The 55,466-nt window shown below is 33.3% G+C and carries 56 protein-coding genes; 36 read left to right on the top strand and 20 right to left on the bottom strand.

Features of this window, described 5'->3' with window-relative positions; translation table 11 throughout:
• From ABJF52_RS12530 to ABJF52_RS12495, 8 genes are all read right to left on the bottom strand, one after another.
• The coding region (locus ABJF52_RS12530; protein WP_348150677.1) for a carboxypeptidase-like regulatory domain-containing protein at nucleotides 1–526 on the bottom strand (526 nt) is incomplete at its 3' end.
• Nucleotides 527–592: 66 nt separating this feature from the next.
• Nucleotides 593–892 (bottom strand): hypothetical protein, encoded by a 300-nt coding sequence (locus ABJF52_RS12525; protein WP_348150674.1) that lies wholly within the window; start codon nucleotides 890–892, stop codon nucleotides 593–595.
• Nucleotides 893–937: 45 nt separating this feature from the next.
• Nucleotides 938–1,438 carry a DUF6787 family protein gene (locus ABJF52_RS12520; RefSeq protein WP_348150671.1) on the bottom strand — a complete coding sequence of 167 codons (501 nt, stop codon included), beginning with the start codon at nucleotides 1,436–1,438 and terminating at the stop codon, nucleotides 938–940.
• 36 nt (nucleotides 1,439–1,474) lie between these two features.
• The gene (locus ABJF52_RS12515) at nucleotides 1,475–1,936 is read right to left on the bottom strand and encodes a DUF6146 family protein (protein WP_348150668.1); all 462 of its coding nucleotides are present in this window, start codon (nucleotides 1,934–1,936) and stop codon (nucleotides 1,475–1,477) included.
• A gap of 68 nt (nucleotides 1,937–2,004) precedes the next feature.
• Nucleotides 2,005–2,640 carry a DUF937 domain-containing protein gene (locus ABJF52_RS12510; RefSeq protein ID WP_348150665.1) on the bottom strand — a complete coding sequence of 212 codons (636 nt, stop codon included), beginning with the start codon at nucleotides 2,638–2,640 and terminating at the stop codon, nucleotides 2,005–2,007.
• 74 nt (nucleotides 2,641–2,714) lie between these two features.
• Nucleotides 2,715–3,665 carry a D-2-hydroxyacid dehydrogenase gene (locus ABJF52_RS12505; protein ID WP_348150663.1) on the bottom strand — a complete coding sequence of 317 codons (951 nt, stop codon included), beginning with the start codon at nucleotides 3,663–3,665 and terminating at the stop codon, nucleotides 2,715–2,717.
• Nucleotides 3,666–3,756: 91 nt separating this feature from the next.
• On the bottom strand, nucleotides 3,757–4,821 hold the full coding sequence (gene serC, locus ABJF52_RS12500; RefSeq protein ID WP_348150660.1) for a 3-phosphoserine/phosphohydroxythreonine transaminase: 1,065 nt from the start codon (nucleotides 4,819–4,821) through the stop codon (nucleotides 3,757–3,759).
• Between the two features lie 98 nt (nucleotides 4,822–4,919).
• The gene (locus ABJF52_RS12495; protein ID WP_348150657.1) at nucleotides 4,920–5,972 is read right to left on the bottom strand and encodes an acyl-CoA reductase; all 1,053 of its coding nucleotides are present in this window, start codon (nucleotides 5,970–5,972) and stop codon (nucleotides 4,920–4,922) included.
• Nucleotides 5,973–6,103: 131 nt separating this feature from the next.
• On the opposite strand from ABJF52_RS12495, the gene ABJF52_RS12490 reads away from it, so the two are divergent.
• Nucleotides 6,104–6,457 carry a 4Fe-4S dicluster domain-containing protein gene (locus ABJF52_RS12490; protein ID WP_348150655.1) on the top strand — a complete coding sequence of 118 codons (354 nt, stop codon included), beginning with the start codon at nucleotides 6,104–6,106 and terminating at the stop codon, nucleotides 6,455–6,457.
• Nucleotides 6,458–6,663: 206 nt separating this feature from the next.
• Here the strand turns inward: ABJF52_RS12490 and ABJF52_RS12485 are convergent, their stop codons facing one another.
• The 3 genes from ABJF52_RS12485 to ABJF52_RS12475 all read right to left on the bottom strand — a co-directional run bounded on the left by ABJF52_RS12485 (nucleotide 6,664) and on the right by ABJF52_RS12475 (nucleotide 11,534).
• Nucleotides 6,664–9,861: a TonB-dependent receptor gene (locus ABJF52_RS12485; protein ID WP_348150653.1), complete on the bottom strand. Its 3,198-nt coding sequence runs from the start codon at nucleotides 9,859–9,861 to the stop codon at nucleotides 6,664–6,666.
• 11 nt (nucleotides 9,862–9,872) lie between these two features.
• A complete protein-coding gene (locus tag ABJF52_RS12480; RefSeq protein ID WP_348150650.1) occupies nucleotides 9,873–10,889 on the bottom strand; it encodes a FecR family protein in 1,017 nt (338 codons plus the stop codon).
• Nucleotides 10,890–10,955: 66 nt separating this feature from the next.
• Nucleotides 10,956–11,534: a sigma-70 family RNA polymerase sigma factor gene (locus tag ABJF52_RS12475; protein WP_348150648.1), complete on the bottom strand. Its 579-nt coding sequence runs from the start codon at nucleotides 11,532–11,534 to the stop codon at nucleotides 10,956–10,958.
• A 196-nt stretch (nucleotides 11,535–11,730) separates the two neighbouring features.
• On the opposite strand from ABJF52_RS12475, the gene ychF reads away from it, so the two are divergent.
• The 8 genes from ychF to ABJF52_RS12435 all read left to right on the top strand — a co-directional run bounded on the left by ychF (nucleotide 11,731) and on the right by ABJF52_RS12435 (nucleotide 23,299).
• A complete protein-coding gene (ychF, locus tag ABJF52_RS12470; RefSeq protein WP_348150645.1) occupies nucleotides 11,731–12,825 on the top strand; it encodes a redox-regulated ATPase YchF in 1,095 nt (364 codons plus the stop codon).
• 83 nt (nucleotides 12,826–12,908) lie between these two features.
• Nucleotides 12,909–13,799: a DMT family transporter gene (locus ABJF52_RS12465; protein WP_348150642.1), complete on the top strand. Its 891-nt coding sequence runs from the start codon at nucleotides 12,909–12,911 to the stop codon at nucleotides 13,797–13,799.
• Between the two features lie 129 nt (nucleotides 13,800–13,928).
• Complete coding sequence (locus ABJF52_RS12460; RefSeq protein WP_348150640.1) at nucleotides 13,929–15,791, top strand: DNA topoisomerase IV subunit B; 1,863 nt, start codon at nucleotides 13,929–13,931, stop codon at nucleotides 15,789–15,791.
• Between the two features lie 25 nt (nucleotides 15,792–15,816).
• Nucleotides 15,817–18,576, top strand: coding sequence for a DNA gyrase/topoisomerase IV subunit A (locus ABJF52_RS12455; RefSeq protein WP_348150638.1), 2,760 nt, complete (start codon nucleotides 15,817–15,819; stop codon nucleotides 18,574–18,576).
• Between the two features lie 9 nt (nucleotides 18,577–18,585).
• Entirely contained in the window at nucleotides 18,586–19,020 is a 435-nt protein-coding gene (mscL, locus tag ABJF52_RS12450) for a large conductance mechanosensitive channel protein MscL (RefSeq protein ID WP_348150636.1), read from the top strand.
• 46 nt (nucleotides 19,021–19,066) lie between these two features.
• On the top strand, nucleotides 19,067–20,023 hold the full coding sequence (locus tag ABJF52_RS12445) for a sterol desaturase family protein (RefSeq protein WP_348150633.1): 957 nt from the start codon (nucleotides 19,067–19,069) through the stop codon (nucleotides 20,021–20,023).
• Nucleotides 20,024–20,276: 253 nt separating this feature from the next.
• Nucleotides 20,277–22,892, top strand: a complete 2,616-nt coding sequence (locus ABJF52_RS12440; protein ID WP_348150630.1) for a PAS domain S-box protein — start codon at nucleotides 20,277–20,279, stop codon at nucleotides 22,890–22,892.
• Nucleotides 22,889–23,299, top strand: a complete 411-nt coding sequence (locus ABJF52_RS12435; RefSeq protein ID WP_348150627.1) for a response regulator — start codon at nucleotides 22,889–22,891, stop codon at nucleotides 23,297–23,299. Before ABJF52_RS12440 ends, ABJF52_RS12435 begins: the two co-directional genes overlap by 4 nt.
• Before the next feature lie 90 nt (nucleotides 23,300–23,389).
• Here ABJF52_RS12435 and ABJF52_RS12430 read toward each other — a convergent pair whose 3' ends face one another.
• Together ABJF52_RS12430 and ABJF52_RS12425 are read right to left on the bottom strand one after the other, a co-directional pair.
• On the bottom strand, nucleotides 23,390–24,208 hold the full coding sequence (locus ABJF52_RS12430) for a TerC family protein (RefSeq protein WP_348150625.1): 819 nt from the start codon (nucleotides 24,206–24,208) through the stop codon (nucleotides 23,390–23,392).
• A gap of 3 nt (nucleotides 24,209–24,211) precedes the next feature.
• Nucleotides 24,212–24,589, bottom strand: a complete 378-nt coding sequence (locus ABJF52_RS12425; protein WP_348150622.1) for a DNA topoisomerase IV — start codon at nucleotides 24,587–24,589, stop codon at nucleotides 24,212–24,214.
• A gap of 128 nt (nucleotides 24,590–24,717) precedes the next feature.
• Here ABJF52_RS12425 and ABJF52_RS12420 point away from each other — a divergent pair, with 128 nt between their 5' ends.
• The 3 genes from ABJF52_RS12420 (at nucleotide 24,718) to ABJF52_RS12410 (ending at nucleotide 26,944) form a co-directional block, all read left to right on the top strand.
• Complete coding sequence (locus tag ABJF52_RS12420) at nucleotides 24,718–25,833, top strand: M14 family zinc carboxypeptidase (RefSeq protein WP_348150619.1); 1,116 nt, start codon at nucleotides 24,718–24,720, stop codon at nucleotides 25,831–25,833.
• Nucleotides 25,834–25,936: 103 nt separating this feature from the next.
• Nucleotides 25,937–26,416 carry a winged helix-turn-helix transcriptional regulator gene (locus tag ABJF52_RS12415; protein ID WP_348150616.1) on the top strand — a complete coding sequence of 160 codons (480 nt, stop codon included), beginning with the start codon at nucleotides 25,937–25,939 and terminating at the stop codon, nucleotides 26,414–26,416.
• A gap of 12 nt (nucleotides 26,417–26,428) precedes the next feature.
• Nucleotides 26,429–26,944 (top strand): DinB family protein, encoded by a 516-nt coding sequence (locus ABJF52_RS12410; RefSeq protein ID WP_348150613.1) that lies wholly within the window; start codon nucleotides 26,429–26,431, stop codon nucleotides 26,942–26,944.
• 4 nt (nucleotides 26,945–26,948) lie between these two features.
• Here ABJF52_RS12410 and ABJF52_RS12405 read toward each other — a convergent pair whose 3' ends face one another.
• A complete protein-coding gene (locus ABJF52_RS12405; RefSeq protein WP_348150610.1) occupies nucleotides 26,949–27,284 on the bottom strand; it encodes a hypothetical protein in 336 nt (111 codons plus the stop codon).
• A 168-nt stretch (nucleotides 27,285–27,452) separates the two neighbouring features.
• Nucleotides 27,453–28,511, bottom strand: a complete 1,059-nt coding sequence (gene aroB / locus ABJF52_RS12400; RefSeq protein WP_348150680.1) for a 3-dehydroquinate synthase — start codon at nucleotides 28,509–28,511, stop codon at nucleotides 27,453–27,455.
• A 125-nt stretch (nucleotides 28,512–28,636) separates the two neighbouring features.
• Here aroB and ABJF52_RS12395 point away from each other — a divergent pair, with 125 nt between their 5' ends.
• A complete protein-coding gene (locus ABJF52_RS12395; RefSeq protein WP_348150607.1) occupies nucleotides 28,637–29,803 on the top strand; it encodes a proline dehydrogenase family protein in 1,167 nt (388 codons plus the stop codon).
• A 23-nt stretch (nucleotides 29,804–29,826) separates the two neighbouring features.
• On the opposite strand, the gene ABJF52_RS12390 is transcribed toward ABJF52_RS12395, so the two are convergent.
• The 5 genes from ABJF52_RS12390 to ABJF52_RS12370 form a co-directional block, all read right to left on the bottom strand.
• Nucleotides 29,827–30,204, bottom strand: a complete 378-nt coding sequence (locus ABJF52_RS12390; RefSeq protein ID WP_348150604.1) for a DUF4258 domain-containing protein — start codon at nucleotides 30,202–30,204, stop codon at nucleotides 29,827–29,829.
• A gap of 1 nt (nucleotide 30,205) precedes the next feature.
• Nucleotides 30,206–31,405, bottom strand: a complete 1,200-nt coding sequence (locus ABJF52_RS12385) for an alanine dehydrogenase (RefSeq protein ID WP_348150601.1) — start codon at nucleotides 31,403–31,405, stop codon at nucleotides 30,206–30,208.
• A 137-nt stretch (nucleotides 31,406–31,542) separates the two neighbouring features.
• Entirely contained in the window at nucleotides 31,543–31,668 is a 126-nt protein-coding gene (locus ABJF52_RS12380) for a hypothetical protein (RefSeq protein WP_348150598.1), read from the bottom strand.
• A 221-nt stretch (nucleotides 31,669–31,889) separates the two neighbouring features.
• On the bottom strand, nucleotides 31,890–32,300 hold the full coding sequence (gene tsaE, locus ABJF52_RS12375; RefSeq protein WP_348150595.1) for a tRNA (adenosine(37)-N6)-threonylcarbamoyltransferase complex ATPase subunit type 1 TsaE: 411 nt from the start codon (nucleotides 32,298–32,300) through the stop codon (nucleotides 31,890–31,892).
• Between the two features lie 9 nt (nucleotides 32,301–32,309).
• Nucleotides 32,310–33,854 carry a response regulator gene (locus ABJF52_RS12370; RefSeq protein ID WP_348150592.1) on the bottom strand — a complete coding sequence of 515 codons (1,545 nt, stop codon included), beginning with the start codon at nucleotides 33,852–33,854 and terminating at the stop codon, nucleotides 32,310–32,312.
• 35 nt (nucleotides 33,855–33,889) lie between these two features.
• Here ABJF52_RS12370 and ABJF52_RS12365 point away from each other — a divergent pair, with 35 nt between their 5' ends.
• From ABJF52_RS12365 to ABJF52_RS12255, 23 genes are all read left to right on the top strand, one after another.
• A complete protein-coding gene (locus ABJF52_RS12365) occupies nucleotides 33,890–35,140 on the top strand; it encodes an HD domain-containing protein (RefSeq protein ID WP_348150590.1) in 1,251 nt (416 codons plus the stop codon).
• Between the two features lie 148 nt (nucleotides 35,141–35,288).
• A complete protein-coding gene (lpxD, locus tag ABJF52_RS12360; protein WP_348150587.1) occupies nucleotides 35,289–36,305 on the top strand; it encodes a UDP-3-O-(3-hydroxymyristoyl)glucosamine N-acyltransferase in 1,017 nt (338 codons plus the stop codon).
• A 2-nt stretch (nucleotides 36,306–36,307) separates the two neighbouring features.
• Nucleotides 36,308–37,708, top strand: coding sequence for a bifunctional UDP-3-O-[3-hydroxymyristoyl] N-acetylglucosamine deacetylase/3-hydroxyacyl-ACP dehydratase (locus ABJF52_RS12355; RefSeq protein ID WP_348150585.1), 1,401 nt, complete (start codon nucleotides 36,308–36,310; stop codon nucleotides 37,706–37,708).
• 7 nt (nucleotides 37,709–37,715) lie between these two features.
• Complete coding sequence (gene lpxA, locus ABJF52_RS12350; protein ID WP_153754459.1) at nucleotides 37,716–38,501, top strand: acyl-ACP--UDP-N-acetylglucosamine O-acyltransferase; 786 nt, start codon at nucleotides 37,716–37,718, stop codon at nucleotides 38,499–38,501.
• A gap of 6 nt (nucleotides 38,502–38,507) precedes the next feature.
• Complete coding sequence (efp, locus tag ABJF52_RS12345) at nucleotides 38,508–39,074, top strand: elongation factor P (RefSeq protein WP_348150582.1); 567 nt, start codon at nucleotides 38,508–38,510, stop codon at nucleotides 39,072–39,074.
• A gap of 41 nt (nucleotides 39,075–39,115) precedes the next feature.
• Nucleotides 39,116–40,051: a UDP-3-O-(3-hydroxymyristoyl)glucosamine N-acyltransferase gene (locus ABJF52_RS12340; protein WP_348150579.1), complete on the top strand. Its 936-nt coding sequence runs from the start codon at nucleotides 39,116–39,118 to the stop codon at nucleotides 40,049–40,051.
• 69 nt (nucleotides 40,052–40,120) lie between these two features.
• Complete coding sequence (gene sucD, locus ABJF52_RS12335) at nucleotides 40,121–40,993, top strand: succinate--CoA ligase subunit alpha (protein WP_348150576.1); 873 nt, start codon at nucleotides 40,121–40,123, stop codon at nucleotides 40,991–40,993.
• Between the two features lie 125 nt (nucleotides 40,994–41,118).
• Entirely contained in the window at nucleotides 41,119–41,865 is a 747-nt protein-coding gene (gene fabG / locus ABJF52_RS12330; protein ID WP_348150573.1) for a 3-oxoacyl-[acyl-carrier-protein] reductase, read from the top strand.
• Between the two features lie 64 nt (nucleotides 41,866–41,929).
• Entirely contained in the window at nucleotides 41,930–43,948 is a 2,019-nt protein-coding gene (locus tag ABJF52_RS12325) for a VWA domain-containing protein (protein ID WP_348150570.1), read from the top strand.
• 11 nt (nucleotides 43,949–43,959) lie between these two features.
• Nucleotides 43,960–44,775 (top strand): prohibitin family protein, encoded by an 816-nt coding sequence (locus tag ABJF52_RS12320; protein WP_348150568.1) that lies wholly within the window; start codon nucleotides 43,960–43,962, stop codon nucleotides 44,773–44,775.
• A gap of 250 nt (nucleotides 44,776–45,025) precedes the next feature.
• Entirely contained in the window at nucleotides 45,026–45,883 is an 858-nt protein-coding gene (gene hisG, locus ABJF52_RS12315; protein WP_348150566.1) for an ATP phosphoribosyltransferase, read from the top strand.
• Between the two features lie 8 nt (nucleotides 45,884–45,891).
• Entirely contained in the window at nucleotides 45,892–46,329 is a 438-nt protein-coding gene (locus ABJF52_RS12310; RefSeq protein WP_348150563.1) for a GNAT family N-acetyltransferase, read from the top strand.
• A 7-nt stretch (nucleotides 46,330–46,336) separates the two neighbouring features.
• On the top strand, nucleotides 46,337–47,623 hold the full coding sequence (hisD, locus tag ABJF52_RS12305) for a histidinol dehydrogenase (protein ID WP_348150560.1): 1,287 nt from the start codon (nucleotides 46,337–46,339) through the stop codon (nucleotides 47,621–47,623).
• Entirely contained in the window at nucleotides 47,620–48,669 is a 1,050-nt protein-coding gene (gene hisC / locus ABJF52_RS12300; RefSeq protein WP_348150557.1) for a histidinol-phosphate transaminase, read from the top strand. Before hisD ends, hisC begins: the two co-directional genes overlap by 4 nt.
• Complete coding sequence (hisB, locus tag ABJF52_RS12295; protein ID WP_348150554.1) at nucleotides 48,662–49,828, top strand: bifunctional histidinol-phosphatase/imidazoleglycerol-phosphate dehydratase HisB; 1,167 nt, start codon at nucleotides 48,662–48,664, stop codon at nucleotides 49,826–49,828. The genes hisC and hisB overlap by 8 nt, the downstream gene beginning before the upstream one ends.
• Nucleotides 49,829–49,907: 79 nt before the next feature.
• Nucleotides 49,908–50,492, top strand: a complete 585-nt coding sequence (gene hisH / locus ABJF52_RS12290) for an imidazole glycerol phosphate synthase subunit HisH (protein ID WP_348150552.1) — start codon at nucleotides 49,908–49,910, stop codon at nucleotides 50,490–50,492.
• A gap of 25 nt (nucleotides 50,493–50,517) precedes the next feature.
• Nucleotides 50,518–50,868, top strand: coding sequence for a four helix bundle protein (locus tag ABJF52_RS12285; protein WP_348150549.1), 351 nt, complete (start codon nucleotides 50,518–50,520; stop codon nucleotides 50,866–50,868).
• A gap of 39 nt (nucleotides 50,869–50,907) precedes the next feature.
• Nucleotides 50,908–51,636 carry a 1-(5-phosphoribosyl)-5-[(5-phosphoribosylamino)methylideneamino]imidazole-4-carboxamide isomerase gene (gene hisA, locus ABJF52_RS12280; RefSeq protein ID WP_348150546.1) on the top strand — a complete coding sequence of 243 codons (729 nt, stop codon included), beginning with the start codon at nucleotides 50,908–50,910 and terminating at the stop codon, nucleotides 51,634–51,636.
• Nucleotides 51,636–52,151 (top strand): DinB family protein, encoded by a 516-nt coding sequence (locus ABJF52_RS12275; protein ID WP_348150543.1) that lies wholly within the window; start codon nucleotides 51,636–51,638, stop codon nucleotides 52,149–52,151. The genes hisA and ABJF52_RS12275 overlap by 1 nt, the downstream gene beginning before the upstream one ends.
• Nucleotides 52,152–52,154: 3 nt before the next feature.
• On the top strand, nucleotides 52,155–52,910 hold the full coding sequence (gene hisF, locus ABJF52_RS12270) for an imidazole glycerol phosphate synthase subunit HisF (RefSeq protein ID WP_348150540.1): 756 nt from the start codon (nucleotides 52,155–52,157) through the stop codon (nucleotides 52,908–52,910).
• 16 nt (nucleotides 52,911–52,926) lie between these two features.
• Nucleotides 52,927–53,508, top strand: coding sequence for a GNAT family N-acetyltransferase (locus ABJF52_RS12265; RefSeq protein ID WP_348150537.1), 582 nt, complete (start codon nucleotides 52,927–52,929; stop codon nucleotides 53,506–53,508).
• 71 nt (nucleotides 53,509–53,579) lie between these two features.
• Complete coding sequence (hisIE, locus tag ABJF52_RS12260) at nucleotides 53,580–54,179, top strand: bifunctional phosphoribosyl-AMP cyclohydrolase/phosphoribosyl-ATP diphosphatase HisIE (protein ID WP_348150534.1); 600 nt, start codon at nucleotides 53,580–53,582, stop codon at nucleotides 54,177–54,179.
• 105 nt (nucleotides 54,180–54,284) lie between these two features.
• A partial coding sequence (locus ABJF52_RS12255) for a hypothetical protein (protein ID WP_348150532.1) occupies nucleotides 54,285–55,466 on the top strand: 1,182 nt, incomplete at its 3' end.

Here is a 55,466-nt window from a genome sequence, read left to right as displayed (position 1 = left end):
AAACAAGTACTCTACTACCATTTAGGCCGTGTATTGTGGGTTTTACAATATTAGCACCTGTGTTTAAAGATGATACACCAGTAATTTCTTTAAGCGCATCACCAAGACTTTGGCTACTATATTGCTCAATAGTTTCTAGTTTTAAAGTTTGTTCTAAAGCTGAATTGGTTTTGTTTTTTATTGAAGAACCTATAACCTTTACTTCATGTAGTTCTTCTAAATGATGTTCCAAACTAATTTTTTGAAAAGTATCACCATTAATTAAAACGGACATCAGTTTCGTTTTACATTCTTCGTGATAAATTTCGAGCTCTAATTCGCCATCGCACAGAGTTTCTATGCGAAACTTACCATTAAAGTCAGTTTTGGCTGATCTATTGGTTCCCGTTATTAAAACGGTAGCATTCTGCAACGGTGTATTATCATGAAAGTCGATAATTTCACCTATTAAAATAGAAGTGCAGTCTTGCGCATTAAGGTTGTATGCCGCAATAATCGTGAACAATGCTATTGCTAATGTTCTCATAGTCAGTAAAATATAAAAAAATGGAAACGATGTACCCAAATTTGGCGTACATAAATCAGGTGGAAATTACAAATTACTAGAAGGAGGAGGTCGGTTAATAAGTTTTATAGGAAAACTTGTGAATATTAGTTCTGAAGTATATTCAATTTCAGTAATTGAGAAAGTATTAATTACTGGTTTAAACTCAATACTATTTTGTGTCCCTAAAAAATCACCAATATCATTTTTAGTTGCCATGTGACAAAAATCACAATGTTCAACTTTATTATTTGGTGAATCATTATGTGAATAACCATGAAAAGAACCCACTTTGCTAAGAAATAAGCAAAATAAGAATAAAGCATAAAATATCTTTTTCTTCTTCACAGTTCAAAATTAGATAGTCTAATAGTTAATTATGTTAATATAAACTTAACTTTTATCAAATAAAAAACCTAGTCCCATGCGTCGTAACATTTTTTTCTCAAATGCCCAGAAGAATTTGAATTCTCCAAAAAGCCATCCGAAAAACACTAACATTATTTGATAGAAGAAAAGGCCTATAAGCATGAATAGGACCCAGTAAACGAAAACATTTAGGTTCTCTTGATTAATTCCCAAGAATTTAATAACAGGGCGTCCCACAAAAACACTTGAACTACCAGTTATAGCAAAAACTATAAAAATTCGAATCATTTCCCAGCGATAATCGACAATCCATTTATTTTCAAGTTTCTTAAAGAAAAAAAGGCACAATTTTATTAGTAAAAAGGAAATTATAATGGCTGCCCCAATAGTTAGGAACAAATTAAAATCTGCGGTTAAAATTTTGGCAAGTTTAAAAGAGCTATATAAAATTCCTAAAATACCTAGTGCGGGAAAAATAAGTTGCCAATTCTGTTGAATTTCCCAGCGTTCTTTAAATTTTTGCATGAATTAAATTTAACAGTGCAAATATAAGACGCTATATTAAATACGCGGTAAAAAAGGACCTAATCTCTGTTTGTATTTTCTTTGGAAATAAATAAAATAATTATAGAGCTTATAATTTACTTCGTAGCCATAATCAATACCTGTACTATAATCGATTTGCATTTCATACAAGTTTCGGTTGTATTGTTGTGGGTTTAATACCCGCTGGTTCCAGTTTATTACATATAGTTGATTTCTATTTTCTAGATAAGATTGTGAGTAGTAACCTTCAGGTTTGGCAATACTTAAAAGCCAGGTATTAAATCCTGGTTCAATAATTATTATCTCGTACTCTGTTTCTTCATTTGCAATTTGTATAGTATCACCAGCTGTTTCATTAAAAAGAGCTGATTCTTCTTCGGAAATATCCGGTACATTTTCTACGTTCTTTGTCGTTCCACAACTAATTAAATAAGTTAAAAGAATAATTGGCACAAAGTATTTTATCACCTTTTTCATATTTATAAGATACAAAAAAACCGTGTACTAAAATGATACACGGTTTTGTAATTTATATTAATAACGGATTATTTTCCGAAAAGACCACCTAAAAGGCCACCAATTCCTCCACTTTTTCCACCAAGTGCCATAGAGGCTACATCATCTAAAATACTACCATCACCATCAGAATCTAAGAAAGATTCTATTAGTGACTGTTGTTTATTGGCTGCCTGACCGCCTCCCATAACGCTTCCTAATAAATCACCGATACCATTAGCATCGCTAACATTACTTTCTTTTGTTTGTTTTCCTAAATATCCCATTAATAGTGGTGCGGCAACTTTAAGAATAGTGCCAATTGTTCCAGCATCCATACCAGATTTAGAACTTAATGCATTCTCAACCTGTGGTTGTTTACTTCCAAGAACATGGCCTAAAATTCCAGCGCCATCATCCATAACAGATTGATCTACGCCACCGCCGAATAATCCACTTAAATTATCTAAAATTCCACCGTCGTGCTGACCTGAAGAAAGTGCACTCATTAATCCTTGCGCTCCTTCAGGAGTCGCTGCGTTTTTTTTCATTGCTCCAAGCAATACAGGTAGAGCCATGCTCAACACGCTTCCTGTTTGATCGGTAGACTGACCTGTTTGGCCTGCCACTCCGCTAATTAATTGTTTACCCATTGGGCTACTTAATAAATCTAATAATCCTGACATTGTAATTAGTGTTTAAAATTGAATACGTAATGTACAAAAAAAGAGTTATATTTTTTTTGATGTACCTGCTAAAATTATTTCAACAACGTTGTAATTTGATTTGCAAGTTCCGTGCCAATTCTATCTTGCGCTTCACCGGTAGCTGCACCAATATGCGGACTTAACGAGATATTTGGGTTCATTAAAATTTTAATCTCTGGAGATGGTTCAGATTCATAAACGTCCAACCCAGCAAATGCTAATTTATTTTTTTCCAAGGCGTCTATTAATGCAACTTCATCGATTACACCACCACGAGCTGCATTTACAATTGCTGCACCAGATTTCATTATTTCGAATTCAGGTTTGCCAATAACATATTCCTTCTGTGCAGGAACATGTAACGTAACGAAATCCGCAGATTTTAAAAGTTCATCTTTTGAAATACTTTTAAATTTAAAATCAATGGTTTGGCCATCATAGAAAGAAAGTGAGATTGAAGCATCATCCATAAATGGATCATGGTAAATTACTTTCATACCAACACCAAGAGCTACTTTTGCAGTGGCTTGTCCAATACGACCAAAACCAATTACACCCAAAGTTTTACCTCTAAGTTCGCTACCCTTAGCATAATTCTTTTTTAATTGTTTGAACTTGCTATCACCATCTAAAGGCATATTTCTATTGGCGTCATAAAGAAAACGAACCCCACCAAATAAATGTGCAAAAACCAATTCTGCAACAGACTCTGACGATGCGGCTGGCGTATTTATAACATGTAACCCTTTTTCACGCGCGTAATCAACATCAATATTATCCATTCCAACTCCACCACGTCCAATTAATTTTAAGGAAGGGCAACTGTCAATTAAATCTTTTCTTACTTTGGTTGCACTCCTTACTAATAAACCTACAATTTCATTCTCATTGATAAAGTTTACGAGTTGCTCTTGAGCTACATTAGTTGTAAGAACTTCAAATCCTTCATTCTGCATGGCATCTACACCAGTTTGTGAGATACCGTCGTTGGCTAATATTTTCATATTTTAAGTTAGTTGCTGGTTATCTTTTGTTAGTTACTGGTTTTGTTGTGTTTAATCAAACAATGGACAACCAGCAACTGTTAACCAATTTTTATCCTTTTCTTTCCATTTCACTCATTACATCAACTAAAACTCCAACACTTTCAAGAGAAAGTGCATTATACATTGATGCGCGATAACCGCCTACAGAACGGTGACCATTAATACCATTAATACCCGCTTCTTTACACATGGCATCAAATTCTTCTTTCAATTGATCATCAGACAAGGTAAAAGTAGCATTCATATTAGAACGATCCTCTTTATTAGCATAGCCTTCAAAAACTGGATTTAAATCAATCTCAGAATATATTAACTGTGCTTTTTTATTATTGATTTCTTCAATAGCACTTATACCACCTAAATTTTTCAACCATTGCAAAGTAAGCATTGTTACATATACAGGAAAAACCGCAGGTGTGTTGAACATACTATCTTTTCCTATATGTATTTTATAATCTAGCATTGAAGGAATTTGCCTTGAAACTTTTCCTAAAATTTCTTCTTTCACAACTACTAATGTTGCTCCAGCAGGCCCCATATTTTTTTGAGCTCCGGCATAGATTAAATCGAATTTAGAAAAATCTAGCTCTCTCGAAAAGATATCCGAGCTCATATCACAAACTAATGGCATATCAACACTTGGAAACTTCTTTATCTGTGTACCGAAAATTGTATTGTTTGAAGTAAGATGAAGATAATCTAAATCATTTGGCACCACATAACCATTTGGTATGTATTTAAAATTTTCATCTTTAGATGAACCTACTTCTACAACTTCACCAAAATATTTAGCCTCTTTAATTGCTTTATCAGACCAGGTACCTGTATTGAGATAGCCTGCTTTTTTTTCAAGAAGGTTGTAGGCGACCATTAAAAATTCTGTACTAGCACCACCTTGCAGAAATAGAGCTTTATATCCTTTCCCTTCAAGACCTAATAATTCAATAGCCAATGAACGTGCAGTTTCCATAACTTCTACAAAGTCTTTACTTCGATGCGAAATTTCAACTAACGAAAGTCCTAAACCGTTAAAATCGATTACAGCTTCAGAAGCTTTTTTTAATACTTCTTTAGGAAGTACACATGGGCCGGCACTAAAATTATGTTTTTGCATTTTAAGCTTAATTAAGTTTAGTTACTTGTTTTTGTAATAAGGATGCTAAAGGTCTTAAATTTCTAAGGAACTAGCGGTACTATATACTAAGAATTATGTTATGTTCTTAACAGGAAATCAACCGTATCGATACCGTCTGCATAATCATTTAAACCAGGGCTTTGCGTTGTTCCAAAATCAATTTCCTCTGACACAAATCCCGAAGAAACAATGCACTGCAATTGTTCTATGTCTTTTTCCAATCGATTTTTTAACGCTTCTTTATCGGAATAATATTCATAATTTAAAGAAGCTATAGGAGAACCATAGCCCACATCTTCTTTAAGAATTAAAAATCCATTATCTAATATTGGAAAGTCACTCATTAGATAAACTGCCTTATTATAATCATAATTATTCGCATATTTATTCTCATTGATTATATCACCAAATGGAAAAACAGCTTGGAATAAGGTATCAAAATTATATCCTTCAGGCACAAATATTTTAGATACAGAACGGCATCCTAATCCATAATATTGAAATATATCTTTTCCTAAAGCCTCAAGTTGACTCTTAGTTTCATCACCATTAAGTACCGCTATAGAATTCCTGTTTTTTCGGATTATATTAGGTTTATTTCCGAAATAATATTCAAAATATCGTGCCGTGTTATTACTACCCGTTGCTATAACGGCATCAAAATTTTCAAGCTTACCTTCATTAAATTCAATGCTGTTCTTTAAAGTGATTTCTTTTTCTGTTAAAAAGCTAGCCAAAAATGGTAATAGAACTTTATCACTATCGGATAACTTTATGAGGGCTTTGTTACCCGAAATGACTACAGAAAGAAAATCATGAAAACCTACCAAAGGAATATTTCCAGCCATAATTACAGCTACTGTTTTAGGTTTTAAAGCAGGAATGTCATCAAAAGCATTGTATGTTGAAAGCCAACTTGTTAACTGTGGTTCTGTTAATAAATCTCCCCAGCTTTTCAACGCATATAGCACATTTTTTTCATTAAACCAACCATTTTTATGTCCTGCATAAATGATAGTTTCTTTCAGTTTTTGCGACCAAATATCTTCACTGGTAGATGACATATTAAATGATCGTAGAAAATCTCCTAGTGCTGAAAAAGCAATAATTGTTTTATTAAGGTCGTTCATATATTTGCGATAGATCTTTCTAGACTTTATCTTTGTAATAGAGAATTGCAAAAGTAAGAAGGTGAAATCGATTTTACCTACTTTTTAGAATTCTGCTGTAAAGCGAATTTAAACACTTAGAAATAGAAATTATGGCTATAATAATAACAGATGAATGTATTAATTGCGGGGCCTGCGAACCGGAGTGCCCAAATACTGCAATTTATGAGGGGGCTGATGAATGGCGTTATTCAGATGGTACTTCATTAGAAGGTGATGTTGTTCTTACCAATGGTAAGTCTGTAAATGCCGATGATGTTCAAGAACCTATTAGCGATGAAGTTTACTATATAGCACCAGATAAATGCACAGAATGTATGGGTTTTCATGAAGAACCGCAATGTGCTGCCGTTTGTCCTGTTGATTGTTGCATACCTGATGAGGATAATGTAGAGAGCGAAGAAGTACTTTTAGGCAAGCAGGCATTTATGCATCCTGATGGTTAAAATTATTTGGTTATTGTATTGATAAATTTTGCTTAGCATAGAATAAGTCAATCCTACAATATTAAAAAGGAGTATTTCTAAATTTTAGAAATACTCCTTTTTGTATAGAACCAGTTGTATGTTCTTATAGGAAACCCCGTTTCACATTTTGATTAACAACAATCAATGTAAGAAAGATTATTTCCATAAAAACGGGGAGTTAGTATCTATTTTAAAGTAAAGTTTACACGTGCGAATAAAAAGCGTCCTCCAATTCCAAATTGTTGTGCTCTTCTAGACCAATCAAATCTTCCACTACTGCGGTTTCCAAATTCTTCAGTAGCCATATCAGGGTAAACATCAAGTAAGTTATTTGCACCTACAGTAAAAGTTAGAGTAGGGCTGACTTTGTATCCTAGAGAAAGGTCTGTAACTATTTTTGTTCCAAATACTTGTTGATTAGCAATTGTTGTGGTTGCCTCAGTAACCTCTCCAAAATAAACATTTCGCAGAAATACTACGAGCTTATCTGAAGTTAGACTATTAGATAAATTTATTTTAGTTCTCGGCACAGCTTCTTCTAAGTATACACGACTATCTTCAGGAAAATAGGTGTCCACCAAGCCAGCATTTCTCAATACCTCAGAAGCGTTAATATCACCAACTTTACGTGTTTTAGAAAAAGTACTTGCAAGGTCAGATTTTAGCCTCCAATTTTCACCAATATTCGCTTTATGGGTAATTACAATATCGATTCCAGCTGATTCGGTGTCTATAGCGTTTGCAAAAAATGCCGCTGCAGTGGCATTTGCCTGACTTAATAAATTGTCTAGCTCTGTACCAGTACCTGGACCACTAAACTGACCTGTATAAACAACTCTGTCGTTTATACGAACAAAATATCCATCAATTGTTAGTGTTAAATTTGCATCAGGCATTTTAGCTGTTAAACCAGCACTAACACTATTAGAGGTTTCTTGTTTTAATTGCGGAATTCCCAATAAATTAGCCGCTCTACTATCATTTGCAAAAGTACCTACTTCTTGTGGGTTACCATCTTGATCAAAAATTGTTGCTGTAGCATTAAAGTTGATTTGATGTAAGGATGGAGCTCTAAATCCCGTATTAAAAGCAGCACGAACATTTACATTATCGCTAACTTTATATCTAGAGGCTAATTTGAAATTGATTGTAGAACCAAAATCACTATAATTTTCAAAACGCGTTGCGAAACTAGTTAAGAACTTTTCAGAAAAGTCAGCTTCAACATCAAAGTAACCCGCAACACTACTACGCCCTCGAGATAATTCATTTTTAGGTCCAAATCCTGGAAATACTTGTGAACCGCCAGGTCTTGCATTTCCAAAGAAATCTTCAGATGCTTGCTGTGCTGCTGATGTTATGGCTGTACCATCAGCAGTGTATTGTTGATAAGAAGCAGGTTCTCCAGCAACAATTTCGTAGTTTTCAACCCGATACTCACCACCAAATGCGATGTTTAGACCAGCCATAATATCATCATAAAACTGGTTGATATCTAAATTGGTTGTGTTTTGAGCGAAAGAAAACCCACCAGCATCAAAAGTAGTTGGGGAAGAGCTTTGTAAAGAAGCATTAAATGTATTTCCAATCGTAAAATCAAATGCATTCTTTCCATAAGTGTTACTAAAATCAACATTCCAATCGCCAATTTTACCTTTTATGCCTGCAGAAAAAGATTTATCCTGAATAGCAGAATTAATTTCAGGTAAAAAGCCATTAATATATGCAGGAGTAAAAGTTCTACTTTGATTTGGTAAACGATAAAATCCTGCAGAATTACCAGTTCTTGAGCTAATTCCAGCAAAAGAGTAAATTTCAGTACCGTTATCATCTAATGGAAGTGAAAAGTTTGCAAAAAATCGTCCACCGCGTACAGCCGATTGTCCTACTCTCATGTTGTAATCACTCCTTTGTTGTCCTCTTGCAGATAGTTCAGATTCCGTGGCATCTTCACCTAAGACAGTTCTTAATTCCTCTTTAGTAGTTGCACCATTTAGATTAATTCCTGCACTTTGCGAATATTGAATAACATCGGCAACATCATCATCTAGCAAATTAACAATATTATAACCATCTGCATTTGCAACACGTTCTACTACATTATAATTGTTGAAAATTGTACCCTCCCATTCTTTCATTCGGCTGTAATCTTGTCGCACATCAAAATCACCAGAGAAATTAATAAATCCACCTCTTTCACCAATGCCTAATCCGTAGCTTGCAGCAAAATTTGTTGTTGCGCCATCTACACCTCCAGTTTGTCCATTTGCATACTTTGCAAAGTTTGCACCAGTAGTTACCGTAGCGGTTAATTCATTAATGCTTTTATTTAGAACTATATTTATAACACCAGCAATAGCATCGGAACCATATTGAGCTGCGGCACCATCTCTTAATACTTCAATTCTTTGAATTGCAGATGCTGGTATCGCATTTAAATCTGTACCAACGCTACCACGTCCAAAGGTTCCATTTACATTTACTAAGGAAGAAGTATGTCTTCTTTTACCATTAATAAGTACTAAAACTTGATCTGGACCTAAACCTCTTAAGGAAGCAGGGTCTACGTGATCTGTACCATCTGATATAGTTTGCGTATTCGAAGTAAACGAAGGCGCCACATAATTTAATATCTGGTTTAAATTAACCTGAGGGGCCACGCTGTTTAATTCTTTTACATCAATAACATCAACAGGAACTGTGCTTTCAGTTGCAGTTCTGTTCGGGTTTCTAGAACCGATGACAACGGCTTCCGCTAATTGTACACCTTCGGAAAGTGAAGTATTAATTGTAGATCTACCAGCAACACTTTCTTCTTCAGTGCTAAAACCAATATAACTAAAAACAAGTGTGGCATCGGCACCTACTGTAATTTCATAATTACCATCAAAATCTGTAGAGGTACCATTTGCAGTTCCTTTTTCAACTATATTAACACCAGCCAAAGGTTCGCCATTTTGATCTGTTACTATACCTGTAACCGTGTTTTGTAATATAGATAAGTCCTCTATAATTGTAAATCCAAGTCCGCTAAGAGCATTTAATTTAGCAATTTTTGTTCTCTTTACTTTTTTAGGATGAACAACATAGTATTTATTACCTAGGTATTCGAAATCGAATTTAGTTTTCGTTTCAAGTTTATTAATGATTTTAACCAAAGAATTGAATTGAAATTCTTCAGGATTTAAATTAGAACCGGAAATAACAGCCGGATTATAAGTAAAAAAAACTTTGTGAACAACACTAATGTCACTTAGAAAATCAGCTAAGGCAACAGTTTTAATTGCCTTCTTGCTCGTGTTTTTTTCTTCTTTTGCATACGTTGAAATTCCTATAAATAAAACTGCTATAAATAGCATTTTTAAAAATCTTTTTTCATTCATAATGTTAAGTTTTAATTGTTTGAGTTCTTATAGAGCGTTAGTTTATTGTCTTTATGGACAATTCGAGTTCCTGTCGATTTTTCAATTGCTGACAAGCAAATTTTTAGATTTTGATTGGGTATTCCCCCAGTTAGTAATTGTTGTTTAAGTTCTTCATCCATAAATTCAATATCTACACCATAGGCTTGCTTAACATTTTTCATAACTGTTTCGAGCGTTATGTTATTAAAAACATAAGTTCCATCTCGCCAAAGTGAATAGGGGAGTTCTGTAGATATTTTTTTTTGAGAGACAGTATTTTTTTCTTTAGAAAAAGAGACTAGCTCACCAGGTATCATTTTAGTTGTAGTGCCATTATCCAATACAAGATGTATTGAACCTTCATCCAGTACTACTTCTGTTTTTTCTTCACGAGTATTGACATGAAATTGTGTGCCGTAAACTTCAACTTTTAAATCTTCTGTGTTTACCCAAAATTTTGCGTGAGTAGATGGGATTGATTTAACTTTAAAATATGCTTCTCCTTTTAAGTCAATGTTTCTAACATTACTTTTATCATAACTAATTTGCGAATTACCATTTAAGATTACGGTGGTGCCATCGGGTAATTTTAACTCTACTATTTCACCAAAACCGGTCTTTTGAATAACTTTGGATGAACTATTTAAAACATTATTACTCAGTATAATTAGTAATATACCTATTGCAGCAAGAGCGCTTAATTTTAAGAATTTGGATAAAAACTTACGCTTTTTAGAACCTATTTTATTTGTATTTTTTTTCGTGGAAATTTTATGAATAATAGCACTCAATTCGCTATTAACTTTTTCTTCAGGCAATTGAGATTTATTAAATTTTATACCATTTATAATAGCTTTTGCAGCATAAACAGTTTTTATATGTTTTGGATTATTATTAATCCATTCATCCCAAAAAACTATATCATTTTGGTTGCTTTGGTTTGCCCAGTTTACAAAGGACGAATCATTTAATAAAATCTCTAATAGGGACTGATTATTTCCGCTCATAATTATTGTCTTCTTTAGTAAAGAGAACTTTGCTTAGAAGAAATACCCTATTTTATGGAAGTTTTTTTAGTTTAAATTAAAAGCCTGTTTTATTTCGTGAGATTCTACAAGGTTTCTGAGCTTTGTAAAGGCTTTTTGTAGCGTATTCAAAACACTTTGGTAAGATATACTCATCACTTCGGCTATCTCATTTATTTTAAGATTACTGTAGTACTTTAAGTAAACAGCTTCACGCTCTCTTACAGTTAAACTATTTAATAATTTAGTTAAGGTTGTAGTTTTAATTTTAGTAAATTCTTGCTGTATCAATAGTTCTTCAATTGAAAATTCAAATGACTTTGAATTTTCAAATATTTGCTCATAACTTGTAAATTTCTTTTCTCTTTTCAGGATTTTTAATAATGCTCTTCTAAAAGAAACAAAAAGATAAGATTTTACATGATTTACATTACCTAATTTTAATCTATTTTCATATAAATAAACAAAGAAACTTTGTAGACAATCTTCCGTTAAGACAGTATTATTTGAAATTTTTAAGCCATAATTGTGTAATGGAGAGTAATACAATTTAAACAGTGTTGCAAAAGCATTTATATCTCCTGCAATAAATAAAAGCCAAATGGATTTATCAGTTGAACTTTCCATGTAAGAATTTTCTCAAACATTACAATATAGTAAATTATATAGCAAATTATAAATGCTTGATTATATATTACTTAAAAAGAATGAGTGTTCTCGATAACGCAAAAAAATAATCTTTATAAGCATAAAAAAATTATACCTTTTTATCATTATTCAGTTTGTAACAAACGGCTATCTTTGCGCTCAAATTAGAAATAAAATGAAAGCAGGAATCGTAGGATTACCGAATGTTGGAAAATCCACTCTTTTTAATTGTTTATCGAATGCCAAAGCGCAAAGCGCCAATTTCCCATTTTGTACTATAGAACCTAATATAGGTGTGGTTAATGTACCAGACCCTAGATTGCAAAAGTTAGAAGAATTAGTTGTTCCTGAACGTGTTTTACCAGCTACTGTTGAAATAGTTGATATTGCCGGTTTGGTAAAAGGTGCTAGTAAAGGAGAGGGACTAGGAAATCAATTTTTAGGTAACATTAGAGAAACCGATGCTATTTTACATGTTTTACGCTGTTTTGATAATGATAATATTGTTCATGTTGATGGTTCTGTAGATCCAATAAGAGATAAGGAAACCATTGATATGGAACTGCAGTTAAAAGATCTTGAAACTGTAGATAAAAAATTAGATAAAGTTAAACGTGCTGCACGAACTGGAAATAAGGAAGCTCAAAAAGAAGAAGCAATTTTGCAAAGCTTAAAAGATGGACTTGAATCAGGTACTTCAGTACGTGCTATTGAGTTATCAGATGATGACCACGCAGAATTTGTAAAGCCTTTACAGTTTATAACAGATAAACCGGTGATGTATGTTTGTAATGTAGATGAAGATGCAGCAGTATCGGGAAACGAATATGTTGAAAAGGTTAAAGCTGCAGTGGCCAATGAAAATGCTGAAGTTGTGGTATTGGCCGTAGGTACAGAAGCTGATATAACTGAATTAGAAACTTATGAGGAGCGTCAAATGTTTTTAGAAGATTTAGGGCTTTCTGAACCTGGTTCTGCTAAACTTATTAGAGGTGCTTATAAATTATTAGATCTTGAAACGTATTTTACGGCTGGTGTAAAAGAAGTTCGAGCGTGGACAATTCCTGTAGGAGCAACAGCACCACAGGCGGCTGGAGTAATTCATACGGATTTCGAGAAAGGATTTATTAGAGCTGAAGTAATAGCCTATGATGACTATGTCAATTTTGGTAGTGAAACGAAAGTTAAAGAAGCTGGTAAAATGCGTGTAGAAGGCAAAGATTATATTGTTAAAGATGGTGATGTAATGCATTTTAGGTTTAATGTATAACACAGTTTTGAGCGTCGTATTATTCGCTTAAAACAGTCTTGAAGATTTTTATAAGGTACTATTTTAGTATGATGTTTAGTAAAATGTCAGCAAGTAGTATTGGCGTTATTTTGGCGATAGCAGGAGTAATTTTATTTTCTGCGAAAGCTGTAATGGTGAAGTTGGCCTATGGTTATGGTGTTGACCACTTGAGTCTTCTTTTATTTCGAATGTTATTTGCTTTTCCGTTTTATTTAGCCATTGCGATTTATACAAAACCGACCAAGGATGATAAAATTGTTTACAAGGATTATTTGTGGTTGTTCTTATTTGGTTTTCTTGGCTATTATTTAGCAAGTCTTTTTGATTTCATGGGCATACAGTTTATAAAGGCCGGGTTGGAGCGTATAATTTTATTTATCTATCCCACTTTAGTGGTATTATTATCTTGGTTGTTTTTTAATAAGGGGTTAAGTCGAAAACAATTTTGGGCAATATTAATTACCTATTTCGGAGTTCTAATAACTTTTTGGGACGAAATAGGAATCTCTGGAGAGACAGTTTATTGGGGAGGTTTTTTAATTTTTCTTAGTGCTTTAACTTACGCTGGATATTTAGTAGGTAGTGGTTGGCTTATTCCAAAATTTGGCGTTTTACGGTTTACATCTTATGCGATGATTGTATCTACCATATGCATCATTATTCATTACTCAATAGTATCTGACTTTAATCTTTTTTCATATCCAAGAGAAGTATATTTTTTAGGATTGGCAATGGCTATATTTTCAACACTTTTACCTTCTTTTATGGTATCTGAGGCAATAAAACGTTTAGGAGCTTCCACCTTTTCTATTTTCGGTAGTTTAGGTCCAGTTTCCACAATTGTGCTGGCATTCTTTTTTTTAGATGAAAGAATAACGTTCGTACAAATCTTCGGAATGTTAGTTGTAATTTTTGGTGTTACGTTAGTTTCAAGAAAAAAACGGCGTAGCTAAACACAATTTTTCAACCTTTCTGATATCAACAAATAGCTTTTTTCTTTGTTAATTACTTTATAACATAGGGGTTTCATTATTTTTCAAGTAATCTTATCTTAGCCAAACTTTCATTTTTAACCCCTCAATATGGCTGAGAATACCCAATATACTGAAGACAACATTCGTTCGCTTGATTGGAAAGAGCATATTCGTATGCGTCCTGGTATGTATATTGGTAAACTTGGTGATGGTTCATCTGCAGATGATGGTGTCTATATTCTTTTAAAAGAAGTTATTGACAACTGTATTGACGAATTTGTAATGGGAGCAGGGAAGACCATAGAAATCCGAATTAAAGATGGTCTTGTTAAAGTACGGGACTACGGACGAGGAATTCCTTTAGGTAAAGTAGTTGATGTAGTTTCAAAAATGAATACTGGGGGTAAATATGATTCCCGAGCATTTAAAAAATCTGTGGGATTAAATGGTGTTGGTACAAAAGCAGTAAATGCCCTTTCGAGCTTTTTTGAAGTACAATCTTCTCGTGATAGCCAAATTAAAGTAGCTGAATTTAGTCAGGGTAATTTAATAAAAGAAGAAGGGCCATTGGATTCTTCGCAACGAAAAGGTACTAAGGTAACTTTTCGACCCGATGAAGCTATATTTAAAAAATACAAGTACCGGAACGAGTACGTAGAACGTATGTTGAAGAACTACGTGTATTTAAATCCTGGTCTTACAATTGATTTTAATGGCGAAAAATACCATTCCGAAAATGGATTAAAAGATTTATTAGAGGACAATAATAATACAGAAGACTTTTTATATCCTGTTATTCATTTAAAAGGGAATGATATTGAAGTAGCTATAACCCATAGCAAAACACAGTATAGCGAAGAGTATCATTCTTTCGTAAACGGGCAGCATACAACGCAAGGTGGTACGCACCAAACTGCTTTTCGCGAAGCTCTAGTAAGAACAATTCGTGAATTTTACGGAAAAAATTACGATCCTTCCGATATTCGAAAATCAATTATTTCGGCAATATCAATAAAGGTAATGGAACCGGTTTTCGAGAGTCAAACTAAGACTAAATTGGGTTCTACTGATATGGGTGGAGATTTACCAACAGTACGTACGTATATAAACGATTTTGTTGGAAAATATCTGGATAATTATTTACATAAAAATCCGGATACAAGAGAAGCACTACAACGTAAAATATTACAAGCAGAGCGCGAACGAAAAGAACTTTCTGGTATTCGAAAGTTGGCAAAGGATCGCGCAAAAAAAGCGAGTTTACATAACAAGAAATTACGCGATTGTCGTATTCATTTGGGCGATACAAAAAAAGATAGAAATTTAGAGAGCACACTTTTTATTACCGAGGGTGATTCAGCTTCTGGTTCTATTACAAAATCGCGAGACGTTAATACTCAAGCGGTATTTAGTTTAAAAGGAAAGCCTCTGAACTCGTATGGAATGTCGAAGAAAATCGTTTATGAAAACGAAGAATTTAACCTTTTACAGGCGGCATTAAATATCGAAGAATCTATGGAAGATTTACGATATAATAATATTGTTATTGCAACAGATGCTGATGTAGATGGAATGCATATCCGTTTACTTTTAATTACGTTCTTTTTACAGTTTTTTCCAGAATTAATAAAGGAGAACCATCTGTATATATTGCAGACGCCACTTTTTAGAGTCCGTAATAAAAAAGAAACAATTTATTGTTATAGCGAAGAGGAACGAAGAAATGCCATCGATAAATTAACTGGGAAACCAGAGATTACTAGATTTAAAGGTTTGGGTGAAATTTCGCCAGATGAATTTGTCCATTTTATTGGCGATGATATAAGACTAGAACCTGTAATGTTAGATAAGTCAATGTCGATTGAAGATTTATTAAGTTTTTACATGGGTAAAAATACTCCGGATCGCCAGAAGTTTATTATTGAAAACCTTAAAGTTGAGGTAGATTTAGTAGAAGAAAACCAATTATAAGAACCACAATATATAGTATTCCTTAATGGAAGAAAATGATGAAAATTTAAATTTACCTGCTGATGAGGAGGGTAAACCTGAAGATAACCAAGATCAAAGTATTGGGGATGAGGGTAGCTCTGATGGTGATGATGGCATAGCGGTACATGATACTGAAGAAGTAGATGAGGATGAAGCGCTTACTCGTGTTACCGGAATGTACAAAGACTGGTTTCTCGACTATGCTTCGTATGTAATTTTGGAAAGGGCAGTCCCTGCTATAGAAGATGGTTTTAAGCCTGTTCAAAGACGTATAATGCATGCCTTGAAAGAGCTCGATGACGGTCGGTATAATAAAGTAGCTAACGTTGTAGGGCATACCATGCAGTATCACCCACATGGTGATGCTAGTATTGCCGATGCTATGGTTCAAATGGGTCAAAAAGACCTATTAATAGATACCCAAGGTAACTGGGGAAACATTCTCACAGGAGATAGGGCAGCAGCCTCGCGATATATTGAAGCTCGACTATCAAAATTTGCCTTAGATGTAGTTTTTAGTCCCAAAATAACAGAATGGCAGCAATCATATGATGGCCGAAAAAAAGAACCGGTAAATCTTCCGGTGATGTTTCCGTTATTATTGGCTCAAGGTGCAGAAGGTATTGCAGTAGGTTTGTCTACAAAAGTGCTACCACATAATTTTAATGAACTTATTGATGCTTCAATAAAGCATTTAAAGGGGCAACGTTTCAAACTGTTTCCAGATTTTCCAACATCAGGGATTATAGATGTTGAGAATTATAATGATGGATTAAGGGGTGGAAAAATACGTGTACGTGCGCGTATTTCCACACAAAGTAAAAATACGCTCGTCATTACCGAGATACCTTATGGCACGAATACAACTTCTTTAAAAGATTCTATTTTAAAGGCGAATGATAAAGGTAAAATCAAAATCAAAAAGATTGAAGATAATACCGCTGCTAATGTTGAAATATTAATTCATTTACCTTCTGGAATTTCTCCAGACAAAACTATAGATGCTTTATATGCGTTTACTTCGTGCGAATCTTCAATATCACCCTTAGGATGTATTATTGAAGACAACAAACCACTTTTTATTGGGGTAACTGAAATGTTGAAACGTTCTACAGATGCAACTGTAGAATTGTTGCGCCAAGAATTGGAAATTCAACTTGGAGAATTAGAAAGTCAGTGGCATGCGGCTTCATTAGAGCGGATATTTATTGAAAATAGAATTTACCGAGATATTGAAGAAGAAGAAACATGGGAAGGTGTAATTTCAGCAATTGATAAAGGATTAAAACCACATACAGAGCATTTAAAAAGACCAGTTACTGAAGAAGATATTCTACGTTTAACTGAGATAAAAATTAAGAAGATATCGAAGTTCGATATAGACAAAGCTCAAGAACATCTTGATAATCTTGAAGAAAAAATAGCAGAGGTAAAACACCACTTAGCTCATTTGATTGAGTTTGCGATAGCTTATTTCAAAAGATTAAAAGATACGTATGGAAAGGGCAGAGAACGGCTTTCTGAAATTAGAACTTTTGATAATATTGAAGCTTCTAAGGTTGTAATTCGCAATACCAAATTATATGTTAACCGTGAAGAAGGGTTTGTGGGCACATCGTTACGGAAAGATGAGTACGTAACCGATTGTAGTGACATTGATGATATAATTGTGTTTACCAAAGATGGTAAAATGATGGTCTTTAAAGTGGATTCAAAGACATTTATTGGAAAGAATATCCTCCATGTTGCTGTTTTTAAGAAGAAAGATAAGCGCACCATATATAATTTAATTTATAGAGACGGAAAAGGAGGCCCAACTTATATTAAGCGTTTTAATGTAACTAGTATTACTAGGGATAAATTATACGATGTAACTACGGGCAAACCGAGTTCTATCGTGTTCCATTTTTCAGCAAATCCGAATGGGGAAGGCGAAGTGGTCACCATTAATTTAAGACAAGTAGGTAGTGTTAAAAAGCTCAAATGGGATTTAGATTTCGCAGATGTATTAATTAAGGGTAGAGGAACTAAGGGTAATTTGGTTACCAAATACACAGTAAAAAGGGTAGAGTTAAAAGAAAAAGGACTTTCCACATTAAAGCCTCGAAAACTTTGGTTTGATGATACGGTACAGCGTTTAAACATAGACGCTCGGGGAGAATTCTTAGGAGAGTTTACCAGTGAGAATCGACTGTTAATTGTAAAACAAAGTGGAGTTGTTAAAACTGTAATTCCGGAATTGACCTTACATTTTGATGATGATATGATTATTTTGGAAAAATGGAATCCAAAAAAGCCATTATCAGCAATCTATTGGGAAGGTGATAAAGAAATATTTTATGTAAAACGATTCTTAGTTGATAATCCTGACAAGGAGGAGAACATTCTAACTGATCATCCGAAATCGTATTTAGAGAAAATATTTACGGACTATCGTCCGCAAGCAGAAATAGTATTTGGTAAAAAACGTGGACAGGATCGACAAGAAAACCTAATAGTAAATCTTGAGGAATTTATTGCAATAAAAGGAATTACTGCAATGGGTAATCAATTGACAAAGGACAAGGTTTTGGAAATTAATGGTTTAGAACCATTGCCATATGAGGTTCCTGCTGAGAAAGTAGCAGAAGAAATTGAAGTTGTTGGTGAAGAGAATGTCGACAATGGCACTGTTAAAAGTGAAGATTCTAAGAAATCTGAGACTCCAAAAAAGGAGGGAGACGATACTAATGATGAAGATGAAGGACAAACTACATTATTTTAAAAATTTGTAATGTTTAAAAATTTTATAGAGGAGTTTAAGAGTTTTGCTGTAAAAGGTAATATGGTTGATATGGCCATTGGCATTATTATAGGAGCCTCTTTTAATGCCGTTGTTAATACTCTGGTTAAGAAGATATTAATGCCACCATTGTCTTTGATAACAGAGGATGTACAATTGTCAAACAAAAAATTTGTACTTAGAGAAGGAACAGAATTAGTTGAAGAAGTTGCTATAGGCTATGGCGAACTTATTGAAGTTTTTATAGATTTTACAATTGTTGCTCTTACTATTTTTCTTTTGTTAAAAGGCATAAATAAATTTAGAAGCAAAGCAGAAAATCCTGAAGATCCTGAGGTGGAGACACCAAAAAATATTGCGCTTTTGTCAAATATTGAAAAATTATTAATAGAGCAAAACAAGCTTCTGAGAAAGGAGAATAAATAAATTATCGAGTGAGTATTAATAATTACCTTTGCAGAAAGTTGTTTAAATGGATTTAACAAACCCCCTTATTTACGGAGTACCCTGTTTCATAGCACTAATTTTATTGGAAATTACATATAGTCACACCCATGGTGATGAAGATTTATATGTTTGGAAAGACTTAATGGCGAGTGGTGCTATGGGTATTGGATCTGCAATCCTAGGCCCATTAATAAAACTTACCGTATTAATTGTAGTTTTTAATTTTGCTTATGAATTGTTTAATCCCATGGTAGATGGGGTTCGAATGAATATTATGGGATATAAATCATTCGGATATGAATGGTATATATTTTTACTTTGTCAGCTTGCAGATGATTTTACTTACTATTGGTTTCATAGGGCCAATCATGAAATTCGAGTTTTATGGGCAGCGCACATCGTGCATCATTCATCCGATCATTTTAATTTAGGAACTGCTATTAGAAATGGTTGGTTTACATTATTATACAAACCGTTCTTTTATATGTGGATGCCAGCTGTAGGCTTTCCTGTTGAAGTAGTGATATTTGCTTTGGCCATAGAATCTTTTTGGCAATTTCAATTGCATTCGAAGTATGTACCGAAAATGGGATGGATAGAAAAAATATTCAATACGCATACGATGCATCAGGTGCATCACTCACAAAATGTTGAATATTTAGACAAAAATCATGGAGGGTTTTTAAACATTTTTGATAAGATTTTTGGTACTTGGAAAGAACTAGATGACGATATTGAAGTTAAATTCGGTGTAATTCATGCACCGGAATCATACAATCCAATAGTAATATTAACTCATGAGTATAAGGATATTTGGAATGATATGAAAAAGTCGCCAAAGATTTGGCATAAGTTAATGTACATTTTTGGTCCTCCAGGTTGGAGTCATGATGGAAGTACAATGACGGTTAGACAACAACAACGCTTGTTTAAAAAACAAAAAACACAGAATCCGGAAGTAGCTTTCGAAAGACCCAATTAAGAGAATTCACGGTTATCTACTGATTATTAAGAAGAAAGAACTTACAAATATATGGCCTACCAATTGGTAGGCTTTTTTTTTTGTTATAGTTTTAAAAAAAACTAAATACATTTTTACTAGTATATAGAACTATGTTTGGCGTTAGATAATTATTGAATTCATCTACTGTACAGAATTTTATATAAATTTAATTTCCTTGAATTTGTCCATATTTAGGAGCTTAGTTTAAAAATGCATAAATAATATACCGCGAATGCCAGGCAAATTAAAATCCGACATTACAGCCATTATGGCAATAAATAAGGAAGGAATCATATATCAGTTTAATGAAGGAGCTGAAATCTTATTAGGCTATTCTGCAACGGATTTAATTGGTAAGAAAAAGACTAATTTTTTTCTAGTTAAGGAAGAATATCAAAAATTTCAAGAAGATATCGCTGCTAGGTATAAAATTAAAGATGCCAGTTTTGATGCATATGAAGTACTAGCTGAAAATAATGATTATGATGCGCGCGAATGGACCGTTACTCGAAAAGATGGTTCAACTTTTATTGCACATTCAACATTAACTCCATTAAAAACAGATTCAGGGGAGTGTATTGGTTTTATGCGGATTCTGAAAAATGTTGATCATCAAAAAATAATTGAAAAAAACCTTTTATTAAAAAATGAAATATTAAATGAAGCTGAAAAGCTCACAAAAATGGGGCATTGGCAATGGAACACAGTAATTAATCATGTTACATGGTCTAGAAACTTGTTTGATGTAGTTGAAATCGAACCTAGGGAAAATTTAGATTTTGATTTTTATTTTAGCTTCGTACATCCCGATGATAAAGAGATTGTTAGTGCATCATTTGATAAATCAATAAACGATAAAAAGTTTTACGATCTTTTACATCGTATTGTAACTGCAAAAGGAAAGACGAAGACTATTCAATTACTTGGTGAGGTTATTTCAGATGAATCTGGGAACGTAGTGGAGCTAATAGGTACTTGCCAAGATGTTACGCAACAGCGAATGGCAGAGATTAAGTTTAAGGGTCTTTTAGAGTCTGCACCAGATGCCATGGTAATTGTAAATGATAAGGAAATAATTCAACTTGTAAATAAACAAGCTGTAAAGTTATTTGGCTATTCATCTGAAGAACTTATTGGTAAAAAAGTTGATTTGTTAATTCCAGACAAATATAAACCTGAGAAGGTAAAAGATCTTGACGAGTTTTTTAACAAAGCTATGCCAAGAAAAATGAATAATGATAAAGAAGTATATGGTCTTCATAAAAATGGAAAGGAAATACCATTACAAATAAATTTAAGTCCGCTAAAAACAGAAGATGGTATACTAGTTTATGCCGCAATCAGAGATATTACACTACAAAAAAAGATAGAAACCGACCTTTTACGTAAAAATCATATTTTAAATAAAGCCGAACAATTAACAAGTATAGGTAGTTGGATATGGAATACCGTTAACAGTGATGTTACCTTTTCAAATAATTTGTACCGTATTTTTGAAATTGATAGAAGTGAAGTGCTAAATTTTGATTCGTATTTAAACTGTGTTCATCCTGAAGACAAAGAAATGGTAGATGTTTCTATTGCTAAGTCTATTGAAGATAATCTTTTTCACGATTTACTCCATAGAATTGTAACTACTAATGGTGTAACTAAAATGGTTCAAATATTTGGAGAGGTGATTTCAGATAATGATGGTCAGGTTATTGAATTCATGGGTACTTGTCAGGACGTTACGCAACAACGTATGGCAGAAATAAAATTTAGAGGCTTGCTCGAATCTGCACCAGATGCAATGGTAATTGTTAATGATGATGGTAATATACAGTTAATAAATAAACAAGCGGAAAAGTTGTTTGGTTATTCCCCTGAAGAATTATTTAATAAAGCTGTAGATATATTAATACCTGACACTTATTCATTTAAGAATAATGAACATCGAAAGATGCTTTATAACACCCCCAAGACCAGAAAGATGGGAGATGGTCGAGAATTATATGGAATAAACAAAAAGGGTAAGAAAATACCAATACAAATAAGCCTTAGCCCATTAAAAACAGAAGAAGGTTTATTGCTTTCTGCCGCTATAAGAGATATTACGATTCAAAAAAAGGCTGAAAAGAAAATTTTAGAAGCAAAGGAAGGTTTAGAAATACTGGCCAATAAACTAACTTTTCAAAACACACAATTAGCTGATTTTGCACATATAACATCTCATAATTTAAGGGCGCCAGTAAGTAATTTAAATACCCTAATAGAATTTTATAAGACTTCTGCTACGGAAGAGGAAAGAGGCATCTTATTTGATAAAATTGAAATTGTAATAAATCATTTAACAGATACGCTAAATACATTAATTCAAGCATTAAAAACTAAAAGTGAAACCACTGTTGAAATAGAGACTCTTGAATTTTCTGAATTTTTAAACAAGACCAAAGAAATTCTTACTGGTCAAATTTTAGATACAGAAGCTAAAATAACAGGGGATTTTAAAAAATATCCAAATATTAATTACAATCGAGTTTATTTAGAAAGTATTTTCCTTAATTTACTGAGCAATTCCATAAAGTATAAATCTGATGTTAGAAAGCCAGAAATTAGCGTGCAATCGGTGGTAGAAGATGGCTTACTAAAACTTAAGTTTAAGGACAATGGACTTGGGATAAATTTAGACCGACATGGCAGTAAAATATTTGGATTAAATAAGGTTTTTCATAGACATCCAGATGCCAAAGGAGTTGGTTTATTTATGACTAAAGTGCAAATTGAATCAATGGGAGGGGAAATAACCGTTGAAAGTGAAGTAAATGTAGGAACCACTTTCAGTATTAATTTTAATGAAGGAATATGAGTAAAAAATTAAACTTTTGTATTGTAGATGATGACGATATTTATCAATTTACCATAAAAAAAACAATTAAATCTTTAAACCTTGCAGAGAACATACGTGCATTTTATGATGGCGAAGAGGCATTGAATTTTATGATAGAGAATCTCAATAATGATAATGAGCTTCCCGATATTATTTTACTTGATATTAATATGCCTATTATGGACGGTTTTCAGTTTATGGAAGAATATATTAAGATTATGCCTAGTCTAGGTAAAAAAATAACCATATACATGGTTTCGTCCTCTGTAGATCCAGCTGATGTGGAAAGAGCAAATAAGATTAGCGAAATTTCTGATTATATTATAAAACCTGTTGAACCAAGCCAATTAGAATCTATTACTGATAAGTTAATTAAAGGGATATAGATTGGACTAATTCTTATTAAAGTTCCAAAATTGCTATTTAAACGTAGCATGGTTATGATAGGGTAGTTGTAACAACAAGAATTAAATTTTTTACACTTCAGAAGATATTTCTTTAATCTCAGATTTCGTATTTTTTTTCATTCTTAAATCCAAGAATTCCACCAATAAAGAAAATGCAATTGCGAAATATAAATATCCTTTTGGTATAGTTCCAACTTCATTGCCAAAGACAATTACATGTCCGATATGAGCCGCTTCTGCTATAAGCATAAACCCTATTAAAATTAGGAAAGAAAGGCCTAATATTTGAATAGAAGGATGTTTGTTTACAAAGTTTCCAACAGGGTTAGCAAATAACATCATAATAACGACAGAGATAACTACTGCAATAATCATCAACACAAGGGCATCATTCGGATTTGGTGAAATACCATTTGTCATTCCTATCGCCGTTAAAATTGAATCAAAAGAGAATACAATGTTAATCATGGTGATTTGAACGATAGCCTTAGTTAAAGAAGTAGACCTAGATTTTTTCACTTCAACTTCATCGTGTCCTTTATGTTCTACCTTTTCATGAATTTCACGTGTACTTTTATAAAGTAGAAATAGTCCTCCTAAAAACAAAATAATCGCTTGCCCACTAATTCCACCTGAAATCCAAGATTCGTTAAATACCCAGAATGGTTTTTTCATTGCAGTAAGCCATGTAATCCCAAATAAAAGCAATATTCGCATTGCCATAGCCAATATAAGGCCAATATTAGTTGCTTTTTTTCTGTGGGTAGGCTCTAATTTGCCAGCAGCTATTGAGATAAATATAATATTATCAATACCAAGAACAATCTCCAAGAAAGTTAGTGTTATCAGTGCAATCCACCCATCTGGGTTGGCAAAAATTTCAAACATGATTTAATCGGTTTTGATGGCGGTTCCTTTCGATTTGGTTTTGGTATTACCAACAATGTTAAATTCAAATGTATAAGAATTATCTGTGGTTGTCAATATTTTAATATGAACCGGTTTTTCTTCAGCCATACTTTTAGGGTTTATTTTTTTTACGATGTATTCACAATCATTTACCCAGCGTACTGTGGAACTATCAATTTTACCTTCATAGTACTCAATGCTAAGATCATTTTCGCGTGTAAAGACCCCTGTCTTAGCAACACTATCTACCATATAGTCAAACGTGAATTTACCATTTTTAAAATCTTTACAATTTCTTTCAGGTTGATAACATGAGGTTAACAACAACAAGAATAATATGCTAAGTGTATATCGAATCATTGGGTAAAAATAACCAAAATAGACACTATAGTTTAACTTGGAATTGTAAAAAGTATATATTGCTCACAAATTAGAATTGTTATGTAACTAGATTTAAAAGTACATTTGTGCTATCTAGTACAATGCACATGATTAATAAGATTAACTACAAACAGATTAAAGTTTCCAGTGTATCTGGAAGATATATAACAAATGAGTCAATTGATGATTTTTTATCGAATTTAAATGAGTCTTTTATTGTAGAAACTATAGGCAAATCAGTACAACAAAGACCTATAAAAAGTGTAACGGTAGGTAATGGATCACGTCGAATTTTTATGTGGTCTCAAATGCACGGAAATGAATCTACAACTACCAAAGCTGTATTAGATGTATTGAATTTTCTTAGTACTAATCAGCAAGATAGTAGGGATTTATTAAATAATTGCACTTTAAAAATAATTCCAATACTCAGTCCGGATGGAGCTGCAGCATATACAAGAGTTAATGCCAACCAAGTTGATTTAAATAGAGATGCACAAGATTTAACGCAACCAGAAAGCATTGTCTTACATGAAACATTTAAATCGTTTAATCCTCATTTTGCTTTTAATTTACATGGTCAGCGCACTTTTTATAATGTAGGTGAAACTGATAAATCTGCAACAGTTTCGTTTCTATCACCATCGGTAGATGCAGAAAGAAACATTACAACTCCTCGAAAAATAGCTATGCAATTGATTGTTGCTATGAATAAGATATTACAAAAAGATATTCCTGATGGCGTAGGCCGATATGATGATGGTTTTAATCTTAACTGCGTGGGTGATACCTTTCAAAGTTTAAATTGTCCAACTATTTTATTTGAAGCAGGTCATTTTCAGAATGATTACGATAGAGAAGTGGTTCGACAATTTATTTTTAATTCATTAATTACTTCGATTGCAACCATCAGTACAGATACTATTTCTGCATATAATTATGAAGACTATTTTAATATTCCTGAAAACGGAAAGCAGTTTTATGATATAATTATTAAAAATGCACATTTATTTAAGGCCACTATAAAAGCGAAAGATGCTGTGGCCCTGCAATTTGTTGAGTGTTTGGAGGAAAACAAAGTACTATTTAATCCAAAGATTGAGAAAATTGGTGAGCTAACCGAATACTACGGGCATAAGGTATATGATTGCGCAATTGAAAGCCAACTATCTGAATTAAAGGGACAAAGGGAGCTTTGTAAAATACTTAACAATAATTTATAATTAAATTAAGAATTGTTCGATTTGTTACGTTATAAATAGAAATTTCATCAAATAATTAAATATTATTTCATTATTACTTACTTTTGCAAAAAATAATTCGATTATGGCCAAAGTAAAATTGGACGAAATAGACCACCAGATTCTGGATATGTTGATTGACAATACTAGAACCCCCTTTACAGATATTGCTAAAAAACTTTTGATTTCCGCAGGTACAGTTCATGTACGTGTTAAGAAAATGGAAGAAGCTGGTATCATAAGAGGATCCTCCTTAACCCTAGATTATATTAAGCTAGGATATGCATTTATTGCATACGTTGGAATTTTCTTAGAGAAAACACATCAGACTAAATTTGTATTAGAGCGATTAGATCAAATTCCATATGTAACTGTTGCGCACATTACAACTGGTAAGTTCAATATCTTTTGTAAGATTAGAGCAAAAGATACGAATCATGCTAAAAACATCATTTTCAAAATTGATGATATTGATGGTATAAGTCGTACCGAGACCATGATTTCATTAGAAGAAAGCATAAACGATAAAAAACGTTTGATGCATACTATTTTTAATGAGTTATAAGGTAAAAAGTGTATGAGGAAGTCTGAATTGAAGGTTGGGGATTACAATTCTTTTTTTCAGACTTACTTAAATACTTTGGGTGATGTATCGCTAATGGATATGCACCAGAAACAGTTGCAGAATTTCCCTCAATTTATGGAGAGTATTCCTGATGCAAAGCTCCATTATGCCTATGATGATGGTAAATGGACTTTAGCCGAAGTATTATTACATATAATTGATACGGAAAGAGTATTTCAATATAGGGCTTTACGTTTTTCTAGAGGCGATAAAACACCTTTGCCTGGTTTTGAGCAAGATGATTACGTGCCGAATTCATTTGCAAACCGCAGATCAAAAGAAAGCTTAATCGAAGAATATAAGATTGTACGAAAAGCTACAATTTCTCTTTTCACAAATTTTGATAGAAATATATTAGAAACCAAGGGGATAACAAATAACGCTGAATTGAGTGTTGCCGCTATTGGCTTCATAATTTCAGGGCATCAGAAACACCATAGAAATATAATAAGAGAAAGATATCTATAGAAACTTATTCTACATCTGTTTCCTCTTCAGTATCGTTTTCTTGGCTTTGTTCAAATTCCATATCCGCTGATTCTACTTCTTCTAAAATTCTTGAAGAACTAGCATCTAATTCTCTTTCAATAGTATCATCGAAAGTTGCAATAAAATTAGCAAGACTTTTACTGATTTTAACCAAATAGAAAGTGTCATCGGTTTGTAATTCTACGGCTTGTACGTATTCACCACTAGCATTTTGAAAAGTGATTATATCATCATCACCGTACCCATCAGGGTAAGTTTCAATTAATAAGGCTGCTAATTGATGGTCAAGCTTCTTGTAATCAATAAGTTTACGTAACATAATAGGTTTTTTAATTCTGATTGCTCAGGTTATTTAATATGTAAAATTTGGGCAATAAGTAACAAGACAATATTAAAAAGTCATGCGCTTCTTATTGAAAACTAAACTATGCATTTTTAGCATTCGTTTTAGTAAAGAGTTGTCAAAGTCTAATTTTAGTATATGAAATTAGAGATGTTTGTAGTAAGAAAATGCTTCAATAAATAATTCCGAATCAATTTTAACATCAATCTGAGTATCACCAATAGTTTTAAGTAGTACAAAATTGATGTTTCCGTGAGAATTCTTTTTATCATATTTCAGTAATGACAAAATAATTTCGATATCATTATCGGTAAAGCTAACCTTCTTATAACGAGATAAAAAGGTTTCTGAAATGTCTTTTAGTGAAGATTGTGTTAATCCGGTTACTACAGTAGATAAATAGGCTTCCAAAATCATACCAATAGCAATGGCTTCACCATGTAACAGCGTTTCTTTATCTTCATCTTCAAGAAAATGAGATTCTATAGCATGGCCTAATGTATGCCCATAGTTAAGGGTTTTTCTTCGATTTTGCTCCGTTGGGTCTTCTAAAACCACTTCATTTTTAATTAGCACAGAATCATGGATAAGCTTATCTAAATTCTCAAAATCTGATACTCGTTTTAATTCCTGCCAATACGCTTCACTCTCTATCAATCCGTGTTTTAGCATTTCAGCAAAACCACTATGCAATTGGCGTTCTTCTAAGGTTTTAAGAAAATTCGGTACTACTAAAACCATTTGTGGTTGGTTGATAACACCAATTTGATTTTTTAAGACACCTAAATCCACACCAGTTTTTCCACCAACAGAGGCATCCACCATGGCAAGTAAGGTAGTAGGAATATTGATGAAGTTTATACCTCTTTTAAACGTGGAAGCTACAAATCCTCCTAAATCGGTTAAAACGCCACCACCGAGGTTAATTAATAAGCTCTTGCGATCTGCATTTAAATTACTTAAGTCATTCCAAACTTTTACACACGTTTCAATATTCTTATGTATTTCACCAGAAGTAATTTGTAAAAGAATAAACTCAAAATTCACCATATTCTTAAAAATTGGCAAACAATGGATTTTAGTATTCTCATCAACAAGTACAAATATTTTTGAATACGAGTTTATAGAAATATGATTAAGTAGCTCAGTAAAAGCCTGTTCATTAAAATGTACTGCCGAAGAATCGGTAACAATAGACTCCATCATTATTAACTTTAAAGTAGTTGCAAGAATATTTATTCTAGATAAGACTGCAAAATAAAGGTAAATAATTAGCAAAAGAATATATTTTCTGTCTTTATCTTTATGGCTTGAAAAAAACAATATAAATGGACCAAATTTTTGAGGATACAGCAACCGCTTTTGCGCTTAAATCTGATTCTGAACTTGAACGTGCTTATTTCCTTTTTAAGATGATCGCCAATGAGCCCTTAGTAAAAATGGGAACGTTGATGACTAATTTTGCAATTAAAGCACATTTACCCGTGGAAGGCTTAATAAGAGCCACAGTTTTTGATCATTTCTGCGGTGGAGTAAGTGAAGATGATTGCTTGCCTGTAGTTGACAAATTGTGGTCTAAAGGCGTGCATTCTGTTTTAGATTATTCGATAGAAGGTAAAGATACCGAAGACCCACTCGATAATGCATTACATACAATTTTAAAAATAATCGATTTTGTAAAAGAGAAAGAAGCAATTCCTTTTGCGGTATTTAAACCAAGTGCTTATGGAAGGTTTTCTTTATTTAAGAAGGTTAATTTAAAAGAAAAACTTACTGCGGATGAAGAAATAGAATGGAAGCGTGTCGTTGCACGTTTAGACAAAACTTGTAAGAAAGCCTATGACTTGGACGTTCGGTTGTTGATTGATGCCGAAGAAAGCTGGATTCAAGATGCTGCCGATGATTTAATCGAAAGCATGATGATGAAATACAATAAGGAAAGGGCTATAGTTTTCAATACATTACAAATGTATCGTTGGGATAGATTAGAGTATCTTAGTGCGCTTCACGAAAGAGCTAAAGCAGTTAATTTTAAAATTGGAATTAAGGTTGTTCGCGGCGCCTATATGGAAAAGGAGCGTGAACGAGCTGAGAGAAAGGGATATAAGAGCCCTATTTGCAAAGACAAAATTACTACAGACGAAAATTTTGATGCAGCTATAGCCTACAGTATTGATAATTTAGATGACATTTCAATATTTGCTGGCACCCATAACGAGGAGAGTTGTTATAGATTAATGCAGTTAATGGAAGAAAATGGAATAGATAAACAAGATGATCACATTGTTTTTGGTCAATTGTTTGGAATGAGTGATCATATTTCTTTTAATCTTTCACATGCTGGATATAACGTAGCCAAATACCTTCCATTTGGTCCTGTTAGAGATGTTATGCCTTATTTAATTCGTCGTGCAGAAGAAAATACTTCCGTTGCTGGGCAAACAACTCGAGAGTTATCTTTGTTGAAAAAAGAACGAAAACGTAGAAAAATATAAGATTTGAATAGGAGGCAGGTGAACTATTCTATTGATTCAATTACAATTTTAGTATTACAATTTTTTACGGTCAATGTTTTCAGTACCCCATCCACATCCTTTTCAATCAGGTATATTTTACAAGGTTTTGCATGCGTATCACTCTTGCTAAAATTAATTTCACCTTCCTTAAAAAATTGCTTTACCTGTATGGTGTCCAATTGGTTATACGCAATCATTTGAGCTAATTCATCAGAATAATTAACCGATTTAGACCGCATATCTTTTAAAGCCCTACAATTTGGGAAATAACAGAAGGACACTCCTGTTTCATCTGCTTTTTTTCTTAAGAATATTGATAGGAATACCAATCCAATTGATAATCCGAAGAGGTAAAACCCCAAACGTTTTATAAATGCCATTTTAGAAAATCAAGAAATTGATATCATTATATTTAAGATCGTACCAGTCACCAACGGCTTTACTCGTTAAAATACCATGGTACATATAAAGTCCGTTTCTGAGACCTTTATCAAATCGAAGTGAATTTTCCAATCCGCCTTCTTCACCAAGTTTTAGCAAATATGGTGTAAATATATTACTAATTGATATTGAAGCTGTTTTAGGATACCGCGATGGAATATTGGGCACTGCATAATGCACTACACCAAATTTTTCAATTGTAGGTTTGCTGTGAGAGGTAACTTCGCTAGTTTCAAAGCAGCCACCCATATCAATACTAACATCAATAATTACCGCACCTTTTTTCATGTTTTCAACCATAGTGCTCGAAACAACTACAGGAGAGCGATCATGACCTCGAATGGCACCAATAGCTACATCACAACGTTTTAAAGCCTTCATTAGGTTTTTTGGTTGTAAAGTAGATGTGTAAACTGTTTGTTTTAAATTGGTTTGAATCTGTCTTAATTTGGTAATAGAATTGTCAAAAACCTTGACATTAGCTCCTAAACCTAATGCGGACCGTGAAGCAAATTCACCAACCGTACCAGCTCCAATAATAACCACTTCAACAGGAGGCACGCCACTTATATTACCAAACATAAGTCCGTTACCTTTATTGGTTGTTGCCATTAATTCAGCAGCAATTAATACGGATGAAATACCCGCTATTTCACTAAGAGATCGCACAGCAGGAAATTTTCCGTCTACATCGCGTATATATTCAAAAGCAATAGCAGTAATTCGTTTTTTAGCCAATTCCTCAAAATATTCTTTACACTGCGTTTTAATCTGTAATGCAGAAATTACAATAGCTTGCGGGTTCAACATTGCTATTTCAGCAATAGAAGGGGGTTCAACCTTTAAAATGAGTGGACAAGAAAATACCTTTTTAGTATCCGTTGATATTTCGGCACCAGCTTCTGTATAATCTTTATTTGAGAAATTAGCCCCTTCACCGGCACCTTTTTCAATTAACACGCGATGTCCATTGCTGGTAATTGCGTTTACTGCATCGGGAGTAAGACAAATACGACGTTCTTTATTCGGATTTTCTTTAGGAATGCCAATAAATAATTCTCCTTTTTGCTTTAAAACTTCAAGCATTTCTTCTTGTGGAAGCAGTTGATACTTGCTAAAAGGCGAGCTAGGTTGGTTCATAATTACATTTTACAGTGCAATAGAACGGCACTGTAACAAATTTACAATAATAAATGAAAAGTATAATAGGATGAAAATTAGAATCGCACACATAGCGATGAGAACCTACTATTCCTCCGTTTCAGTTTAGAAAGATATTATTCTAATTCATCATTTTCTATGTCGTCCTCATAAATATCATCTCCTTTAGACGATGTATTGGGTTCACAAGAAACAGCTAGCAGCGTAAAAGTTGCGATTAAGGTAAAAATGATATTTTTCATTTCGATAAAAAATTCTCTTAGCCAAAAAAAGGTAAAGAATTGAAGATTTAGATAGAGTTCACGTTCCCAACAAAAATACGTAAAAAGTGATTTATTTGACTATTTGACGACAAAATATGCCATTCAACGATAAAATGGCCATTAGCCATCAACAAATAGAACATAGCTAAAAGGCAATATTATAGGCCCATCGCTTTTGTTTTTTGATTCATGAATCTTGACTAATTTAGCTCCAATCTTCTCGTGACTGGATCAATAATATCGATGGATATATTACTTGCCTTTTTTGGTAAGAACGATTGAATTTTGTCTGGCCATTCTATAAAAACCCAAACATCTTGATTTAAATAATCTTCTAGGCCTAAGTCTAATGCTTCGGTCTCATCTTCCAATCGATAAAAATCGAAATGATACCCCAAGAGTTCACCATCTTCTTTGTGATATTCATTTACAATTCCAAAAGTAGGACTATTGGCAACTGAACCACCGCCGAGTTCTTCAACCAAGGCTTTTATTAGAGTGGTTTTGCCAGCACCCATATCTGCATGAAAACAAAGTGTTTTAAAAGCGGCATTTTGAATGATGCCTTGAGCGACACTATTTATTTGGTCTAACGAATATAAAAGTTGCATTGTAAGTGTTTATTTAGGCTCCAAAACTACAAAAGGTATAATCATTTCCTCTAAAGAAACCCCACCATGTTGATAGGTATTTCTATAATAACTTACATAATGATTGTAGTTATTAGGATACGCAAAAAACAAATCGTTTTTGGCAAAAATATAAGAGCTACTCATATTTATACTGGGTAAATGAATAGCTTTAGGATCACGTGCTGCCAGTACATCTTTGTCTTCATACGTTAAACTACGTCCTGTTTTGTATCGTAAATTAAGACTGGTGTCTTTATCACCAATAACTTTTGAAGGTTGCTTTACATTAATAGTACCGTGATCAGTAGTAATAATCAATTTCATTCCAAGCTGTTGCGCTTGCTGTATAATTTCAAGCAATGGTGAATTTTTAAACCAACTTAAGGTAAGTGAACGATAGGCTTTATCATTAGAGGCAAGTTCTTTAATAACTTCCATTTCGGTTTTTGAATGTGAAAGCATATCTACAAAATTGTAAACAATAGCTGTTAAATCATTATCTTTTTGCGATCTAAAATTTTGTGATAATTGCTTGCCTTGTTTTAGGCTAGTAATTTTGTGGTATTCCCATTTTAGATTTAAACCTAGTCGGTCTATTTGTGAGCCTAAAAATTCTGCTTCAAATAAATTTTTCCCGCCTTCATCAGTGTCATTTTTCCACCAATTAGGATACTTTTTTTCCATATCCAAGGGTGTCAAACCAGAAAATATAGCATTTCTTGCATACTGGGTAGCGGTCGGTAAAATACTGTAGTAAGAAGTTTCTTTGTTCTTTTTGTAAAAGTTGGTTACCGTATCTTCAAAAGCGAACCACTGGTCATATCGTAAATTATCTACTACAATTAAAAGAGTAGGCGTGTTTTTAAGCTCAGGAGCAATCCATTCCTTAAAAAGTGTATGAGACATTACTGGGCCATCATGTCCCTCAAACCAATCCGCATAATTTCTATCTACATATTTGCCGAATTGGGCATTAGCTTCAACTTTTTGTGATTCTAAAATTTCGAACATGCCACTATCTTCAATCTCTTCTAACTGCAGCTCCCAATAAATTAGTTTTTTATACAATTGTGCCCACTCCTCATAACTATTTACCATGGAAAGGTCCATTGCAATTTTCCGAAATTCCTGCTGGTAGTTCGAAGTGGTTTTTTCAGAAACTAATCTTGAATGGTCTAAATTCTTTTTTAAGGATAACAATATCTGATTTGGATTAACAGGCTTAATTAAATAATCAGCAATTTTAGAACCAATGGCATCTTCCATAATGGATTCTTCTTCATTCTTGGTAATCATTACCACAGGTATGGAAGCATCCATTAATTTAATCTCACTTAAAGTCTCTAAGCCTGAAATGCCAGGCATGTTTTCATCCAAGAAAACGATGTCAACTTTGTTTTCTTGAAGTAGTTCAAGAGCTTCTTGTCCGCTAGGGCAAGTAATACATTCGTAATTTTTACCTTCTAAAAAAAGAATATGTGGCTTCAACAGGTCTATTTCATCATCGACCCAAAGTATAGTAATCTTGTTCATTTAGTAAGTATCTTTGCTCTATTAAAGCAATTATTTTGTCGCAAATAAACACCCTTAATTCCGCACCCTCAGGTGGGCAAGTATTTAATGATCCAATTTACGGATTTATTCGAATACCTAATGATTTGATTTATCAGTTGATAGAAGACCCATATTTTCAACGTTTGCGTAGAATTTCGCAAATGGGGTTATCATATTTAGTATTTCCTGGAGCTCATCATACAAGATTTCATCATGCTTTGGGTTGTTTGTATTTAATGCAAAATACCATACAAGCCCTTCGTTACAAGCAAGTTGTAATTACAGAAGATGAAGAAACAGGTTTGCTATGTGCTATTTTATTACATGATATTGGTCATGGACCTTTTTCCCACGCCATGGAACATAGTATTGTTGAAGGAATTAGTCATGAGCATATTTCGTTGCTTTTTATGGAAAAACTCAATAAACGGTTTAACGGAAGTTTAACTACAGCTATTGAAATATTCAAAAAGGAACATCCAAAAGCATTTTTAAATCAACTTGTATCCAGTCAGTTGGATATTGATAGACTTGATTATTTAAAGCGTGACAGTTTTTATACTGGAGTTGCAGAAGGAAATATTAATGCCGAACGTTTAATAACTATGTTCAACGTTGTAGATGGCAATTTAGTGGTTGAAGAAAAAGGAATTTATTCTGTAGAGAAATTTCTAATGGCGCGTCGATTTATGTATTGGCAAGTCTATTTACATAAAACATCATTAGCAGCTGAGCAATTATTAATTCGTGTGTTTAAAAGGGCCAAAGAGTTAATAAAATCTGGACATTCTTTGAATTGCAGCACTGCTTTGAGCTTCTTTTTAAATAATTCTATTGGCAGAAAAGATTTCGATTCTGAGGTTTTGGAACAGTTTGCACTTTTGGATGATGTAGATATAATTGCAGCTATTAAAGAGTGGCGTACTCATAAAGATTTTGTGCTATCTGAGCTTTGTAATATTATTATAGACCGTAAGCTACTAAAGGTGACTATTTCTGAAAAACCTCAATTAAAAGGAGTTATAGATAAAAAACTAACAGATTTTGCGAGCGCCAATAATCTAACAAAAAATGAAGCAGCTTATTTTGTGTTCGAAGGAAAAGTAAGCAATCAGGCATACGATTTAAAAGAAGAAAGAATTACAATTTCAAAGAAGCAAGGAACTATTTCTGATGTAAGTAAAACATTGGATAAGATGAGTTTAAATGCGTTGTCAAAATCTATTGTCAAATATTATTTTTGTTACCCTAAGGTTCAAAAGTAAAGTTGTAAAGCAATTCTAAATAGACGTTTGCAAGATGAATCTTACATAGATAAATGACACAAAAAGTGATGAAAATAATTTATAGTATACATTTAAGATACTTTCTTATTACTTTTGCATCACAACTAGCACAATAACTTAAACTAATTTGGAATTTACGGCGGGTCAAATTGCAGGCATTTTAGAAGGTGAAGTCGATGGTAATCCAGATATCGCGGTTCACAAATTAGCAAAAATTGAAGATGGCGAAATCGGGTCTTTAACGTTCTTGGCAAACCCAAAATATACCTCTTTTATATATTCTACCAAAGCATCAATAACACTTGTAAATAGAGATTTTATACCTGAACAAGATTTAACAACAACCTTAATTAAGGTAGAAGATGCTTATCATTCTTTTTCTAAATTATTACAATATTATAGTGAATCAAAAGTCACTAAAGTGGGAATTGATAATCCCGTTTATAAAACAGATAGTTTAATTCACGGTAGTGATTTATACATTGGAGCGTTCTCATATATTGGAGAGAATGTTAGGTTTGGCAATAATGTAAAGATTTATCCTAATGTATATATTGGTGACAATGTAACTTTGGGTGATAATGTGATTGTTTTTGCGGGAGGGAAAATTCACCAAGACTCTATTATAGGCGACGATTGTGTAATAAACAGTGGTGCTATAATTGGTGCAGACGGATTTGGATTTGCTCCTGACGGAAAAGGTGGGTACACAAAAATACCTCAAACTGGCAATGTAATTTTAGAAGATAATGTAGATATTGGTGCTGGTACCACAATTGATCGTGCTACCATGGGTTCAACAATATTGAGAAAAGGTGTTAAATTGGATAATCAGATTCAAATAGCACATAATGTTGAAATAGGGGAGTACACTGTAATTGCTGCACAAACAGGTGTTGCAGGTTCTACCAAAATTGGCAAACATTGTATGATTGGTGGTCAAGTAGGTATTGTTGGCCATATAACAATAGGCGATAATGTTAGAATTCAGGCGCAAGCCGGAATAGGAAGAAGTGTAAAAGATGATGAAATTATACAGGGTTCACCAGCATTTAATTATGGTGAATTTAGTAAGTCATACGTGCATTTCAAAAATCTACCGAAGATTGTAAAACGAATAGATAAACTTGAAAAAAAGAAATAATTGTGAGTAATACCACAAGAAAACAACGGACGATAACTGAAGAAATCACCTTAAAAGGTGTTGGTTTGCATACGGGCGAAAATGTTACAATGAAATTTTTACCTGCTCCTATAAACCACGGTTACAAGTTTAAAAGAGTTGATGTTGAAGGCGAACCAATAATTGAGGCAGATGCCAACTATGTTGTAAATACACAACGTGGAACTAATATTGAAAAGAACGGCGTTAAAATTCAAACATCAGAGCATGTTCTAGCAGCTTTTGTGGGAATGGAAATCGACAATGTACTTATTGAATTAGATTCATCTGAGCCTCCTATTATGGATGGGTCTTCTAAATTTTTTGTTGAAGCATTAGAAGCAGCTGGTGCTGAAGAACAAGATGCAGAGTGCGACGAATATATAGTTAAGGAGGTGATAACCTATCGTGATGATTCTACAGGTAGTGAAATAACAGTAATTCCTTCAACGGAATACCAAGTAACTACGATGGTAGATTTTGGAACTAAGATACTAGGTACTCAAAACGCTACTTTAGAAACTATCTCGGATTTCAAGACAGAAATTGCAGATGCTCGTACATTCAGTTTTCTTCACGAATTAGAGGCATTATTAGAAAATGGACTTATTAAAGGTGGCGATTTAAATAATGCTATCGTTTATGTAGATAAGGAAATTTCAGAGGCTACTATGAAGAAGCTTGAAAAAGCTTTTGACAAGAAAAAATTATCAGTAAAGCCAAATGGTATTCTTGATAATTTAACCTTGCATCAACCTAATGAAGCAGCAAGACATAAGTTGCTTGATGTTATTGGGGATTTAGCGCTAACAGGTACTCGTATTCGCGGAAAAGTAATTGCGAATAAGCCTGGGCATTTTGTAAATACACAATTTGCTCAAAAATTGAGTAAAATTATAAAACAAGAAAAACGTAATAATGTACCCAGTTATGATTTGAACAAACCGCCTTTAATGGATGTCGTTCAAATTATGGAAAAACTTCCGCATCGACCGCCTTTCTTGTTGGTAGACCAAATATTAGAGCTTTCAGAAACTCATGTTGTCGGACTTAAAAACGTAACGATGAATGAGCCCTTTTTTGTTGGACATTTCCCTGGAGCGCCAGTAATGCCAGGCGTTTTACAGTTAGAAGCAATGGCACAAACAGGTGGTATTTTGGTGCTTAATACCGTACCAGATCCTGAAAATTATTTAACCTATTTACTTAAGATTGATAAAGTACGATACAAACAACAAGTAGTGCCTGGTGATACCCTAGTTTTTAAACTTGATTTGATGTCGCCAATTCGTAGAGGATTATGTCAAATGCATGCCAAGGCATACACAAATGGTAAACTAGCTTCGGAAGCGGAGATAATGGCCCAAATAGTTAAAGTCAAATAATACTAGAATGAATCAACCCCTAGCTTACATTCATCCCGGAGCCAAAATTGCTAAAAATGTTGTCGTAGAACCGTTTACCACCATTCACAATAATGTGACCATTGGAGATGGAACTTGGATTGGATCCAACGTTACTATCATGGAAGGTGCACGAATTGGTAAAAATTGCAATATTTTCCCAGGAGCTGTAATATCGGCACCACCACAAGATTTAAAATATGATGGTGAGGATACAACAGTAACAATTGGTAATGGAACTACAATTAGAGAATGTGCCACTATACATAAAGGCACTTCTGATAGACATAAAACAGTAATTGGCAAAAATTGCTTAATAATGGCATATTGCCATGTGGCACACGATTGTTTAATTGGTAATAACTGTATTTTTTCTAACAATTCTACTTTAGCAGGCCATGTAACAATCGGTGACAATGTTATTTTGGCTGGTTTAGTAGCGGTGCATCAATTTGTTTCAATTGGTAATCATGCTTTTGTTACTGGAGGTTCATTGGTGCGTAAAGATGTACCACCCTATGTTAAGGCCGCTCGAGAGCCACTTTCTTATGTTGGTATCAATTCAATAGGACTAAGAAGAAGAGGGATTCCTTCAGAGAAAATTAGAGAAATTCAGAACATATACAGAATTCTTTATCAAAAGAATTTTAATAATACTCAAGCGGCTCAAATAATAGAAGCAGAAATGGAGGCGACTCCCGAGCGAGACGAAATATTACAATTTATTAGAAATTCGCAACGCGGAATAATGAAAGGCTATTTTAGCACAAACTAACAAAACATGGCATCTACATCAGATATTAGAAAAGGACTTTGCATTCGTTATAATAACGATATTTATAAGATTATTGAATTTCTTCACGTAAAACCGGGTAAAGGTCCGGCATTCGTACGTACCAAATTAAGAAGTGTATCCACTGGAAAAGTTTTAGACAATACTTTTTCAGCCGGACACAAAATTGAAGATGTTCGTGTTGAAACAAGATCATACCAGTTTTTATATGCAGTAGATCAAACGTATCATTTTATGAATACAGATGATTACAATCAAATCGAGTTACAAAAAGACACCCTAGATTCACCAGATTTATTAAAAGAAGGAGAAGTAGTTACTATTCTTTTTAACACAGAAGATAGCATGCCATTATCTGTAGATATGCCTGCGAGTGTTGTGCTTGCGGTAACTTATACGGAGCCAGGTGTAAAAGGAAACACAGCTACTAATGCTACAAAACCGGCTACGGTTGAAACCGGTGCAGAAATTAATGTTCCTTTATTTATAAATGAAGGAGATAAAATTAAAGTGGATACTTCCAATAGTTCGTACATGGAAAGGGTAAAAGAATAATTCTTATTTAAGTTCTATTCTAAATATGTCAATTGTAGCGCATGAAGTTTCCAACAACATATACACTCAAGCAGATTTCCGAGATTCTTGGAGTATCGTATGTTGGTGCAGATAATTTTCCAGTCACTGGTATGAATGAAATTCATGTAGTAGAAAATGGCGACATAGTATTCGTTGACCATCCTAAATATTATGATAAGGCATTAAATTGTGCTGCAACAACCGTTTTAATCAATAAAAAAGTTGAGTGCCCAGAAGGAAAGTCATTGTTAATATCTGAAGATCCTTTTTCAGATTTTAACAAGCTCTCTCAATTTTTTAAACCTTTTGAAAGATCTGTAGAAACTATTTCAAAATCAGCTGTTATTGGAGAAAACACAATAATTCAGCCCAATGTTTTTATAGGTAACAATGTAAAAATAGGTGCAAATTGTTTAATACATGCGAACGCTGCACTATATGATGGTTGTATTATTGGCGACAATGTGATTATTCAATCTGGATCAATTTTAGGTTCCGACGCTTTTTATTTTAAGAATAGACCAGAAGGTTTTGATAAATTAAAATCCTGTGGTAATGTAGTTATCGAGGATAATGTAGAGATAGGAGCTGGATGTACCATTGACAAGGGAGTTACAGGAAGCACAATAATTGGTATGGGCACAAAATTAGACAATCAAGTTCAGGTAGGACATGATACTGTTATTGGAAAAAAATGTTTAATTGCTGCACAATGCGGAATTGCGGGTTGTGTTGTTATTGAAGATGAAGTTACCCTTTGGGGGCAAGTTGGAGTTACAAGTGCAATTAAAATTGGTAAAGGAGCGGTTGTATTAGCACAAACTGGAATATCAAAATCAATTGCAGGCGGTAAAACCTATTTCGGTAGTCCCGTTGAAGAAGCTCGAAAAAAATTAAAACAAATGGCTGATGTGAAGAAAATTCCATCAATTTTAGAAAAATTAAAGCAACAATGATCAACTTAGCTTTGGAATTCAAATCAAAGCTATATTTTTGTGCAGCGAAAAAAATAAACCACAGATCCTATGAGTGTTCTAGTAAATAAAGATTCAAAAATAATTGTACAAGGTTTTACCGGAAGTGAAGGTACTTTTCACGCCGAACAAATGATTGAATACGGTACCAATGTAGTTGGTGGTGTTACTCCAGGTAAAGGAGGTCAAGAACATTTGAGTAAACCAGTTTTTAATACAGTTGAACAAGCTGTTAAAGAAGTAGGTGCAGATACTACTATTATTTTTGTGCCACCAGCTTTTGCAGCTGACGCAATAATGGAAGCAGCTGATGCAGGAATTAAAGTAATTATTACGATTACTGAAGGTATTCCTGTTGCCGATATGGTAAAAGCATCCAATTATATTGCGAATCGCGATTGTAGATTAGTTGGTCCTAACTGTCCAGGAGTAATTACTCCGGGAGAAGCTAAAGTTGGTATTATGCCAGGTTTTGTTTTTAAGAAAGGAAATGTTGGCGTTGTTTCGAAATCAGGAACATTAACATATGAAGCAGCGGATCAAGTTGTTCGTCAAGGATTAGGAATTACAACTGCAATTGGAATTGGTGGTGATCCTATTATAGGAACGACTACAAAAGAAGCTGTTGAATTATTGATCAACGACCCAGAAACTGAATGTGTGGTAATGATTGGTGAAATAGGTGGTCAATTAGAAGCAGATGCAGCTAATTGGTATAAAGCTAGTGGAAGTAAAAAACCAATAGTTGGTTTTATTGCTGGTGAGACGGCACCTGCAGGAAGAACAATGGGCCATGCTGGTGCAATTGTTGGTGGAAGCGATGATACTGCTCAAGCGAAAAAGCAAATTATGCGTGATTGTGGTATCCATGTGGTTGATTCTCCTGCTGAAATAGGTAAGAAAGTAAAAGAAGTAATGGGATAATTATTCCATTGATATAGCATAAAAGCCATCAGAATGTTTTCGGATGGCTTTTTTTCTTTCGTCTATCAAAGAACAAAACTTATATTTGAATAACAGCTTGAATATTGACATTAAAAAGAGTTAAAATGAAACTTCTTGAAGGAAAAAATGTAATTGTTACCGGTGCAAGCCGAGGAATAGGAAAAGGAATAGCCGAAGTTTTTGCCGAACATGGTGCAAACGTAGCCTTCACGTATAGTTCAAGCGAAGCACCGGCTTTAGAATTAGAAAAAGAACTTACTACAAAAGGGGTGAAAGCGAAAGCTTATAAGAGTAATGCAGCTAGTTTTTCTGAATCGGAAGCCTTAGTAGCTCAGGTTCTAGAAGATTTTGGAGGAATTGATGTACTGATTAATAATGCAGGGATTACCAAAGACAATCTTTTAATGCGTATGGGTGAAGCCGATTTCGACGCTGTAATCGAAATCAATTTAAAGTCTGTTTTTAATATGACAAAAGCTGTTCAGCGTACATTTTTAAAGCAACGTTCTGGCTCTATCATTAACATGAGTAGTGTTGTAGGCGTTAAAGGGAATGCAGGACAAGCAAATTATGCTGCTTCTAAAGCGGGTATGATAGGATTTACAAAATCTATTGCCTTAGAATTAGGTTCCAGAAATATTCGATGTAATGCTATTGCTCCTGGATTTATTGAAACAGAAATGACTGGTAAATTGGATGAGAAGACGGTTCAGGGTTGGCGCGAAGGTATACCACTTAAAAGAGGTGGCTCTCCGGAAGATATTGCTAATGCTTGTTTATTTTTAGCTTCCGACTTATCGGGATATATTACTGGTCAGGTCTTAAATGTAGACGGTGGTATGCTTACCTAGAAAAAAGTTTTGTTATGTAAGCAATTTAAGCTTCACAACATACACTTATAATTTAATCTTCTAAATGGATACCCAAACAGTACTCTTAATTATCCTTGCAGCCATTTTGGCTCTTGGCTTAGTATTGTTTCAGTATTTTTATAAATCAAAAAAAAGGGGAAAACTTACCATTTTACTTTCCGTATTGCGTTTTATTACCTGGTTTGGTGCTTTTTTACTACTAATTAATCCTAAATTTTCAAAAGACGAATACACTGTCGAAAAAACCAATCTACTTTTACTAACTGATAATTCATCATCAATTTCCAAATATGGTGAAGCTATTAAAAGTATTAAGAGTGAGTTTAATAGTTCAGAGGAGCTTCAATCAAAATTTAAAGTTGATAATTATCGTTTTGGTTCAGAATTAAAGAATAGTGATAGTGTTTCTTTTACTGATAAGTCTACCAATATTGGTATGGCTTTAAATACCATCAAGGAAGTTTATAGAAATAATTCTGTTATAGTTTTATTATCAGATGGTAATCAAACTATTGGTACGGATTACGTTTATGGATCTAACAATTCTAAGTTTAGTGTTTATCCAGTGGCAATTGGTGACACCACGCAATATGAAGATATTCGTATTGATCAAGTAAATGCAAATAAATATGCTTTTCTTAAAAATAAATATCCGGTAGAGTTATTTGTTACTTATGTAGGTTCAAATACTATTACCAAATCTGTAACCATTACGCTAGAAGGAAAAAAAGTGTATAGTGAGAACGTAAGGCTATCAAGTCAAAATAATACTATAGTGGTCAACGCATTATTAGACGCTGGTTCTATTGGTGTAAAATATTTAGAAGTTTCAGTGGCTACCATTAATGGTGAGCGAAATACAAATAATAATAAGAAGAGCCTTACTGTAGAAGTTATAGATGAAAAGACAAATGTTGCTATTGTAACGGATATAATGCATCCAGATATTGGTGTGTTAAAAAAGTCGATTGAAAGAAATGAGCAACGGTCAGTTAAGATTATTAAACCAACCGATACAAAATTAGATGAAATAGATATATTCATTCTATATCAACCTACCGCAACTTTTAAATCTATTTACGAATTCATTCAAAGAAAAAAGGCGAATACGTTTACCATTTTTGGACCAAACACAGATTTGCCCTTTGTAAATAGAATACAAAAGCAATTTATAATTGATACTAATTATCCATTGCAAGAAGTTGTATCTATTAAAAAGGAAGGTTTTTCAAAATTCGATATTTCTAATTTATCATTTGCAAATTATCCGCCTTTAGATTCGGATGCCGGCCCTATAATTATAGTTGGGGAATATGAAGCGTTATTACAAATGCAAATTAAAGGACAATTAATGGAATCGCCTTTATTGTCCGTAATTACGAATGGGGAGACAAAAAATGTTTTGCTCGTTGGTGAAAACATTTGGAAATGGAGAGTTGAAGATTTTCGAAATAATCAGGATTTTGAAGAATTTGATGAACTACTTGGTAAATTAATGATATACCTATCAGATAACAAGTCTAAAGAAAGGTTGACGCTTGATTATAAATCAGTTTATGAAGGTAGCAGTGATGCGAAGATAAACGCTAGCTATTTCAATCAAACTTTTGACTTTGACTCTAATGCTGATTTAATTCTTCAAATTAAAAATAAGGATACAGACAAATCTTCAGAGATACCGATGTTACTAAAAAATGGTTATTATCAAGCCGATTTAAGCAATCAGATTTCTGGCAATTATCAATTTACAGTAGTTGTTAAAGGTGAAGAATTATTGAAATCAGGAGCTTTTCGAATTCTTGATTATGATATTGAACAACAATTTGTTTCTACCAATGATGATAAACTATTACAATTAGCAGAACGTAGTGGTGGTAATTTGTATTTTGCAGATAATACAGATGCTCTTATCAAAGCATTGACGGTAGATGAGCGATACTTACCAGTACAAAAGAGCACTAAAAAAGTCGTATCTTTGATAGATTTTAGAATCATTTTGGGGATTATAGTTTTGACACTTGCCTTAGAATGGTTTATAAGAAAATATAACGGATTACTATAAATACTAAATCAATGGATAAATTACCCAAAATTGCACTGCCAGTTGTTTTTGCAGTTGTTTTACTTATTATTATAATTTCTAAATCTGCAGTAACCATCAACTCTGGTGAAGCAGGAGTTTTATACAAAACGTTTGGTGGTGGTGTTGTTACCGATGAGGCACCATTAGGTGAAGGTTTTCATGTTGTCGCTCCTTGGAACAAAGTTTTCGTTTATGAAGTAAGACAGCAAGAGGTACTAGAGAAAATGAACGTTTTATCTAGCAATGGGTTGGATATTAAATTAGAAGCATCTGCTTGGTTTGAGCCCAAAAGAGAATCGTTAGGAAAATTACACCAAGAGAAGGGTACACAGTATGTACAACGTGTATTATTGCCAACCATAAGATCAGCAGCCAGAAGTGTTGTTGGTAGATATACACCAGAACAATTATATTCTAGTAAAAGAGATGCTATACAACAAGAAATCTTTGATGAAACTCAAAAAATTGTAGAAGGTGAATATATTCAATTGAATGAAATACTTGTAAGAGATGTTACTTTACCCCCAACTATAAAAGATGCTATTGAGCGTAAGCTTAAGCAAGAACAAGAGTCTTTAGAATATGAATTTAGGCTGGTGACCGCTAAAAAAGAGGCTGAAAAAGTAACTATTGAGGCACAAGGTAAAGCAGATGCCAATAAAATTCTTAGTGCATCTTTAACAGATAAAATTTTGCAGGATAAAGGTATTGATGCTACTTTAAAATTATCAGAGTCGCCAAATACTAAGGTAATAGTAGTAGGTGGCGGGGAATCTGGATTACCATTAATTTTAGGGAACAACTAATATTTGTTGCGATTACCGCTTAGAAAATGAAAAAGTGTTCAATTTTGAACTTTTCTTTTGTTAAATCTAAAAAACCTTTTACATTTACATTGTAATGAGAAATAAAAATACACATCATCATTTTTGCTACTGCGCTCAAGCGAGGTAAAAATGTATTGTAGTATTACAAGATAATTTATAACCCGTTTGAGAAATCAAACGGGTTTTGTTTTTAAACCTCCTTGATTATCTCAAACTTTAAAGTGATAAAATGACCAAAATTAGAATTGCCATTCAAAAATCTGGCAGACTCAATGAAGATTCTTTACGCATTTTAAAAGATTGCGGCATATCGATTGACAACGGAAAAGACCAGTTAAAAGCCTCTTCTCGAAATTTTCCACTTGAAGTATTCTATTTAAGAAATGGAGATATTCCACAATACCTTAGAGATGGTGTTGTAGATATTGCTATTATTGGTGAAAATGTACTTATAGAAAAAGGAAATGATATCGAATTTGTAGAAAAACTGGGTTTTTCAAAATGCAAAGTTTCATTAGCAGTACCAAAAGCTGTTAAATATAATTCTGTAAAAGATTTTGAAGGTAAACGTATTGCCACTAGTTATCCGAATACAGTACGTAATTATTTAGAAGGAAAAGGAGTAAAAGCAGATTTACATATAATTAATGGCTCTGTAGAAATTGCGCCTAATATTGGACTCGCAGATGGTATTTGTGATATCGTATCAAGCGGTAGTACCTTGTTTAAAAATAATTTAAAGGAGGTTGAAGTAATGCTCAAAAGTGAGGCAGTATTAGCTGTATCACCAAAAATATCTGAAGAAAGAAGAGCAATCTTAAAGAAGATGCAATTCAGAATTAAGTCTGTATTAAAGGCACGTCAATCTAAATATGTATTGATGAATGCTCCAAATGATAAATTGGACGAAATTCTTAAACTATTACCAGGTATGAGAAGTCCAACAGTCTTACCTTTAGCGGAAGAGGGATGGAGTTCGGTACATACTGTTATTGACAGTGATACCTTTTGGGAGGTAATTGATGAGCTAAAAATTGCAGGAGCGGAAGGTATTTTAGTTTGCCCTATTGAGAAAATGGTATTGTAATAGATATTATGAAGACCGATTACAAAGTAGCGCTAATTCCTTATGAGAAAATGGAGGTAATACTTCCATTGGTTTCAGCATTAAACAATGACAATATTGAATATGCTGTGCTACAAAAACGACTAAAAAGTATGTTAGTCATGGGAAGTTACGAGTGTATTGGCGTTTTTGATAATGGAGAATTAATTGCAATTTGTGGAATTTGGATTTTAAACAAATTATATTCTGGAAAGCATATAGAACCAGATAATGTGTTTGTGAAAGCAGAATATAGAAATAAAGGTGTTGGACAGTTAATGATGGATTGGTTGTTTGCATTTGCAAAGCAAATTGGTTGTATTGGTTTAGAGGTAAACTGTTATGTTGCCAATTTAAGAGGGAAGCAATTCTGGGAAAGACAAGGTTTTGAACCTATTGGGCACCACCTTATAATGAAACTAGCTTGAGTTAGAGATGAATAAAATATTCAAACCATTACAAGAAGATTGGAAGGAAGTTTTAAAGCGACCTACACAAACAGTATCTGATATAGAGAGCACTGTTAATACCGTATTTGCAGAAGTTAAGGCAAATGGTGACGCTGCTTTGAAAAACTATACAGAAAAGTTTGATGGTGTATCAATTTCAAATTTTGAAGTGTCAGAAGGCGAAATAGCAGCTGCTATTGCCTTGGTTCCATTTGAATTAAAGAATGCCATTCAATTGGCGAAAACAAATATTTATAATTTTCACCAAGCACAGAAGACGGAAAAAGTAGAAATAGAGACCGTGGAAGGCGTTCGTTGTTGGCAAGAAAAGAGACCCATTCAAAAAGTTGGTTTATATATTCCAGGCGGTACAGCACCGTTGTTTTCTACTATTTTAATGTTAGCAGTACCAGCGTCTATTGCTGGTTGCAATGATGTTGTTTTGTGTACACCTCCGAATAGTGATGGTGAAATAAACCCGGTAATACTATATGCAGCTAGTTTATGTGGAGTATCTAAAATCTATAAGGCAGGTGGTATACAGGCCATAGCTGCGATGACTTTTGGTACCGAAAGTATTTCACAGGTCTATAAAATTTTTGGTCCGGGTAATCAATTTGTTACTGTGGCCAAACAGATAGCTACAAAACATGGGGTGGCAATTGACATGCCGGCAGGTCCCAGTGAATTGTTAGTTGTTGCTGATGATTCTGCAAATGCCGCATTTGTGGCTTCAGATTTGTTAAGTCAGGCCGAACATGGTATAGACAGTCAAGTGATTTTAGTTTCTAGATCAGAAAAATTAATTGAAGCCGTTGAAGAGGAAATTCAGAAACAGATTCAGGATTTACCTAGAAAGGATATTGCAGAAAAAGCAATTGCTAATAGTAAGCTTATTTATGTTGATAATGATAATACTGCCATCGATTTAATTAACGAATATGGCCCCGAGCATTATATCATATGTGTAAAAAATGAAGATTTGTACCTCAGTAATGTATTAAATGCAGGATCAGTTTTTATCGGAAATTACACCCCTGAAAGTGCAGGAGATTATGCATCTGGAACAAATCATACCTTACCCACAAATGGCTATGCTAAACAATATAGTGGTGTAAATTTAGATAGTTTCACAAAAAGTATGACCTTTCAAAAAATTAACGAGAAAGGGATAAAAAATATTGGTAAAGCTATTGAATTAATGGCTGATGCAGAAGGTTTACTAGCACACAAAAATGCAGTTACTTTACGATTGAAAAGTTTAAAAGAATGAGCTTTAATTTAGAAAATATAGTTCGAGAGAATGTAAAACGCCTTAGACCGTATTCCTCAGCTCGCGATGAATTTGTTTCTAGCGGTTCTGCTATGGTGTTTTTGGATGCCAATGAGAATCCCTATGATAATGGTGTAAATAGATATCCTGATCCGCAACAACGTAAGTTGAAAGCAATTTTAACTATGCAGCGTAATGTAAAATCGCAGAACATATTATTAGGAAATGGTAGTGATGAAGTATTAGATTTATTATTTAGAGCCTTTTGCGAACCAAAAGTTGATAATATAATTACACTGCCACCTACTTATGGAATGTATAAAGTACTGGCAGGAATTAATGATATTGAAAACCGCGAAGTTTTATTGACCAAAGATTTCGAATTGGATATTGAAGCCATAATGGCCAAAATTGATGTCAATACAAAACTAATTTTTATTTGCTCACCTAACAATCCAACTGGTAACAGTTTCAATGAAAAATCTATTGAAGCCTTACTTAATAATTTTGAGGGATTGGTAGTTGTTGATGAAGCTTACATAGATTTTTCACCAAAAGAAAGTTGGATGAAAAAACTAAAAGCTCATTCAAATTTAGTGGTAACTCAAACCTTATCTAAAGCCTACGGTATGGCTGGTATTCGATTAGGCATTTGTATGGCATCGCAAGAAATAATTGCAGTATTAAATAAAATTAAACCGCCATATAATGTTAATGAGTTAACCCAAAATCAAGCAGTTAAAAGAGTTTCAAATGCGCAAAGAATAAATTCTGAAGTGACCGAAATATTGAATCAGAAAAATATTCTAAATAAAATGTTACCTAATATTTCATTTATAACAAAGGTGTATCCTTCTGATGCAAATTTTTTACTGGTAAAGGTTGATGATGCCGATAAGCGTTATAATCAGTTAATTGAAAAAGGGGTGGTTGTTAGAAATAGAACCAATCAAGTCTTATGTGAAAATACTTTAAGATTTACCATTGGTAGTATTGAAGAAAGTATAAAATTGGTGAAAGCCTTAAATAGTATTGCAAATGAGTAGTGCAAATAAAGAAAAAAAAAGCACCGGTAAAAAGGTATTGTTTATTGATCGTGATGGGACTATAATTAAGGAGACCGTTGATGAGCAAATAGATGCATTTGAAAAAATGATTTTTTATCCTAAGGCATTTACTTTTTTGGGGAAAATATCAAAAGAGCTCAATTACGAATTGGTAATGATAACCAATCAAGATGGTTTGGGTACCGATGTTTTTCCAGAAGAGACATTTTGGCCTGTGCAAAATTTTATTTTAAAATCATTTGAAAATGAAGGAGTGGTTTTTGATAAAGTATTTTTAGATAGAACTTTTCCCCATGAAAATGCAAATACGAGAAAGCCGGGAACAGGACTGTTGACGGAATACTTTTCTGATGAATATGATTTAAAGAATTCGTTTGTAATTGGTGATCGATTAACAGATATGGAATTGGCTAAAAATCTTGGGTCAAAAGGAATATTTATAAACGATGAAACAAATTTAGGAACTGGTGAAATTACTATTAAGCGAGATGAACTTGATAATTATATTGCGCTAGAAAGTAATGATTGGGAAAAAATTTATGAATTTCTGAAATTAAAAGACCGTAAAGCAGAGACGCATAGAAAAACAAATGAAACGGACATTCTCATCAAGTTAAATCTTGATGGAACTGGTAAAAGTGACATTAAAACGGGACTGGCTTTTTTCGACCATATGTTAGATCAATTGGCAAGACATGGTCAAATGGATTTAGAAATTAAAGTAGATGGAGATTTAGAAGTGGATGAACACCATACTATAGAAGACACGGCTATTGCTTTAGGTGAAGTTTTTAGTTCAGCTTTAGGTAATAAGTTAGGCATTGAACGCTATGGTTTTTGTTTGCCGATGGATGATTGTTTGGCACAAGTAGCTATCGATTTTGGAGGCAGAAACTGGCTCGTTTGGGATGCTGATTTTAAGCGTGAGAAAGTAGGTGATATGCCAACAGAAATGTTTTATCATTTCTTCAAATCTTTTACTGATGGTGCAAAGGCCAATTTAAATATTAAAGTGGAAGGTACGAATGAGCATCACAAAATAGAAGCAATATTTAAAGCGTTTGCAAAAGCGATAAAAATGTCGGTTAAACGCGATGTAGAAAAAATGGTTTTACCAAGTACAAAAGGAGTTCTTTAAAAAGAAAAAGTAAAGCAATAAAGGCAAAAGTTTTTAAAACTGACTTTATAAGTTGTACGATTTTCTTAATTTTTATAAAATGAAGATAGTTATAATAAATTATGGTGCTGGTAATATTCAAAGCATCAAATTTGCCATTGAACGTTTAGGCTATGAAGCTGTTTTAAGCAATGATGTTGAAGAAATAAAAGGAGCGGATAAGGTTATTTTTCCTGGAGTAGGAGAGGCGAGTAGCGCAATGTCGAAATTGTTAGAAAGTGGATTGCAAAATTGTATTGTTGAATTAAAACAACCGGTTTTAGGTATTTGTTTAGGAATGCAATTAATGTGTAATTCATCTGAGGAGGGAAACACAAAAGGCTTAGGAATTTTTGATGTTGATGTAATTAGATATTCAAACAAAGTAAAGGTTCCACAAATTGGTTGGAATCAGATTACAAATTTAAAGTCAGATTTGTTTACTGGTGTAAGCGATAAAGAACATATTTATTCTGTGCACAGTTATTACGCCCCCATATGTGAAGAAACTATTGCTGAGTGTGACTATGAAGTAACATATAGTGCAGCTTTACAAAAAGAAAATTTTTATGGCACACAATTTCACCCCGAAAAAAGTAGTGAAGTCGGACAATTAATTTTACGAAACTTTCTTACTATGAAGTAATAAGTACAAAGTACGAAGATATGTTATGAATAATTATAAAGAATTAAAGATTTGGGAAAAAGGAATGAGATTAGTAGAACTTGTTTATAGTTTGACTAATCAGTTACCTGAAGATGAAAGATTTGGTTTAACTTCTCAGATAAAAAGATGCAGTATATCTATTCCATCTAATATTGCGGAGGGAGCAGGTAGAAATTCAAAAAAAGAGTTTATTCATTTTCTGAGTATTACAAATGGCTCCACTGCAGAATTGGAAACACAGTTACTTTTAATTCTTAGACTTAAATTTATTTCTGAGATTGAAATAAATAGAATATTGGAATTATGCAGTGAAATTAAGAGAATGAATTATTCATTTCAGAAAAGTTTAATTTAAAATGGGTTACTTAATACTTAACTCTAAGTACTGATAAATATGAGAATTATCCCCGCAATTGATATTATAGAAGGGCAATGTGTACGACTATCAAAAGGAGACTATAATACTAAAAAAGTGTATAATCAAAATCCTTTAGAAGTAGCAAAAGAATTCGAAGCGCATGGAATACAACATTTACATTTAGTTGATTTAGATGGTGCAAAATCTAAGCACATTGTAAATCATAAAGTATTAGAACAAATAGCAACAAGAACATCCTTAAAAATTGATTTTGGTGGTGGTTTAAAAACAGATGATGATTTAAGAATTGCTTTTGAAAGCGGAGCTGGCCAAATAACTGGGGGTAGTATTGCAGTAAAAGATAAAGAAACATTTGTTGGTTGGATTAATAAATTTGGCGCAGATAAAATAATTCTTGGAGCGGATGCTATGGACGAAAAAGTTGCCGTTTCTGGTTGGCAAGAAGAATCAAAAGAGGAATTAATTCCTTTTATACAGTCATACCAAGTGGAGGGAATTAAATATGTGATTTGTACAGATATAAGTAAAGATGGTATGTTAGAAGGTCCATCTATTAATTTGTATGAAAAGATAATTAATGCTTCTAAAAATAAAGGTTTAAAATTAATTGCATCTGGTGGAATATCAACCTTTGATGAATTACCAAAACTGGCCGAGCTTGGTTGCGAAGGAACTATAATCGGTAAAGCTATTTATGAAAATAGAATTAGCTTAAAACAATTAGAAAACTATATCCTGATATAATGAGCGCAGAAGATAAATTAGCACAAGAGTTGGTGAACAATGCCTTATATCGCATGGAAGAAAATAGCCGTATGATACAAAAGAGTTTGTTGGAAATAACGGAAGAAGAAATATGGCAGAAACCAAACAAATCTTTAAATAGCATCGCTAATTTGATTTTGCATTTATGTGGAAACATAAGTCAGTATATCATTTCATCACTAGGAGAAACAGAGGATGAAAGAAATCGTGATTTGGAATTTTCAGCAAATAATGGCTTTACAAAGGATGAATTATTAAAAAAACTTGAGGATACTGTAGGTACTGCTAAGCGTGTTATTTTTGATGCGAAGATGGAGCAGCTCATAAAAGTTAGGTCGGTACAAGGATTCTCATTTTCTGGAGTAGGGATAATTATTCACGCTGTTGAACATTATTCGTACCATACAGGTCAAATTGCATTCTGGGTGAAACAATTAAAAAATAAAGATCTTGGTTTTTATGAAGGACAAGATTTAAATTTAAAAAATAAGTAGATAGTGCTCGCAAAAAGAATAATTCCTTGTTTAGATATAAAAGATGGGAGAACGGTTAAGGGCGTAAATTTTGTTGATTTACGTGATGCAGGAGATCCTGTTGAACTCGCCGAAATTTACAGTCAAGAAGGTGCTGATGAATTGGTGTTTTTGGATATTTCAGCAACTGAACAAAAACGTAAAACGCTAGCAAATTTGGTATATCGTGTTGCAAAGAAAGTCAATATACCATTTACCGTCGGTGGTGGAATTTCTTCCATTGAAGATGTAGATATTCTCTTGCATAATGGTGCCGATAAGGTTTCCATAAATTCATCTGCGGTAAAGAATCCGCAATTAATTAATGATTTATCTGCGAAATTTGGCTCGCAGTGTATTGTAGTTGCTATTGATGCAAAACAGATTAATGGTGAATGGATTGTTCATTTAGTGGGCGGTAAGGTACCCACAGAAATAAAATTATTCGACTGGGCTAAAGAAGTAGAGCAACGAGGCGCTGGTGAGATTTTATTTACTTCAATGGATCATGATGGCACTAAAAATGGATTTGCGAATAAAGCACTATCAAAATTATCTGAAGAGTTAAATATTCCTATTATTGCATCTGGAGGTGCTGGTAACATTCAACATTTTACAGATACATTTAAAGAAGGGAAGGCAGATGCAGCTTTAGCCGCTAGTGTTTTTCACTTTAAAGAAATCAAAATTGAAACATTAAAAACGAGTTTGCAGGAAAAGGGAATTCCTGTTCGCGTTTAAAAACTGTGTAGTACTATTGATTAGAGCAGAACATAAAGATAAAAAGCTGATTGTTGATATTTTAGTCGAAGCTTTTGAACCACTTGATGAGGATAACGCGATTAATTTTGTTCTTAAGCAAGATGATAAACGGGTAGAACGTATGCGGATACTCATGGGGTATTTATTTGATAAAGCTATGCGAACGGGTGAGGTTTTTTTATCGGATAATCGTGCTAGTTGCTTATTAATTACTTATGCTCACAAAGATAAATTTAGTTTTTCAGGATTATTATCTTCTCTAAAATTAGCTTTTAAAGGAATAGGAATAATGAGGGTAGGTAAGGTTTTAAAAAGGCAAAATATTATAAAACGTAATTACCCAAAAGGTAAATATATTCGTCCTATGATTTTTGCGGTAAAAAATGAATATAAGGGTACCACAACGGCGGCAAAATTAATTATGCAGGTATTTAGTGATTTTAAAGACAATACATTACCAGTAATTGTTGATACGGCTTCGGAGGACCATGTGAAATTATATCAAAAATTTGGCTTGAAAATTTTTAATGAAGAACAAGGATTGGGTTTCCCAATATACCTATTGCGAATGAATTAAGTATAAAAGTTGACTACTATATAAATAAGATTTATTCAGTCTTTTTATCAGTATAAACAAACAATAATAAAATGAAAATAGATTTCGATAAAAATAACGATGGATTAGTGCCGGCCATAATACAAGATGCTACTACTAAAAATGTATTAATGCTTGGTTATATGAACGCCGAAGCTTTTGCAAAAACAGAGGAAACAAAAAACGTAACTTTTTATAGTAGATCTAAAAAGCGCTTATGGACCAAAGGTGAAGAGAGTGGTAACTTTCTAAAATTGGTAGCTATTAAAAACGATTGTGATAATGATTCTCTTTTAGTTTCTGTAAACCCTATAGGGCCAACATGCCATACAGGAACAGATACCTGTTGGAGTGAAAAAAACACATCGAATTTTGGTTTTTTATCTGAATTAGAGTCAGTTATTGAGCAACGCAGAACATCCTCAGATTCTAGCAAATCTTATGTTGCATCTTTGTTTGAAAAAGGAATAAATAAAATTGCTCAAAAAGTTGGCGAAGAAGCTGTAGAAACTGTAATTGAAGCTATGGATGCTAACGATGAATTATTTCTATACGAGAGTGCTGATTTGTTATTTCACTATTTAATGTTACTTCAAGCAAAAGGTTTTACACTTAAAGATATTGAGGCAGAATTGCTCAAAAGGCATAAATAATAATTTGCTCATTTACTCAATTTAAAACTTGTTTGTAAGTATATAAATTGTGAACTTACTAGGGCCAAAAATAAATTGTTGAGATTTATTAAAACCAAACCCTTGATGAGAGCACTACTTTTTTTTTCTGTTTTTTTTATTACTGTTCAGCATATAAATGCACAAGCTTACCGGAATTTATTAAGCGGAAATTATTCTTACGATACCATTAAAAAACATGTTGTAAAGGACCAATCTTGGGTAACTTATCCAGATTATAAAGACAGGGTGGAGTGGCAAAAAATTCCTCAAAATTTAAAAGAAGCGTACATAAAAGAAGGAGAAAGTTACTTGAATTTTGAATGGAAATATATTCCAGTTTCTCACTATTTAGAATTTACAAAAAGTGGAAGTCGTACGATAATGGAGAAGCCATATCGTAAAAATCTAGCGGCGTTTGAAATGTTGGTTTTAGCTGAGTTAATTGAAGGCAAAGGGCGGTTTATAAAAGATATTATCAATGGAATTTTTTACTACAGCGAACAAACCTATTGGGGTAATTCTGCTCATTTATCTTTACAACGAGTTGGTGCGGGCATACCTGATGTATTAGAACCTACTATTGATTTAGGCGTTGGAAAGGTTGCAGCTAACTTAGCATGGACACATTATTTTTTGGAAGAGGAAATTGATAAGGTTAATCCTTTAATTTTAAAACGCCTACGACTAGAAATCTATGAAAAAGTATTAAAACCATACTATACTCGAACTGATTTTGGTTGGATGGGCTATACCAATGAAAGAGTTAATAATTGGAATCCATGGTGTAATTATAATGCATTGAATTGTATTATGCTTTTGGAGCAAGATTCAATTACAAGAAGTGTAAATGTTCAAAAAAGTATGCTCTCTGTAGATGAGTTTCTTAATTATTATAAAGACGATGGTGGTTGCGAAGAAGGACCAACATATTGGAGTCATGCAGGGGGAAAGTTATTCGACTATCTAGAATTACTTTATAAAAGTAGTAATGGTAAAATAGACATATTTGATAAACAACTCGTTAAAAATATTGGCACCTACATTTATAAGGCATATATAGAGGGGGAATATTTTGTCAATTTTGCAGATGCTGCTGCAAAATTAAAATCAAGACCTAATGTTATTTATAATTATGGGCAACGCATCAACGATACTGTAATGAGTGGATTTGGAGCATATTTAGCAAAACAACAAAATTATGGTGATAGTATTTTTAAAGGTAAAATCGAAATAGTACTGGATAACTTATTTAATGTAAATGAAATT

Origin of the sequence: Aurantibacter sp. (genome assembly GCF_039941195.1) — a bacterium.
In the GTDB taxonomy this organism is placed as follows: domain Bacteria; phylum Bacteroidota; class Bacteroidia; order Flavobacteriales; family Flavobacteriaceae; genus Aurantibacter_A.
This window is presented reverse-complemented; position numbering and strand designations above follow the sequence as displayed.

Excerpts from the sequence above, each read along its gene's own strand:
- ABJF52_RS12275 (WP_348150543.1), top strand. The coding sequence starts at position 51,636 with ATGAGCGCAGAAGATAAATTAGCACAAGAGTTGGTGAACAATGCCTTA.
- ABJF52_RS12395 (WP_348150607.1), top strand. The coding sequence starts at position 28,637 with ATGGACCAAATTTTTGAGGATACAGCAACCGCTTTTGCGCTTAAATCT.
- ABJF52_RS12495 (WP_348150657.1), bottom strand. The coding sequence starts at position 5,972 with ATGAACGACCTTAATAAAACAATTATTGCTTTTTCAGCACTAGGAGAT.
- ABJF52_RS12320 (WP_348150568.1), top strand. The coding sequence starts at position 43,960 with ATGGATAAATTACCCAAAATTGCACTGCCAGTTGTTTTTGCAGTTGTT.
- tsaE (WP_348150595.1), bottom strand. The coding sequence starts at position 32,300 with ATGCAACTTTTATATTCGTTAGACCAAATAAATAGTGTCGCTCAAGGC.
- ABJF52_RS12430 (WP_348150625.1), bottom strand. The coding sequence starts at position 24,208 with ATGTTTGAAATTTTTGCCAACCCAGATGGGTGGATTGCACTGATAACA.
- ABJF52_RS12480 (WP_348150650.1), bottom strand. The coding sequence starts at position 10,889 with ATGAGCGGAAATAATCAGTCCCTATTAGAGATTTTATTAAATGATTCG.
- ABJF52_RS12520 (WP_348150671.1), bottom strand. The coding sequence starts at position 1,438 with ATGCAAAAATTTAAAGAACGCTGGGAAATTCAACAGAATTGGCAACTT.
- ABJF52_RS12460 (WP_348150640.1), top strand. The coding sequence starts at position 13,929 with ATGGCTGAGAATACCCAATATACTGAAGACAACATTCGTTCGCTTGAT.
- ABJF52_RS12385 (WP_348150601.1), bottom strand. The coding sequence starts at position 31,405 with ATGAACCAACCTAGCTCGCCTTTTAGCAAGTATCAACTGCTTCCACAA.
- ABJF52_RS12370 (WP_348150592.1), bottom strand. The coding sequence starts at position 33,854 with ATGAACAAGATTACTATACTTTGGGTCGATGATGAAATAGACCTGTTG.
- ychF (WP_348150645.1), top strand. The coding sequence starts at position 11,731 with ATGAAAGCAGGAATCGTAGGATTACCGAATGTTGGAAAATCCACTCTT.
- ABJF52_RS12445 (WP_348150633.1), top strand. The coding sequence starts at position 19,067 with ATGGATTTAACAAACCCCCTTATTTACGGAGTACCCTGTTTCATAGCA.
- aroB (WP_348150680.1), bottom strand. The coding sequence starts at position 28,511 with ATGGAGTCTATTGTTACCGATTCTTCGGCAGTACATTTTAATGAACAG.
- hisIE (WP_348150534.1), top strand. The coding sequence starts at position 53,580 with ATGAAAATAGATTTCGATAAAAATAACGATGGATTAGTGCCGGCCATA.
- hisC (WP_348150557.1), top strand. The coding sequence starts at position 47,620 with ATGAGCTTTAATTTAGAAAATATAGTTCGAGAGAATGTAAAACGCCTT.
- ABJF52_RS12380 (WP_348150598.1), bottom strand. The coding sequence starts at position 31,668 with ATGAAAAATATCATTTTTACCTTAATCGCAACTTTTACGCTGCTAGCT.
- hisA (WP_348150546.1), top strand. The coding sequence starts at position 50,908 with ATGAGAATTATCCCCGCAATTGATATTATAGAAGGGCAATGTGTACGA.
- sucD (WP_348150576.1), top strand. The coding sequence starts at position 40,121 with ATGAGTGTTCTAGTAAATAAAGATTCAAAAATAATTGTACAAGGTTTT.
- ABJF52_RS12485 (WP_348150653.1), bottom strand. The coding sequence starts at position 9,861 with ATGAATGAAAAAAGATTTTTAAAAATGCTATTTATAGCAGTTTTATTT.
- ABJF52_RS12405 (WP_348150610.1), bottom strand. The coding sequence starts at position 27,284 with ATGTTACGTAAACTTATTGATTACAAGAAGCTTGACCATCAATTAGCA.
- ABJF52_RS12420 (WP_348150619.1), top strand. The coding sequence starts at position 24,718 with ATGATTAATAAGATTAACTACAAACAGATTAAAGTTTCCAGTGTATCT.
- ABJF52_RS12510 (WP_348150665.1), bottom strand. The coding sequence starts at position 2,640 with ATGTCAGGATTATTAGATTTATTAAGTAGCCCAATGGGTAAACAATTA.
- hisH (WP_348150552.1), top strand. The coding sequence starts at position 49,908 with ATGAAGATAGTTATAATAAATTATGGTGCTGGTAATATTCAAAGCATC.
- hisB (WP_348150554.1), top strand. The coding sequence starts at position 48,662 with ATGAGTAGTGCAAATAAAGAAAAAAAAAGCACCGGTAAAAAGGTATTG.
- ABJF52_RS12390 (WP_348150604.1), bottom strand. The coding sequence starts at position 30,204 with ATGGCATTTATAAAACGTTTGGGGTTTTACCTCTTCGGATTATCAATT.
- ABJF52_RS12475 (WP_348150648.1), bottom strand. The coding sequence starts at position 11,534 with ATGGAAAGTTCAACTGATAAATCCATTTGGCTTTTATTTATTGCAGGA.
- ABJF52_RS12285 (WP_348150549.1), top strand. The coding sequence starts at position 50,518 with ATGAATAATTATAAAGAATTAAAGATTTGGGAAAAAGGAATGAGATTA.
- ABJF52_RS12465 (WP_348150642.1), top strand. The coding sequence starts at position 12,909 with ATGTCAGCAAGTAGTATTGGCGTTATTTTGGCGATAGCAGGAGTAATT.
- hisG (WP_348150566.1), top strand. The coding sequence starts at position 45,026 with ATGACCAAAATTAGAATTGCCATTCAAAAATCTGGCAGACTCAATGAA.
- efp (WP_348150582.1), top strand. The coding sequence starts at position 38,508 with ATGGCATCTACATCAGATATTAGAAAAGGACTTTGCATTCGTTATAAT.
- ABJF52_RS12425 (WP_348150622.1), bottom strand. The coding sequence starts at position 24,589 with ATGATTCGATATACACTTAGCATATTATTCTTGTTGTTGTTAACCTCA.
- fabG (WP_348150573.1), top strand. The coding sequence starts at position 41,119 with ATGAAACTTCTTGAAGGAAAAAATGTAATTGTTACCGGTGCAAGCCGA.
- serC (WP_348150660.1), bottom strand. The coding sequence starts at position 4,821 with ATGCAAAAACATAATTTTAGTGCCGGCCCATGTGTACTTCCTAAAGAA.
- ABJF52_RS12505 (WP_348150663.1), bottom strand. The coding sequence starts at position 3,665 with ATGAAAATATTAGCCAACGACGGTATCTCACAAACTGGTGTAGATGCC.
- ABJF52_RS12455 (WP_348150638.1), top strand. The coding sequence starts at position 15,817 with ATGGAAGAAAATGATGAAAATTTAAATTTACCTGCTGATGAGGAGGGT.
- hisD (WP_348150560.1), top strand. The coding sequence starts at position 46,337 with ATGAATAAAATATTCAAACCATTACAAGAAGATTGGAAGGAAGTTTTA.
- ABJF52_RS12340 (WP_348150579.1), top strand. The coding sequence starts at position 39,116 with ATGAAGTTTCCAACAACATATACACTCAAGCAGATTTCCGAGATTCTT.
- ABJF52_RS12440 (WP_348150630.1), top strand. The coding sequence starts at position 20,277 with ATGCCAGGCAAATTAAAATCCGACATTACAGCCATTATGGCAATAAAT.
- ABJF52_RS12515 (WP_348150668.1), bottom strand. The coding sequence starts at position 1,936 with ATGAAAAAGGTGATAAAATACTTTGTGCCAATTATTCTTTTAACTTAT.
- lpxA (WP_153754459.1), top strand. The coding sequence starts at position 37,716 with ATGAATCAACCCCTAGCTTACATTCATCCCGGAGCCAAAATTGCTAAA.
- ABJF52_RS12435 (WP_348150627.1), top strand. The coding sequence starts at position 22,889 with ATGAGTAAAAAATTAAACTTTTGTATTGTAGATGATGACGATATTTAT.
- ABJF52_RS12415 (WP_348150616.1), top strand. The coding sequence starts at position 25,937 with ATGGCCAAAGTAAAATTGGACGAAATAGACCACCAGATTCTGGATATG.
- ABJF52_RS12310 (WP_348150563.1), top strand. The coding sequence starts at position 45,892 with ATGAAGACCGATTACAAAGTAGCGCTAATTCCTTATGAGAAAATGGAG.
- ABJF52_RS12490 (WP_348150655.1), top strand. The coding sequence starts at position 6,104 with ATGGCTATAATAATAACAGATGAATGTATTAATTGCGGGGCCTGCGAA.
- mscL (WP_348150636.1), top strand. The coding sequence starts at position 18,586 with ATGTTTAAAAATTTTATAGAGGAGTTTAAGAGTTTTGCTGTAAAAGGT.
- ABJF52_RS12325 (WP_348150570.1), top strand. The coding sequence starts at position 41,930 with ATGGATACCCAAACAGTACTCTTAATTATCCTTGCAGCCATTTTGGCT.
- ABJF52_RS12410 (WP_348150613.1), top strand. The coding sequence starts at position 26,429 with ATGAGGAAGTCTGAATTGAAGGTTGGGGATTACAATTCTTTTTTTCAG.